Here is a 53723-nt window from a genome sequence, read left to right on the forward strand (position 1 = left end):
GAACCGGAACGCGGCGACCACCGCAGCAACTTCCAGCGGCGCGGCGGCGTCTACCTGAAGCTCAAGCCGGACACGGATGCGGCACAGGTGGCGCGCCTGCTGCAAAGCGCCGTCAACGCCGATCCGCGCGACGCGGTGATACGCAACGGCCCCATGGGCAAGAAGCTCAACGGCCGCAACGTGACCGACGTGGCCATGGCGGCGATGCCCGACGTCTACTTCGATGAAGACCTGGCCTCCGGCCGTAACAGCGGCGACTACGGCCAGCGCGGCAGCGTGTTCGCGCTGGCCGGCATTGCGCTGCTGATCCTGCTGCTGGCGGCCAGCAACTACGTCAACCTGGCCACGGTGCGCACCCTGCGCCGCCAGCGAGAGATCGGCATGCGCAAGCTGCTGGGCGCCAGCCATGCGCGGCTGGTGGCGCAGTTCCTCACCGAGTCCTCGGTGGTGGCGCTGCTGGCCACGGTGCTGGGCCTGGGCCTGGCCTGGCTGTGCCTGCCCATGTTCAGCGGCCTGGTGGCGCGCCAGCTGGACGGCCTGTTCTCGCCGGCCAGCTGCATGCTGGCCCTGCTGGGCGGGCTGCTGACCGGCCTGTGCGCGGGCGTCTACCCGGCCGTGCTGGCCCTGCGGGTGCGCCCTGCAGCGGCGCTGGCCGGACGCGGCGACCATGAAACGGCGGGCGGCCTGTGGCTGCGGCGCGTGCTGACGGTGCTGCAGTTCGCCACCGCCATGGCGCTCAGCGGCGCCACGCTGGCCATCGCCTGGCAGGCCGACTACGCCGCCAAGGCCGACCGCGGCTTCGACCCCGCCGGCATGCTGGTGCTGGACCTGCCGCAGGAAACCGGCAAACCCGCTGCGGACGGCTTTGTGCAGGCGCTGGCGCGCATGCCGAATGTGCGCGGCGTGGCCGCCATGTCCGAAGCGGCGGGCCGCGACGGCATGAAAATGGTAGCGACGCTGCCGGGCCGCACCGGGGAAATGGTCAGCATGGAATACCGCACGGTCAGCCCCGAGTTCTTCCAGGTCTACGGCCTGAAGGCGCTGCACGGCCGCCTGTTCGACCCGGCCCGCGACCAGGCCAATTCCCAGTCGCGCGTGATCAACGCGGCGGCGGCGCTTGCGCTGGGCTTTGCCACGCCCGAAGCGGCCGTCGGCCAGTTCCTCACCAATGGCGACCGCACGGTGCAGATCGTCGGCATTGCGCCCGAAGTGCGCTACCAGAGCCTGAAGCAGACGGCCCAGCCGCTGGCCTACCGCATCGCACCGGCCCAAGTGCTGGCGGTGCGCACCAGTGAGGACGCGGCCACGGCGCACGCCAGCATCGCGCCGCTGTTCAAGCAGTATTTCCCGGACAGCGTGCTGGAACTGCAATCGGCCGCCAGCCTGTTCGGCCTGGCTTATGCGGACGACGTGCGGCTGGCCCGCATGCTGGCCTCGTCCAGCCTGATCGCGGTGGTGCTGGCGGCGTGCGGCATCTACGTGCTGTCGGCCTACAGCGTGCAGCGCAGCCGCAAGGAAATCGTGCTGCGCAAGCTGCACGGCGCGGGGCGCGCCGCCATCGCCCGCCTGGTCGGACGCGAGTTCGCGGTGCTGATCGCGGCCGGCGCCGTACTCGGCCTGCCGCTGGCGGCGCTGGCCATCCGGCGCTACCTGGCCGGCTACGTGGAACACGCCCCCATGGGCGCCTGGCCGCTGCTGGCGGCGCTGCTGCTCGCCGCCCTGGTGGCGCTGCTGGCCACCGCACGCCACACCCTGGCCGCGCTGCGCATCTCCCCCGCCCTCGCCTTGCGCGGATAAAAAAAGGGCGGCCAGGTGGCCGCCCCTTCATTTGGCGCGAAGGATTACTTCACGCTCAGCAGTTCGATGTCGAAGATCAGCGTGGAACCGGCCGGGATCAGGGTCTGGGCGGTGAAGCCGTAGCCCAGTTCAGGCGGGATGATCAGGGTGCGCTTGCCGCCCACTTTCATGCCGACCACGCCGCGCTTCCAGCCTTCGATCACGGAACCGGTGATCATGAAGTCGAACGGCACGTTCTTGTCGACCGAGCTGTCGAACTTGACGCCGTGCTGGTCGGCTGCCGTTGGATCGTAGATCCAGCCAGTGTAGTGCACGGTCAGGGTCTTGGTGGCGCTGACTTCGGCGCCGGTGCCTACCACTTTGTCGATAATCGTGACCTGGGCAGACGGCGACGGCTTGCTGATGCTCAGCACGGAGATTTCCATGACCAGCGGGGTATTGGCTGCCACCTTGGCGGTGTAGGCCGGGTTGGTGTAGCTGTACACGCCGTAGGCCAGGTTGGCCGGCAGCACCAGCTGCACGGTGCCGCCCTTGCGCATGCCCAGCACGCCCTGCTCGGCGCCCGGCAGCCAGCGGCCGGTGCCGATGGCGTACACGGCCGACGGCGAACCGTCCACCTGGGCGCCGCGCGAATTGGGCTTGGTGCTGTCGTACAGGAAGGTCGAATAGCTCACTTGCACCAAGTCGTTGGCCACCACCTCGTCGCCGCTGCCGGCGGCCAGTACGGTTTTCAGATAGGCGGGCTGCGGCGCCACGTCTTCAGTCTTGGTGGTGCTGGCTGGCGCGCCGCAGGCGGTCAGCGCCGCCACACAGGCGAGCGACGCGATCAATTGGAACATCGATTTCATGATTACCTTTGTATTGTTGAACATGTAACTGGCACTGCGCTGGCGCCGCCATCCGGGCACCGTCGGAGCAGAAGTGTAGCAGACTGCCACAACGCCCTTTCGGGCAGAACATTCAGTTACAAATTGGCTGTCTCAAATTTCCACCTGCGTGCCCAGTTCGATCACCCGGTTGGGCGGAATCTGGTAATAATCGGCCGCCGCGCGCGCATTGCGCGACATGGTGACGAACAGGCTCTCGCGCCAGGACGCCATGCCGGCGCCCGGGGTGGAGATCACGGTCTGGCGGGCGATGAAGAAGGAAGTTTCCATCATCTCGAACTCCAGCCCATGCTTGCCGCACAGCGCCAGCACGTTGGGGATGTCCGGTTCGTCCTTGAAGCCGTAGTGCACATTGACCTGGTAGCACTGGTGGCCCAGGTCGACGATCTTGACCTGCTCCTCCGGCGCCACCCACGGCTCCTCCACGATATGCACGGTAATGAACACCACGCGCTCGTGCAGCACCTTGTTGTGCGACAGGTTGTGCAGCAGCGCATGCGGCACGCCGTCGCTCTCGCCGCGCAGGAAGATGGCGGTGCCGTACACGCGCGCCGGCGGCGCCATAAACAGCGAGGACAGGAAGGCTTCCAGCGGAATGGCGTGCTTTTCCAGGTTCTTGAAGACCAGGTCGCGGCCGTCGCGCCAGGTCAGCATCACGGTAAACAGCACGCTGCCCAGCAGCAGCGGGAACCAGCCGCCGTGCAGCAGCTTCAGCGACGAGGCCGAGAACAGCATGATGTCGATCACCAGGAAGAAGCCGGTGGCGCCCCAGCACAGCAGCAGCGGCAGCTTCCAGCGGTAGCGGATCACGAAGAAGGTCAGCACGGTGGTCGACAGCATGGTGGCGGTGACGGCGATGCCGTAGGCGGCGGCCAGGTTTTCCGAGGAGCCGAAGCCGACCACCGCCAGCAGCACCACCGCCAGCTGCAGCCAGTTCACGGCCGGGATGTAGATCTGGCCGATTTCGCTTTCCGAGGTGTGGCGCACGCGCATGCGGGGCAGCAGGCCAAGCGCAATGGCCTGCTTGGTCATCGAGAAGGTGCCGGAAATGGTGGCCTGGGACGCGATCACGGTGGCCATGGTCGACAGGATCACCAGCGGGTAGACACTCCAGGCGCCCAGCTGCTGGTAGAAGGGATTGGAGATGGCGTCCGGGTGCGCCAGCAGCAGGCCGCCCTGCCCCAGATAGTTCAGCGCCAGCGCCGGGAAGCAGATCGCAAACCAGGCCACCCGGATCGGCTCCTTGCCGAAGTGGCCCATGTCGGCATACAGCGCCTCGGCGCCGGTGAAGGCCAGCACCACGGCGCCGAGCGCCACGAAGGCGATGAACTGGTTTTCATACATGAACACCAGTGCGTGCCACGGGTTGAGCGCGGCCAGGATGGCCGGCGCCTGCATGATGTTGACCACGCCCATGGCGGCCAGCGCGCCGAACCAGATCAGCATGATGGGGCCGAACCAGCGGCCGATGCCGGCGGTGCCGTGCGACTGCACCGCGTACAGCGCCACCAGCACGATGATGGTCAGCGGCACCACGTAGGGCTTGAAGGCGGGCGTAGCCACTTCCAGGCCCTCGATGGCCGACAGCACGGAAATGGCGGGGGTGATCACGCTGTCTCCGTAGAACAAGGTGGCGCCGAACACGCCCACCAGCATCAACGGCACATGCCAGCGCGACGCGCGGCTGACCGAACTGAGCGCTAGCGCCATCAGCGCCATGATGCCGCCCTCGCCGCGGTTGTCGGCGCGCAGCACCAGGGTGACGTACTTGAGCGAGACGATGACGGTGAGTCCCCAGAAGATGAGGGAGACGATGCCGGTCAGGTTCGCCGGCGTCAGCGGCAGCCCGTGGGCCGGGTCGAAAATGGTTTTGAGGGTATACAGGGGGCTGGTGCCGATATCGCCATAGACGATGCCGACGGCAGCTAGCGTCAGTGCGACGAGGCTGCTTTTCTTATGTTCCGACGTCAAGATTGCACCTGAGTTTGTTCTGGTGCGTTGCACAATAGGCCAACTATCGGCAATTTGCAAGTGCATTCTGGCATGGCCGCGCTCCGCTGTTTTCGGCCCCCATTCTACCGCCGCCAGCGGCCCGGGCCGTTTTCCCGGATAATGGCAGACCCGCCGCACCTTATTCAAACAACACCATGAACACAGGCATCCTGTACGCCGCCCTCGCGTTTTTCTGCTGGGGCCTGTTCCCCCTTTATTTCCACGCCATCGGCGAGGTGCCGCCGATTGAAATCCTGGCCCACCGCATGCTGTGGTCGCTGCTCTTCCTGGCCCTGGTGCTGACCGCGCGCGGCCAGTGGCGCTGGCTGCCGGACGTGCTGCGCAAGCCGCGCGTGATGGCCAGTTTTGTTGCCAGCGCTATATTGCTGACCGCAAACTGGTTCGTCTACATCTGGGCCGTGAACAATGGCCACGTGATCGACGCCAGCCTGGGCTATTTCATCAATCCCCTGGTCAATGTGCTGCTGGGCCTGCTGGTGCTGAAGGAAAAGATGCGGCGCGGGCAGTGGATCGCCATTGCCATCGCCGCCTGCGGCGTGGCCTGGCTGACCTGGCAGGCCGGACAGCCGCCGTATATCGCGCTGATCCTGGGCATCACCTTCGGCGGCTACGGCCTGCTGCGCAAGACGGCCGCGCTGGCGGCGCTGGAGGGGCTGTCCTTCGAGACCATCATCCTGTTCCCGCTGGCGCTGGCCTATGTGATCTGGCTGAGCGTGCACGGCCAGAACACCTTTATCAACTCGCCGCACGACAGCACGCGCTGGCTGCTGGCCGCCGCCGGCCCCATCACCGCGATTCCGCTGCTGATGTTCGCCGCCGGCGCGCGCCGCATCCCCATGGCCGTGCTGGGCATGCTGCAATACCTGTCGCCCACCATGCAGATGCTGCTGGGGGTGTGGATCTTCCACGAGGCCTTCTCGCCGGAACGCCTGGCCGGCTTCGTGGTGATCTGGAGCGCGCTGGCGCTGTACGTGGCGGAGGGGCTGTGGGCAACGCGCCGCGCGGCCGCCGCCATATAATAAGCACCCCGACAGACTAGCCAGGCAGCCCATGACCAGCACACCACCGTTTGATCCGCCCTACAAAGCCAGCACCGTACTGGAAGACGGCAGCGTGAAATGGATGGAGGTCCGCGCGGACGGCTCCATGGTGGAGACCAGCGCGCCGGCCGCCGCCATGCCGGAGGCGGGCTCGGCCCCGGCGCCCCGGTCCGGCCAGCCCGCTCCATCCAGCCAGTCCGGACGCGCGGTGACGGTGCTGAACGTGCCTTTCGCGGAAAAGGAAGAGGCCAAGCAGCTGGGCGCGCGCTGGGACCCCAAGCGCCGCAAATGGTATGTGCCGGCCGGCGTTGACGCGGCCCCGTTCGCCCGCTGGACCGCCTGAAAAGTCCGCCAAATCACCGCTGAACGCCGCCCAAACCCGCTGAAACTAGCTGGAACGCGGCGTTTGGCGTATCCTTGTTGACCTTCGTAACATATCGAGAATTTCCTAATGGCAAACTACGTCTACACCATGAACCGCGTGGGCAAAATCGTCCCGCCCAAGCGCCAGATCCTCAAAGATATTTCGCTGTCCTTCTTCCCGGGCGCAAAGATCGGCGTGCTGGGCCTGAACGGCTCCGGTAAGTCGACCTTGCTGAAAATTATGGCCGGCATCGACACCGACATCCAGGGCGAAGCGCGCCCGATGCCGGGTCTGAACATCGGCTACCTGCCGCAGGAACCGCAGCTGGATCCGAACAAGACCGTGCGCCAGGAAGTGGAATCCGGCCTGGGCGAAGCGTTCGAGGCGCAAGCCAAGCTGGACGCCGTGTACGCCGCCTACGCCGAAGAAGACGCGGACTTCGACGCGCTGGCCGCCGAACAGGCGCGCCTGGAAGCGATCATCTCCTCCTCCGACGGCGGCAACCTGAACCTGCAGCTGGAAATGGCCGCCGACGCGCTGCGTCTGCCGCCCTGGGACCAGCAGATCAGCGTGCTGTCCGGTGGTGAAAAGCGCCGCGTGGCGCTGTGCAAGCTGCTGCTGTCCAAGCCGGACATGCTGCTGCTCGACGAACCAACCAACCACCTGGACGCGGAATCGGTGGAATGGCTGGAACAGTTCCTGGTGCGCTTCCCGGGCACCGTGGTCGGCATCACCCACGATCGCTACTTCCTGGACAACGCGGCAGAGTGGATACTGGAACTGGACCGCGGCAGCGGCATTCCATGGAAAGGCAACTACAGCTCCTGGCTGGACCAGAAACAGGCCCGCCTGAAGCAGGAAGAAGCCACCGAATCGGCACGCCAGAAGGCGCTGCAGAAGGAATTGGAATGGTCGCGCCAGAATCCGAAAGCGCGCCAGGCCAAATCCAAGGCCCGCATGGCCCGCTTCAACGAGCTGAGCGAGCACGAATACCAGAAGCGCAACGAGACCCAGGAGATCTTCATCCCTGTGGCCGAGCGCTTGGGCAATGAAGTGATCGAGTTCAAGAACGTGTCGAAATCCTTCGGCGACCGCATGCTGATCGACAACCTGAGCTTCACGATTCCCGCCGGCGCCATCGTCGGCATTATCGGCCCCAACGGCGCAGGTAAGTCGACGCTGTTCAAGATGATCACCGGCAAGGAAACGCCGGACAGCGGCGAAGTCATCATCGGCAAGACCGCCAAGGTCTCCATCGTCGACCAGCACCGCGACGCACTGTCCGACAGCAAGACCGTGTTCGAGGACGTGACCGGCGGCGCCGACATGCTGAGCGTGGGCCGCTTCGAAATGCCGTCGCGCGCCTACCTGGGCCGCTTCAACTTCAAGGGCGGCGACCAGCAAAAGATCGTCGGCAACCTGTCCGGCGGCGAGCGCGGCCGTCTGCACCTGGCGAAAACCCTGCTGATGGGCGGCAACGTCCTGCTGCTGGATGAACCGTCGAACGATCTGGACGTGGAAACCCTGCGCGCGCTGGAAGATGCGCTGCTGGAATTCGCCGGCTCCGTGATGGTGATCTCCCACGATCGCTGGTTCCTGGACCGTATCGCGACCCACATCCTGGCCTTCGAAGGCAACTCGCAAGTGACCTTCTTCGACGGCAACTATCAGGAATACGAAGCCGACAAGAAGAAACGCCTGGGTGAAGAAGGCGCCAAGCCCAAGCGTATCCGCTACAAGCCACTGACGACTTAATCAGGTGTAACATCAAAGGGCACGGTTTTTACCGTGCCTTTTTTTATTTGGGGAGAAAAAAATGCACAAGACCCTCATTGCAGCAGCAGCCCTGATCGCCGGCGGCGCCGGCGCCGCGCCCCTGAACGCGGAGGCCATCAGCCAGCTCGGCTGGCTGTCCGGCTGCTGGGCCACCGTGGGCGCGGAAGCGGGCTCGGTCGAGCAATGGACGGCGCCGGCCGGCGGCACGCTGCTCGGCATGAGCCGCACGGTGAAGAACGGCAAGACCTCGGCATGGGAATTCCTGCAGATACGCGAAGTCGACGGCCAGCTGGCCTACGTGGCCAAGCCGCACAGCCAGCCGGAGGCGTCGTTCAAGCTGGTGAGCCTGGAAGGCACGAGCGCGGTGTTCGAGAACCCGCAGCACGACTTCCCCCAGCGCATCATCTACAAGCGCGAAGGCGACAAGCTGCAAGCCCGCATCGAGGGCACCATGGGCGGCAAAGCGAGAGGAAAAGACTTCCCCTTGCAGCGTGTCGGCTGCGAGGGGAAGTAAGGGGGATCGAGGAGGTAAATCGAGGAGATAAAGCGGATTAAGCGAGCGGCGGCTTAGAAGTTGTAGCGCGCGCCCAGGGTGACGGCGCCTTTCTTGCGGCCTTGCTCGATGTCGTTCTTGCCGTAGTGTTCATACTCCAGCGACAGCGACACTTTCTGGTTGATCGCGTACTCGGCGCCGACGGAGGCGTACAGATTGGTGCGGTTGCTGTCGCCCAGCGCATACGGGGCGGCGAGGCCGGTGCCGTGCACTTCATTCTTGTTGTAGGCCACGCCCAGCTTGCCGAAGGCGGACAGCTGGTCGTTGATCGGGTAGCTGCCCTTGCCTGCCACGTAGAAGGAGTGCGACTTGCTGTCGATGGCGCCGTTGTTCGCGCCTACCGAGTATTTGTAGTTGGAGCTGCCGAAATCGGTGTAGCCGCCTTCAACCGCCCAGGTCTTGTCGATCTGGTAGCCGCCGTAGATCTTGCCGGACCATTCGTCGCTTTTGCGGTCGCCGGTGCTGGTGTCGTTGGACAGGTTGTACTTGTGCTGGCTTGCCACAACGCCGGCGCCGACATAAGCGGTGCCTGGTTCAGCAGCCTGGGCTGCGGAGATGCCGCCCAGGGCGGTAGCGGAGGTAATCAGTGCAAACAGAATTTTTTTCATGTTAGTGATCTTTCAGCAAAAAGTAAGGGACTTGCTTGGGATCGCAGTTCGTCTTGAAGCGCGATGTAAGGACGATAGCATTGGCAAAGCCACTACGTCCCACGGAAATCCGTAAGAATTGTGAGAAGTTGTAATCACTATTGAAACGGCGAAGATCGCCACAAAATGACGGAACTTAGCTTAAAAAGCGCTTAAGGAAGGTTTTAAACGAGGATTTGGCGGAACGTGAGGTTGACGCGCGGCCCGCAGGCGGTTTTTTCCTTGTTGATGCCGTGCCGCCAGTGGTGCTGCAAGGCGCCCGCCATGACCAGCAAGCTGCCGTCGCCCAGCGCCAGCTTCACGGTTTTCGGCAGCCGCTTGTGCTTGAGGATGAAGGTGCGCGGGTCGCCGAAGCTGACCGAGGCAATGACGGGATTGCGGCCCAGCTCTTTTTCGTCGTCGCTGTGGAAGCCCATGCTGTCCTGCCCGTCGCGGTAGTAGTTCAGCAGCACGCTGTTGAAGCGCTGGCCGCTGGCCTGCTCGACGGCCTGCTTGATCTCCAGCTGCAGCGGCGTGAAGGGCTGCGGTTCCAGCGTCATGCCGGAATAGCGGTAGCGCGCGTCACCGTACCACGCGCTCAGGCGCGGCTGCAGCATCTGCTTGCCCCATAAGGTGATGGCTTCGGCGCGCCAGGCGGTTTCCGCCAGCAGGCGCTCGAGCACGGCGGCGCCGTCCTGCTGGGATGGCAGGGGCAGGCGGGGCATGAAGTACAGCTCGCCGTCTTCGATGGTTATGGCGTCCAGCACGCCGGAATGCTCGGAAAAAAGGTCCATACCCGCTATCATAACCGGATGAAAAAACGACTCTTCCTCGGCACGCTGGCCGCTGCGGCCACGCTGCCCACCATGCAATTCGCCCGCGCCGCGACTCCCGCGCGCGGCCCCGCCCTGCTGACGGTCACTGGCGCCATTTCCAAGCCGAACCGCGGCCCTTTCGAACCGGTGCGCGACCAGATGATGCACAAGCAAAAGCTGAGCTTCGACAAGGCGCACGCCTTCGACTTTGCCGAGCTGTCCGCCCTGCCCGCCATCGCCATCAAGCCCACGCTGGAATATGACGGCAAAGCGCATGCGCTGCGCGGCCCGCTGCTGCTGGACGTGCTGAAAGCGGCCGGCGCCACGCTGGCAGACAGCGGCAAGATCGTGCTGCGCGCGGTGGATGGCTACGCGGCCACCATCACCGTGGCGCAGGCGCGCGCGCAGCGCTACATCGTGGCAACGCAGATGGACGGCGCGCCGATGGCGCTGGGCGGCCTGGGACCGCTGTGGGCGGTGTACGACGCGGACAAGGTGGCGGAAATGGCGGGCAGGCCCGTGCAGGAACGTTTCGGTTCCTGCCCATGGGCCTTGTACCATATTGAAGTGCAGGCCTGAGCGGCCTGCCGGGTGAAGCTAGCGTTTAAGCGTAGGCTTCGGCCAGCGACATGACGCGCGGCGCGATGGCGATGCCAACGTCGGCGAAGATCTTGGTGATCTGGGCCATGTTGGCTTCGTTTTCTTCCGGCTTCCAGCCCTTGAACAGGTCGGTGCCGTCTTTTTGGAAATGCAGATCCAGCACCTTGCCGCGGTCTTTGTGGGTATAGCCCGAGCTGTGGGTGTTCTGGAAACCGGCAGCTGCCAGCGCGGTCAGCACGTCGGCAGGCGGATTGTCCGGATCGGTGGCCAGGTAGACGCCATAAGTCTTGCCGGGTGGCTTGGCGGCGATATCCACTTCGTAGATGCCGGGCGCCTTCGTTACGGTCGTGCTCTTCAGAAATAACATGTTCTTGCCCCTATCTTGGCCGCCGCACCACGGAGGCCGGCATGCTCTTGTTTTCCAGTAATTAAGCTTATTGCTTCTGCCGATGTTTTACAAGGAAATCGGCAGTGAAGACGAGCAACTCACTCTATTTGTTGTGCTTTCGGCTCGCAAGTTTCTCCGTCGGCGCAACCAGCGCCTGATATAGCTCTCCCGTGGGCGCGTCCCATAGGGCAACGGCCTGCTGCTGGCGGGCCACGGTGGCCATGTCGCCGCGCGCGATGGGACCGCTCAACGCGGGCGCGGCGCCTAGCCTGAACACATTGGCCACGGTCTCCGTCACCAGCGGCTGGGCCAGCTCGCGCGCCGTCGCCTCGGGGATGCCGGCGGCCTGGTAGGCCCGCAGCGCGGCGTCCAGCACCGTGGTCAGGTAGTTGCTCGCGAACACGGCAGCGGCGTGGTAGACCGTCTTGGCGGCGGCGTTGATGGCAACCGGCCGCGCGCCCATGGCCAGCAGCGCCGGTTCCAGCACGGCCAGCGCTTGCGGGTCGCCTTCCACGCCGCAGAAAGTGCCGGAGAAGGCGGCGGCCACGGCGCCGGGGTCGGCGAAGCTGCGGATGGGGTGGACGCTGGCCACGTAAGCGCCCGCGTCGCGCGCGGCCTGCAGGCGGTCGGAGGCCAGCGCGCCGCTGCAGTGGAACACAATGGCGCCTTGCAGCGGCACGGCCGCCGCCAGCGCAGCGCAGGCCGGCAAGATCTGGTCGTCGCCGACGGACAGCATGTAGACGGCAGCCGGGCGCAGGCCGGCGTAGCCGCCAGCGGCCGTGCCTGCGCCGATGAAGTCCACCGCGTTCTGCGCAGACTCGGGCGAGCGCGCCAGCACGTCCAGCACTGCAAAGCCCTGCTGCGCGAACAGGCGGCCCAGCGCGCGGCCCACGTGGCCGCCGCCGATCACGCTCAGGCTGATCATCAGAACCCCGATCCCGGCTGCTTGAGGAACTCGGTTTCCTCCGCCGTCGACGCGCGGCCGAGAATGGCGTTGCGGTGCGGGAAGCGGCCGAAGCGGCGAATCACTTCGTAGTGGCGCTTGGCGTAATCATAGGTGCCGTCGAAGCCGGTGGCCGAGGCGCGCAGCATGTCGAACAGGTCCAGCGAGCGCAGCTGCATGGACAGGTTTTCCGCATGCTCGAAAGGCAGGTAGGCAAACACGCGCTGCACCGGCGGCAAGGTCTGGTTGGCGCCGCTGTCGTCCAGCGCCAGCGCCGCCTCCAGCGCCAGGCTGTCGCCGGCAAAGGCCAGCGGCGTGCCGCGATGGATATTGCGCGTGAACTGGTCCAGCACCACGATGCGCGCCAGCGTGCCTTGCGTGCCCTCGTCGTCCCAGTGCCGCAGGCCGCCATGCAGGGCCTGCGCCACCAGGTCGCCGAACTGTTCGCGGATCTGCGTGTCGAAGGCGTCGTCCTTGCGGAACCATTCGGCACGCTGGGTGTTGTGACCCTTCACGCCTATCGGCAGGAACCAGAAATCCAGTACGTCCTGTGCTGTCGTCAAAACCATCTAGCTCTTCCTCAAACTCAATTGCGCGCGTGGGAAACCTGGAAGCCTTCCAGGCCCTCGAACTGCGCCATTTCCGCCGCCAGTTCGGACATGGACGCGCCTGAACGCTTGCTCAGCGCAATGGCGACAAAGCGCCATTCCTGCATGCCCTTGTCGCTAGCGATCATCATGGATCCGCCCGCGATTTCATAGCCGCGCTTGAGCGCGATATCGCGCAGCGCGGCCTCGTTGGGCACATAGCCCGCCCTGAAGCGCATGGTGAGCGCCACCGCGTGGCGCGAGGGCAGCCACGCCTCCAGCTTGGACAGATAAATCATCGACATCGAACACATGAAGGCCAGGCCCATGGCGCCGAGGTAGAAGCCCACCCCTATCATCACGCCGATGGCCGATGAAGCCCAGATGGACGCGGCCGTGGTCAACCCGCTGATGTTGAAACCCTCGCGCATGATGACGCCCGCGCCCAGGAAGCCGATGCCGGTGACGATGCCCTGGATAACACGGGTGGGATCGGTGCCGATCACGCTGCCCACATGCGCCATATGCCCGCCGTACCAAAACGAGGGATAGCCGGAGATCACCGTCAGCGCGCAGGAGGCCATGCACACCAGGCCGTAGGTGCGCATGCCCGCCGCGCGGCCATGATAGGAGCGTTCGTAGCCGACCAGCAGCCCCAGCAGGAGGGCGCCAAGGATATTCAACAAGACGATGCAGTTGGTGGCCAGTTCACTGGCGGACCAGTAGGCGTCTAGCAAGGCGTTGGAAGGCATGGCCGTCCCCTGGTTATTGTTCGGTTTTTTTGGTCAGCTGCTTTTCAAACGCGACGTCCAGCTTGCTCATGCGCTGCACTTTCTGCGGCCCCTGCGCGTTGACGAAGGCGACAAACTCGTCCAGCTCCATCGGCGCGCACAGCGGCGGCTGGCCGGGGCCGGCGGTGAGGAAGAAATGGCCGCTGCCGGTGCGCGACATGGTGTACAGCTTGTTGCCGCTGCGCTCTTTCAAACGGTCGAGCGCATTGCTGGCACGGGTGGAACGGGACGAACTCATACTGCCTCCGTGCGGGTGTGCAGCCAGGCCAGCGCATCGCCGGACAGGTGCGGGGCCAGGCGCTGGCGCACCGTGGCGTGATAGTCGTTGAGCCAGGCGCGCTCGTCCTCGCGCAGCAGCGCGTGGTCCAGGCAGCGCGTGTCGATGGGGCACAGGGTCAAGGTTTCGAAGCGCAGGAAGGGGCCGAATTCACCGCTTTCCGCCGGCTGGTTCAGCACCAGGTTCTCGATGCGGATGCCCCAGCTGCCCGGCCGGTAAATGCCGGGTTCGATGGAGGTGATCATGCCGCTCTCCATGGCCGTGTGCGGCTCCGGCATGGCGGACGGCGAAATCGACTGCGGGCCTTCATGCACGTTCAGGAAGAAGCCCACGCCGTGGCCGGTGCCGTGGCCGAAATCGATGCCGGCAGCCCAGATCGGCGCGCGCGCAATCGCGTCCAGCATGGGCGACTTGGTGCCTTGCGGGAACCTGGTGGCGGACAGCGCGATCATACCCTTGAGCACCAGCGTGAAGTCGCGCCGGTGCTCGGCCGTGATGGCGCCCACCGGCACCACGCGCGTGATGTCCGTGGTGCCGCCCAGGTACTGGCCGCCGGAATCGATCAGCAGCAGGCCGTCGCCCTCGATCACCGCATGGCTGGCCTCGGTGGCACGGTAGTGCATGATGGCGCCGTTGGACTTGAAGCCGGCGATGGTGCCGAAGCTGGGGCTGACAAAATGCGGACGGCGCGCGCGGGCGGCGGTGATGTGGGTGTTGATGGCCACTTCGGTCAACGGTTCGCGCTGCGGATCGGCCAGGGTGTGCTCCAGCCAGCAGAAGAATTCGCACAGCGCCGCACCGTCCTGCTCCATGGTGGCGCGCACGTGCGCGGCTTCGGCGTCGGACTTGCGGGACTTGGCCAGCGTGGTGGGATTCACCGCTTCCAGCACCGCCACTTTTGCGGGCAGCGCCTGGCGCGTGCCGTGGGTGACGCGGCGCGGATCGAGCAGCACAGTGCCGTCCGCAGGCAGCGCGGCCAGCGCGGCGGCGAACGCGCCGTAAGGGGCCAGATCCACGCCTTCCTCCGCCAGACACGCGGCCAGCCCGGGCGGCACCTTGCCTTCGGCCACGAATAATGTGGCGCGTACCGGACCGATGAGGGCGTGTGCCAGGAAAACCGGGTTGTAATTCACGTCCGCGCCGCGCAGATTGAACAGCCAGGCGATGTCGTCCAGCGTGGAGATCACGTGGTGGCGGGCGCCGAGGCGCGACATGGCCGCGCGCAGGTCGGCCAGCTTGCCGGTGCGGCTCTTGGTGGCGTAGGGCGGCAGCAATTCATAGACTTCCGCCGTTGGCAAGCTGGGCCGGCCGTGCCAGATGTCGTTCAGCAGGTCGCGGTCCGTGCGCAGCGCGACTTTCTTGGGCGCCAGTGCCTGCTCCAGCAGGCGCGCCACGGCCAGGCCGAGCACCGCGCCGTCCACCGCCACGGTCTGGCCGGGTTTCATGTTCTCGGCCAGCCAGTCCACATACTGCACGCTGGCGCCGGACGCAATTTTCATCAGCTGTATGGTGGAGCCAGCCAGCTCGGTCTCGGCCTGGGTCCAGTAGCGGCCGTCGGTCCACACGCCGGCAAAATCGGCCGTGATGATGAAGGTGCCGACCGAGCCGGTAAAGCCCGACAGCCATTCGCGGCCCTGCCAGTGCTGCGGCAAATATTCGGAGAGGTGCGGATCGGCGGACGGCACCATGAAGGCGTCTATCCGCCGGTCGCGCATGGCCGCGCGCAATGCGGCAAGGCGGCCAGCGATGGTGGAAAGGTCTGAGTTGGGCATGAGCAAAGTGAAGCTGTCGACTTGGCTCTATCATACTCCGCAGCAAGCTTTGATGTAGACCTCAATGCAAGGTACGGCGCTCGCCCGGATAAGTCATGCCGGGCTCAAGTTCGGGGGCGCGGCGGCGGTCCTCGCCGGGCCAGCCGCTCAGCTCGCTGCGCCCGGTCGCATCCGGGGCTGGCAGCAGACGGGGCGTCTCTTTATGATGGGAGAGGAGGTAGTAGCCAGCCAGCGCCAGCCCGGCCACGCCCACCACGCGCATCACCCCCCACCGCGCCACGGCCGCCGTAGCGCCGCGCAACAACATCATTTCGCCGATCCGGCGTGCCAGGGTATCCATGCTCTTGCCCTCCCATAACAGGTGAGTGATACCCACAGCTTATACCAAGTGTCCGCAATGCAGTGTTATGCCACTAACACTGCCGGCAGCCCGAACCGTGCAAAGCTTGCGCTTGGCCAATCAGCCTGCCGCCAGCTGGTGTAATCATTGCTCAGCTTGTTCAACCCTGCGCGCGCCGCTATATTGACCATGATTGCTACCTTCCGGCACTAAGGTTGGCGGAAATTTCTAGTGGGGCACAAATGGAAATGTACGATCCGCCATCGCCCGGGGAGTTCATCAATACAGTGTATTTGGAGCCAGCCGGTCTGAGCTACATTGATTGCGCACAATCTTTAGGGCTGCCGCCCTCTACGCTAGAGCAAATTCTCGACGGCAGCCAGAGCATTACGCCTGAACTGGCAGAAAAGCTGTCGCATGGGCTAGGCAGCTCGCCGGAGAGCTGGCTGCGGATGCAGGAGGTTTATGACGCTTGGCAGCGGAGGATTTCTGTCGCGGGAAATGTTGTCAAATGATAATATCGTGGCATGCACACATCTAAGAAATTCCTCCTCGCCGGTATCACCCTGCTGCTGATAGGCGCAATTTTTGATCTGTTTTCGGGACTGAGCAGCGGCAATATCACGGAGCTGCTGACCAGCGCCGGATTTTTCGCCATGGCGGGCTCGTATGTGTTGAACTGGCCCAAGGCGCAGCCTGCCGGGCAGCCGCTCGCGCTGTACAAGCCGAACAAGGCCTCTCTCGCGCTGTCGCTGCTCGGAACAGTGCTGCTGGTGGTGGCCTTCGGCCTTCGGCGCGGCTGGTTTTAAGCCTCGGGCGCTTCGAAGCGCCGCAGCCCTTCCAGGTCGAGGATGCGGATGCCGCCGTAGTCCAGGCGCAGCAGGCCCTGCTTCTCCAGCACCTGCAAAGCCTGGTTGGCGCGCTGGCGCGACGCGCCCGACAGCAGGCCGATTTCCTCCTGGGAAATCTGCACCAGCTTCTCGATCCCCGGATACAACAGCGAGTTGAACAGCCCCGCCAGGCAGCGCGCCACGCGCGTGTCGATGTCGAGCAGGCGGTCGTTTTCCACCATGCCGATGAACTGCCCCAGCCGCTCATTGAGCTGCATCAATAAAAAGCGTGTAAACGGTAGACTCGTTTCCAGCAGCCAGTTAAAAGTATCGGCCGGCATGCGTGCGATGCGGCTGTCGCGCAGCGCCATGGCGTCGTATTTGCGTGGCTCGTTCTTCAGCAGGGAGCCTTCGCCGAACCAGCCTCCGGGCGGTACGCCGGTGAAGGTGACGCTTTTGCCGGACGGCGAAAAATTGTTCATCTTCACCATGCCGGCAATGATGCCCACCCAGTTGTCGACCACCTCGCCTTTTCGGCACACAAAGCCGCCTTTCGGCACGAACGTCTCGTAAGTGTCGGCTTCCACCCGCGCCATTTGCTCGGGCGTGAGCGCCTGCGCCCAGATGGCCGAGCGCAGCGCTTCTTTAAGGGTGGGTGGCTTGTTTGTCATTGTTGCATAGCAACATCAAAATATGGATGAATTGTCACCGAAAAGACAACCTGTGTATAAAACGCGAGCTACTATCATCACACACATCGAAGAAAAGGCACACCCCTCGCTCGCAACGAGTCACGAAGGAGACAAAGGTGCAAAAAGATCTGGACACATTCCCGCGCCGCTTGCTGCAGCATGGGAAAGCGAGAGCGCACAAGCCTGCGTTCCGCGAAAAATACTTGGGCATCTGGCAGACCTGGACCTGGGGCCAGGTCAACGAGGAAGTGCGCGCCCTGGCCTGCGGCCTGGCTGCGCTCGGCTTTGAACGCGGCATGAACCTGGCCGTGATCGGCGACAACCGTCCGCGCCTGTACTGGTCCATGCTGGCGGCCCAATGCCTGGGCGGCGTGCCGGTGCCGCTGTACCAGGACGCGCCGGCCGCCGACATGGCCTATGTGCTGGAAAACGCCGAAATCCGCTACGCCATCGTGGAAGACCAGGAGCAGGTCGACAAACTGCACGAGCTGGCCGAACTTTATCCCCACATCGAGCACATCGCCTACGACGACGAACGCGGCATGCGCCACTACACGCACAAGGAGCTGATCTCCTTCGCCAAGCTGCAGGAGCTGGGCCGCGACTACGACAAGGCCCATCCCGGCTTCTTCGACGCCGCCGTGCAGGCCGGCCAGTCCGGCGACACCGCCATCATCCTGTACACCTCCGGCACCACCGGCCGCCCCAAAGGCGTGTGCCAGACCCACGCGGCCTTTATCGAGGCAGGCGAAGGCGGCGTGACGTTCGAAAACCTCACCGACGACGAAAACGTGCTGTCCTACCTGCCCATGGCCTGGGTGGGCGACTGCCTGTTCTCGGTGGCGCAGGCCATGGTGGCCGGCTTCACCGTGAACTGCCCCGAATCGGGCGACACCGTGATGACGGACATGCGCGAGATCGGCCCCACCTTCTACTTCGCCCCGCCGCGCGTGTTCGAGAACATGCTGACCACGGTGATGATACGGATGGAGGACGCGGGCGCCCTCAAGCAGCGCATGTTCCACTACTTTATGGACGTGGCGCGCCGCAGCGGCGCCGACATCCTGGACGGCAAGCCCGTGCCCACGGGCGAGCGCATCAAGTACGCGCTGGGCCGCTTCTTCGTCTACGGCCCGCTGAAAAATGTGCTGGGCATGTCGCGCGTGCGCGTGGCCTATACGGCGGGCGCCGCCATCGGCCCCGACCTGTTCCGCTTCTACCGCTCCATCGGCGTGAACCTGAAGCAGTTCTACGGCTCCACCGAGACCTGCGCCTACATCTGCCTGCAGCCGGACCGCAACATCAAGTTCGACAGCGTGGGCCTGCCCGCGCCCGGCGTGGAAGTGAAACTGGCATCCAACGGCGAGGTGCTGGTGAAGTCCGCCTCCACCATGCACTGCTACTACAAGCGCCCCGACGCCACCGCCGAAGCGCTGGACGAGCAAGGCTATTTCCACACCGGCGACGCGGGCGTGTTCGACAGCGAAGGCCACCTGAAGATCATCGACCGCGCGGCCGACGTGGGCAAGATGCAGTGCGGGACCATCTTCGCGCCCAACTACATCGAGAACAAGCTCAAGTTCTTCCCCTTCATCAAGGAGGCTGTGGCCTTCGGCCATGAACGCGGCCATGTGTGCGCCTTCATCAACATCGACATGGAAGCGGTGGGCAACTGGGCCGAACGGCGCGGCATCGCCTACTCGGGCTACACCGACCTTGCCGGGCTGCCGCAGACCTATGAGCTGGTGCAGGAGTGCATCGAGAAGGTCAACGCCGACCTGGCCACCGAAGCGCTGATGGGCAACACGCAGATCAAGCGCTTCCTGGTGCTGCACAAGGAGCTGGACCCGGACGACGACGAGCTGACCCGCACCCGCAAAGTGCGCCGCAAATTCGTGGCCGAGAAGTACGCGGTGCTGATCGACGCGCTCTACTCCGGCAAGCCATCGCAATACATCGAGACGCAAGTCAAATTCGAGGACGGCCGCGTGGGCACGGCGGCCGCCGACCTGCGCATCCAGGACAGCAAGACTTACCCGGTCGTGGGTAAAGCCGCGTGATCGAGGAGACCTCCATGCAAATGAACGAACCCGACGCGCTGCTGCGCGCCACGCGCCGTATCGGCCCCGTGATCCTGGACCTGAAGAACATCTCGCTGTCCTTCGGCGGCGTGAAGGCGCTCACCGACATCTCCTTCGACGTGCGCCAGCATGAGATCCGCGCCATCATCGGCCCCAACGGCGCGGGCAAAAGCTCCATGCTGAACGTGATCAACGGCGTGTACCGCCCGCAGCAGGGCGCCATTATCCACAAGGGCCAGCAGCGCAAGGGCATGGATTGCTACGGCGCCGCCAAGTCCGGCATCGCGCGCACCTTCCAGAACATTGCCCTGTTCAAGGGCATGACGGTGCTGGACAACATCATGACCGGCCGTAACCTCAAGATGAAGTCCAACTTCCTGATGCAGGCCCTGTACTGGGGACCGGCGCGGCGCGAGGAAATTGCGCACCGCGTGAAAGCCGAGGAGATCATCGACTTCCTGGAGATCCAGGCCATCCGCAAAACACCGGTGGGCCGCCTGCCCTACGGCCTGCAGAAGCGCGTGGAGCTGGGCCGGGCGCTGGCCGCCGAACCCGAGATCCTGCTGCTGGACGAACCCATGGCCGGCATGAACGTGGAGGAAAAGCAGGACATGTGCCGCTTCATCCTCGACGTGAACGACCAGTTCGGCACCACCATCGTGCTGATCGAGCACGACATGGGCGTGGTGATGGACATCTCGGACCGCGTGGTGGTGCTGGACTACGGCAAAAAAATCGGCGACGGCACGCCGGACGAAGTGCGCAGCAACCAGGACGTGATCAACGCTTATCTCGGCACGCATTAAGGGGCTGCACCATGAATATCAGTTTTTTCTTTGAAGTGCTGATCGGCGGCCTGCTGTCCGGCGTGATGTATGCGCTGGTGGCGATCGGCTTTGTGCTGATCTACAAGGCTTCCGGCGTGTTCAACTTCGCGCAGGGCGCCATGGTGTTCTTCGCCGCGCTCACCTGCGTGGGCCTGATGGACAAATTCGGCTTCTCGCTATGGCTGGCGATACCGGCCACGGTGGTGGCCATGATCATCCTCGGCCTGCTGATCGAGCGCGTGGTGCTGCGGCCTTTGGTGAACCAGCCCGAGATCACGCTGTTCATGGCCACCATAGGCCTGGCGTTCTTCATCGAGGGCCTGGCGCAGCTGATGTGGGGATCGCAGGTGCACCGCCTGGAACTGCCCATCGAGGACGTGCCGCTGCAGTTCCTGCTCGATAAATTCAACATCATCGTGTCGCAGTTCGACGTGACGGCGGCCATGGTGTGCGGCGTGATGGTGCTGGTGCTGTCGCTGGTGTTCTCCAAGACCAAGGTGGGCCGCGCGCTGCGCGCCGTGGCGGACGACCACCAGGCCGCGCTGGCGGTGGGCATCCCGCTGCAACGCATCTGGGGCATCCTGTGGGCAGTGGCGGGCATGGTGGCGCTGGTGGCGGGCCTGCTCTGGGGCGCGCGCAACGGCGTGCAGTTCGCGCTCACCTTCATCGCGCTGAAAGCCTTGCCGGTGCTGATACTGGGCGGCTTCACCTCGGTGCCGGGCGCCATCGTCGGCGGGCTGATTATCGGCGCGTCCGAAAAACTGGCCGAGGTCTATATCGGCCCCATGGTGGGCGGTGGCATCGAGGGCTGGTTCCCTTACGTGCTGGCCCTGCTGTTCCTGCTGGTGCGGCCCGAGGGCCTGTTCGGCGAAAAAATCATCCGCAGGATCTGAAAGGACACGCCATGTTCTACCGTGAAGCAGGACAATTCAAGACCAGCTACCAGGCCGACGGCCAGATCTTCCCCATCCGCCAGGACCGCCTTGCGCTGGGCGCCACGCTGATCGTGGCGGTGGTGGCGCTGCCGCTGCTGGCCTCGCCCTATATGCTGTCCGCCATCCTGATCCCCTTCCTGATTTTCGCGCTGGCCGCGCTGGGGCTCAACATCCTCACCGGCTACGCGGGCCAGCTCTCGCTGGGCACCGCCGCCTTCATGGCGGTGGGCGCCTTTGCCTCCTACAACTTCATCCTGCGCATTCCCGGCATACCGGTGCTGCTGGCCTTCGTACTTGGCGGCCTGTGCGCGGCCATGGTGGGCATCGCCTTCGGCCTGCCCTCGCTGCGCATACGCGGCTTCTACCTGGCCGCGTCCACGCTGGCGACGCAGTTTTTCGTGGTGTGGTGCCTCACCAAGATAGGCTGGCTGACGAATTACAGCTCATCCGGCGTGATCACCGCGCAGAAAATGGAAATCCTGGGCTACGCCTTCGACACGCCGGCGCGCAAATACCTGCTGGTGCTGTTCGTGGTCGCCATCATGGCGCTGCTGGCCAAGAACATGGTGCGCTCCAACGTGGGCCGCTCCTGGATGGCGATCCGCGACATGGACGTGGCGGCCGAAGTGATCGGCTTCCGCCCGCTGCGCACCAAGCTGATGGCCTTTGCCGTCAGCTCCTTCTACTGCGGCGTGGCCGGCGCGCTGTACGCCTTCGCCTACCTCGGCACGGTGGAGCCGGAAGCGTACAACCTGGACCTGTCGTTCCGCATCCTGTTCATGATCATCATCGGCGGCGTGGGCTCGATACTGGGCTCCTTCCTCGGCTCGGCCTTCATCGTGCTGCTGCCTGTGTTCCTGAATATCCTGGCGCACGGACTGGGGCTGCCCACCAGCGTGGCGTCCAATCTCGAGTTGATGGTGTTCGGCGCCCTCATCATCTTTTTCCTGATCGTGGAGCCCCACGGTCTGGCGCGTTTGTGGCAAATCGGTAAAGAGAAACTGCGCCTGTGGCCTTTCCCGCACTGAGCGCTTCCTACAACAATTGGAGGAGACAAAACAATGAAATCGATTAAATCCCTGGTAATAGGCGCCACCCTGCTCGCATCCATGGGCGGCGCGTTCGCCCAGACCGAGCAATTCATCGCCCTGCCTTCCTACCGCGTAGGCCCTTATGCGGCGGGCGGTTCGGGCTTCTACGGCGGCATCATCGACTACTTCAACCTGGTCAACGCCAACGGCGGCATCAACGGCACCAAGATCTCGTGGGAAGAATGCGAGACCGAATACAACCCTTCGCGCGGCATCGAGTGCTATGAGCGCCTGAAAACCAAGAACGGCGGCGCCACCCTGGTCGAGCCGCTGTCGACCGGCATCGCCTACGGCATCCTGGACCGCGTGGCGAAAGACAAGGTGCCGATGACCACCCTGGGCTACGGCCGCTCGGACGCCGCCAACGGCAAGGTCTTCCCCTATGTGTTCCCGCTGATTACCAGCTACTGGAACCAGGCCGCCGCCATGATCAAATACCTGGGCGACAAGAACGGCGGCATGGCCAAGCTGAAAGGCAAGAAGATCGTGCACCTGTACCACGACTCGGCCTTCGGCAAGGAACCCTTGCCGGTGCTGGAGGAACTGGCCAAGCAGCACGGCTTTGAACTGATCAAGATCGCGGTGGCGCCGCCGGGCAGCGAGCAGCAGTCGCAATGGCTGCAGATACGCCAGGCCAATCCGGACCACGTGATCCTGTGGGGCTGGGGCGTGATGAATTCGGTCGCCATCAAGACCGCGCAGCGCAACGGCTTCCCGCGCGAGAAGATGCTGGGCGTGTGGTGGGCGGGCTCGGAAGAAGACACCATCGCATCCGGCGACGCGGCCAAGGGCTACACCTCGATGACCTTCAACACGCCGGGCAACTACCCGCTGCTCGACGAGCTGCGCAAGAAGGTGTACGCGGCCGGCAAAGGCAATCTGGCCGACCAGAGCCGCATCGGTTCCGTGTACCACATGCGCGGCGTCACGGCCGGCATCCTGTACGCGGAAGCGATCCGCCACGCGCAGGAGAAATTCGGCAAGGGCAAGGTCATGACCGGGGACCAGATCCGCTGGGGCCTGGAGAACATGGACATCGACGAAGCGCGCCAGAAAGCGCTGGGCGCGCTGGGCATGTTCCCGCCGGTGAAAACCACCTGCGACGACCACGAAGGCTCGGGCGCCGTGAAAGTGCAGCAATGGGACGGCAAGAAATGGGTAGCCATCACGCCGAACTGGGTGGTGGGCGACAAGGCGCTCACCCGCAAGCTGGTGGAAGAATCGTCCGCCAAGTACGCGGCTGAAAAAGGCATTACGCCAGCCTGCGCCAAGTAACAGCCGTGGGCGGGCCTCCGGTCCGCCCATCGAACAATTTTTGGAAAAGCCGCCATGGACACTGCAACCGCCGCCGCACCTCCGCCCTACCTCTCGGTGAACAACATCGAGGTGATCTACGACCATGTGATCCTGGTCCTGAAAGGGGTGTCGCTGCAAGTCCCACAAGGGAAGATCGTGGCGCTGCTGGGCGCCAACGGCGCGGGCAAGTCGACCACGCTGAAAACCATCTCCACGCTGCTGCGCGGCGAACGCGGCGACGTCACCAAGGGCGAAGTCCAGTTCAAGGGCGAGCGCGTGGACCAGCTTACGCCCAACGAACTGGTGAAACGCGGCCTGTCGCAAGTGATGGAAGGCCGCCACTGCTTCGGCCACCTGACCATAGAGGAAAACCTGCTCACCGGCGCCTACACCCGCAACCTGGGCCGCGCCGAACTGAAGGAGTCGCTGGACAAGGTGTACCACTACTTCCCGCGCCTGAAGGAGCGCCGCGCCAGCCAGGCCGGCTACACCTCGGGCGGCGAGCAGCAGATGTGCGCCATAGGCCGTGCACTGATGGCCAAACCTTCCATGATTTTGCTCGATGAACCGTCGATGGGCATCGCGCCGCAGATCGTGGACGAAATCTTCGGCATCGTGAAGGACTTGAACCACAAGGAAAACGTCTCCTTCCTGCTGGCCGAGCAGAACACCAACGTGGCACTGCGCTACGCGGACTTCGGCTACATCCTGGAGAACGGCCGCGTGGTGATGGAAGGCGAGGCCACCGAACTGGCCAACAACGAGGACGTGAAAGAGTTCTACCTGGGCATGTCCGGCGCCGGCCGCAAGAGCTTCCGCGACATGAAGTTTTACCGCCGCCGCAAACGCTGGCTGGCTTGAGGAATTTATGAAACTGGAAAAAGCCATTGCAGTCTGCCGCGCCCTGCCCGGCGCCACCGAAGACATCAAATGGGGCGCCGACCTGGTGTTCTCGGTCGGCGAAAAAATGTTCGCCGTCACCGGCAACTGCGCGGACGCGGAAGGCATCAGCTTCAAGGTGGACGACGAGCGCTTCCTGGAGCTGACCGACCGCCCCGGCATCATCGCCGCGCCCTACCTGGCGCGCGCCAAGTGGGTGAAGATCGTGGACTTCAAGGCGGTGAGCGACGCCGAAGCGGCCGAGCTGCTGACACGCTCCCACGCCATCATCTTCGGCAAACTGACCAAGAAACTGCAGCGCGAAATCGGAGAGAAATGATGAGCGACACCCTGGACAGCCTGGAAACGCGCGCCCCCGAGCAGCGCGAACGCGAACTGCTGGCGCGCTTGCCCGGCCTGGTCGCGCGCGCGCAGAGCGCGCCGGGCTGGAGCCGCATCCTGGCCGGCGTGGACGCCAACGCCGTCAGCAGCCGCGCCGCGCTGGCCGCGCTGCCGGTCACGCGCAAGTCCGACCTGAAGGCGCTGCAGCAGCAGCTCCAGCCTTTCGGCGGCCTGAACGCCACGCCGGTGGGCCAGCTGTCGCGCGTGTTCATGTCGCCCGGCCCCATCTTCGACCCCGAGGGGCGCGGCGCCGACTGGTGGCGCTTTTCGCGGCCCATGTACGCGGCCGGCGTGCGCGCCGGCGGCCTGCTGCAAAACTGCTTCGCCTACCACTTCACGCCCGCCGCCTTCATGGTGGAAGGCGGCGCGGCGCGCATCGGCTGCCCGGTGATCCCGGCCGGCAGCGGCCAGACCGAGCTGCAGGTGCAGGCCATGCAGGCGCTCAGGCCGGATACCTATATCGGCACGCCGTCCTTCCTCAAGATCATTATCGAAAAAGCGCGCGAGATGGGAGCGGACATCAGCAGCGTGAAACAGGCCATGATGGGCGCTGAAGCGCTGCCCGAATCGCTGCGGCGCTGGTTCGCCGAGAACGGCGTGCCGCACGTGCTGCAAACCTACGCCTCGGCCGACATCGGCAGCATCGCCTACGAAACCCGCAGCGGCGACACCGTCCATCCCGGCATGGTGCTGGACGAGGACGTGCTGCTGGAAATCGTCCGCCCCGGCAGCGGCGAGCCGGTGCCGCCCGGCGAAGTGGGGGAAGTGCTGGTCACGCTGTTCAATCCGGACTATCCGCTGATACGCTTCGCCACCGGCGACCTGTCCGCCATCCTGACGGACGCCCCGCCCTCGCCCTGCGGCCGCACGAATATCCGCATCCGCGGTTGGATGGGCCGCGCCGACCAGACCACCAAGGTGCGCGCCATGTTCGTCCACCCCTCGCAGGTGAACGAAATTACGCGCCGCCATCCGGAGATACTGAAGGCGCGGCTGGTCGTTTCCGGCAAGATGGCGAACGATGTGATGACCTTGCATTGCGAAGTCGACAATCCGGCGCTTGTACAGGCTAATTCCATCATAGAAACTATTCGCGACCTGACCAAGCTGCGCGGCGAAGTCGCTTTCGCAGTTAAAGGCAGTTTGCCCAACGATGGCAAGGTGATCGACGACGTAAGGGACTATTCCTGACTTTGTAGCGTGGGAGCAACGCTGGAGCGGGCAGGCGGGATATGGCGGATAATAAAGACCATTCCTACCAAGGTCAGAAGAAGACGAAGATCATGCAAGACTTTCATCATAACCGCGCCCGCGACCTGCTGAAAAACGCAGAAGAAATTTTCGACCAGGAAGCCGTCCAGACCGCCGTGGCCCGCATGGCAGGCGAGCTGAACGCCCGCTTCGACCACCCGGAGAACCAGGAATTTCCGCTGGTGCTGGGCGTGATGGGCGGCGCGGTGGTGTTCACCGGCAACCTGCTGCCGCAACTGACTTTCCCGCTCGAGTTCGACTACATCCACGTGAGCCGCTACGGCGACGAGGACAAGGGCGGCGCCGTGGTGTGGAAGGTGATACCGCGCTCCAACGTGGTTGGCCGCACCGTGATCGTACTGGACGACATACTGGACGAAGGCGAAACCCTGGCCCACGTGAAGCAGCGCCTGCTGGACATGGGCGCGGCCGAGGTGATTTTGGCGGTGTTCTGCGACAAGGCCATCGGCAAGGCCAAGCCGGTGACGGCGGACATTATCGGCATCACCATCCCGAACCGCTTCGTGGTCGGCTACGGCATGGACGCCTACGGCTACTGGCGCAATCTGCCGGGCCTGTGGGCCATCCGGACCGAAGACCTGAACTCCTAGCGTTTATTGCTCTGGCGAACTAATATACCCCATGGGTATCTTCGCCGACGTATTATTCACCAAGACGCAGCAGCGTGTGCTGGCCGTGCTGTATGGCCAGCCCAGCCGCTCCTTCTACGCCAATGAAATCATCGCCCTGGCCGCCTGCGGCTCGGGCGCGGTGCAGCGCGAGCTGGCCAGCCTGGAAGAATCGGGCCTGGTGCACAGCTGGCGCGCCGGCAACCAGAAGCACTACCAGGTTGACCGCGACGCCGCCATCTTCGAGGAACTGCATAGCATCGTCGTCAAAACCTTTGGCGCCGGCGACCTGATACGGGCCGCTTTGCAGGCCCAGCTGCCCCAGCTGGACGCGGCCTTCATCCACGGCGACGCCGTGGCCGGCACGGTGCACGCCAGCAGCGGCATCGACTTGATGGTAATCGCGCCCAAAGCGCCGCAGCCAGAGCTGCGCCTGGCGCTGGGCGAACTGACGGGCGATCTGGGCCGCGAAGTACGCCCAGCCTTCTACACCTCAGAGGAATTCGGCCAGCTGTGGCGCACCGGCGACACCGCGCTGCGCGCCGTGCTGGAGCAGCCCAAGATTTTCGTCAAAGGCTCCGAGCCCGAACTGATCAAACTGGCGCAGCTTCCCTGACTAAAGGTGAAGAGCGTGTTGACAACAGCTATACGCCCGCCTACGCTGGGTGTATTCATTGTTATCTGCACCAGGAGGGTTCCATGCGTGACGCCGCCATCAATTTGCGGGCTTTGCCCGAGCAGCGGGACTTGATTGATCGCGCCGCAAACCTGTTGGGCAAGAACCGTTCGGATTTTATGCTTGAAGCCGCCTGTGAAAAAGCCCAGGAGGTCGTACTCGATCAGGTTTTTTTCAGCATGGATGCAGACAAATTCAAGCACTTCAACGCCGTCCTCGATGCAACGCCTAGCCACAATCCCGGACTTGAACGACTAATGGCCGTTGCCACTCCTTGGATTACTGCCAAGAAATGAGTTTGCGGCTCACCCCGCCCGTGCCGCTCGCGGCCACCCACCTTCTGGATGGATTCGAGTGCGGCGAAGCAGCACTCGACGGGTGGCTCAAGCGACGCGCAATGGCCAACCAAGTGAGCAATGCCAGCCGCACATTTGTCGTAGCGGATCAGGATGGACATGTCTATGGCTACTATGCCATGGCTGCGGGCGCAGTCGCTCACCAAATGGCAACCGGCTCGGTCCGCCGGAACATGCCGGACCCCGTCCCAGTATTGGTCCTGGCGCGGCTAGCGGTTGATCGCCGTGCCCAAGGCATGAAGATTGGTGCCGCCTTATTGCAGGACGCTGTCAACAGGGCGGTGACGGTTTCCCGGCATGCCGGCGTCCGAGCCCTGCTGGTACATGCGCTTAACGACACCGCCAAGAAGTTCTACGAACACTATGGCTTCCAGGAGTCGCCGCAACATCCGATGACGCTGATGTTACGCTTGAATGCCGTCAAGGAATGACAGGGGCTGCGCTACCCAAATAACGGGCAATCGCTTCTTTGCGCAGCGCCTGCAGCTGCCCGTCCGCCTGCATTTTCTCCAGCACGGCGGTGATGCGCGGCACGAGGTTTGCATGTTTTTTATGCAGATAGTGGAACAGGCGAAACTTGACCAGGGGCGGCTCCAGCGGCGCGATGCCGCGCAGGCCTGCCAGTTGTAGCTGCCACAGGCCTGAGAGCCTGGCTTCGACCACCACGTCCACGCGGCCGGCGGCCAGCTTGGCGAACGATTGTTCCACGGTCGATACGCGCTCGACGTTCATGCCCACCGTTCCCAGCTCCGCGAATTTCAGCCCTATCCTGGTGCCTATCCGGTACGGACGCAGGCTATCCCAGCCGGTGACGGGAAAGTTCAGTCCTTTGGTGAACACCACGCCTTCCATCTGGCCGATGGCGACGGGCACGCGTATCAGGTTGGGATAGAGCTTCTCCATCCCTTCGATGCGGTTGATTTCGCCGTCCAGCACGCCGTCATTGGACAGCGCCAGTGCGCGCGCGGCCGGCAACTCCTTGCCCTTGATGGCGATACCCAGTTTCGCGTATGCCACGCGCAACACCTCTGCGCCGATACGCGTATCCAGGTCGGTGACCGCCGCGAACGTCACTTGTTCCTGCGCGCACGCAGGCGTTGCGCACATTGCCAGCGCCAGGACGTAGGCCAGGAAACGGACGCTCCACGCAGTCATGTGCACTCTCGGAATGGGGGTGCTAAGCAGTATGCCGCGACTGCGGCGAAAACACTACTACAAGCTCAGGCGCGCCCGCGCAGCCGCGTATTCGGCCTTCAGGCGCTCCACCATCTCGGCCACGGTGGGCACGTCGTCCATCAGGCCCACGCCTTGGCCGGCGCCCCAGATGTCGCGCCAGGCTTTGGCGGTGCCGGAACCGAAGCTCATCTTGCTCTTGTCCGATTCCGGCAGCGCGTCCGGGTCCAGGCCGGCGTTGAGGATGGATTTCTTCAGGTAGTTGCCATGCACGCCGGTGAACAGATTGGTGTAGACGATGTCCGCCGCCGCCGATTCCACGATGGCGTTGCGGTATTCGTCCGTCACATTGGATTCCTCGGTGGCCAGCCAGCGCGATCCGATGTAGGCGAAGTCCGCGCCCATGGCCTGCGCCGCCAGGATGGCGTCGCCGGTGGCGATGGAGCCGGACAGGGCGATCGGCCCTTTGAAGAACTTGCGCACTTCTCCCACCAGCGCAAACGGCGACAGCGTGCCCGCATGGCCGCCGGCGCCGCTGGCCACCAGGATCAGGCCGTCCACGCCCGCTTCCAGCGCCTTTTCGGCGTGGCGGATGTTCACCACGTCGTGCAGCACGATGCCGCCGTAGCTGTGAATGGCGTCCATCATCTCTTTCGGCGGCGCCCGCAGCGAGGAAATGATGATGGGCACCTGGTGCTTCACGCACACTTCCACGTCGTGCGCCAGGCGGTCATTCGACTGGTGCACGATCTGGTTCACGGCGATGGGACCGACGCGCTTGCCGGGATTGGCGGCCTGGAAGGCGGCCAGTTCGGCTTGCAGCTCGGTCAGCCAGGTGTCCAGCAGCTCGGCCGGGCGCGCGTTCAGCGCCGGGAAGGAGCCGACAATGCCGGCCTTGCACTGCGCCGCCACCAGCTTGGGGCCGCTGGCGATGAACATCGGCGAGGCGATGACGGGAAGGGACAGGTTTTGCAGCACGGTGGGCAGGGCCATGGCGGACTCCGAGTTAAATGATCAAACCATTATAAGTCGAAAATAGTACGATCGTGCTCTAAACTGTGTCCCGCTGTCGCTTACCCTTCGCTTAGCCGTCGTTGAGTAAGTACCCACTCTCAATGCGGGCGCTGCAGGCGCGCACCAGCTGCTTGATGGTCCACTCGGCGGTCTCCTCCGGCGTCTTGCCCAGGTAGCGCTGGGATGCGGCTGCCACGATGGGCAGCGCGGCGAACATGGCAGGCACCTCGTCCAGCTTCATGCGCTGGCGCTCCAGCAGCAGGAACTTGAGCAGCACCTTGACGGCGTACTCGGCGTTGCGCACCGGGTTGCCGGACAGGAAATCAAGCCGCGTGCGGGCGCGCTTCAGCGCCGCCGCCACGTCGGTGAACACGGCGCCGTGGCCGGGGATGACCACGCGCGCGTCCAGCGTGGCGATCAGGTCCAGCGTGGCGCGCTCCTCGATAAAGCCGGACTCGCCGTCCAGCTCGGGGAAGATCACGCCGAAGCCGTTCTGCCACAGCGCATCGGCCGAAATCAGTATGCCTTCCTTGGCGCAGAACAGCATCAGCGAATGCACGTCGTGGCCGGGCGCGCCCAGCACCTGCCATTCCAGGTCGGCCATGGTCAGCTTGTCGCCCGGGGAGAGCGGGCCGTCGGCGCTGAAGCGCTGGCATTGCTGGCCGGTGGCCTTGAAGCTAAGCTTGTCCTCGTTCCAGTGGCGCACGTGCTCCAGCTCGGACACCGGCACCAGCGTTTCGCTGCCGTAGTGCGCCTGCAGGATGGCGTTGCCGCCGCAATGGTCGGAATGCATATGGGTGTTGACGATGCGGTCCAGGCGGCGGCCCTTGAGCGCGTGGCGCACCAGGTCCAGCGTTTGCGGCGCGTGGATCATATAGCCGCTATCGACCAGCGTGACCTCGTGGCGGCCCAGCATCAGCACATTGTTGGACGAGAGCCAGCCACGTTCAAAGACGTGGATGTTGTCTGGTAAGGCTTTCATTGTTACGTCTATTCAAAATCGATCAGCTGCTCGCGGCGGCGGATTTCGGCCCACACGGTGCGCTTGAAATCGTCGTCGGCGCGCGACCATTGCACGATTTCATCAATCGTGCGCATGCAGCCCTCGCAATAACCGGTCTCGCGGTTCATTTTGCAAAGGCTGACGCAGGGGGATGGCACCGGGGAGGCCAGTTCGGGCATGCCGGTGGGATTTTCAATGCTCATTGCGCTGTTTTACAGGAAGAATGCGCGCATTTTACCGCGCCAGGCGTTCGACCAGTTCAATCCGGTTGCCGAAAGGGTCAAAGATGGTGGCGCGCAAGGCGCCCGGCACCGGCTCGTCGAAGCCGCCGTCCAGGCCGCGCTGCTTCAGCTCGGCAAGGTAGCCGGCCAGGTCGTCGACCAGCAGCGCCGGGTGGGCTTTCTTGGCTGGCAGGAAATTACTTTCCCCTCCGATATGGATTTGCTGGTTGCCCGAAGCAAACCAGCAGCCGCCGCGCACCGCCAGGTTGGCCGGTTTCTGCAGTTCCTGCATGCCCAGCACCTTGCCGTAAAACGCGCGCGCCGTATCTTCCGCGCCAACGGGGATGGCCACTTGCACGTGGTCGAGTCCGATTATTTTTGCCATGGTTTTACCTATGAGAACAGGCCTCCACCATACTCCAAGCGCAAAGAAAGCGCTTGTCCTTGCCGAATTCGTCCCTATACTACCATCCATACGGATGGTATATGGATGGAGACAATGACTACACAACAAGAACTGAGACTGAAAACGAGCGAGTCGGAAAAGATCACGATCAACCTGGGGCCTATCGACCTCGGGCAGATCGATTTGCTGGTGCAGGAGGGCTTTTACGCCAACCGCACCGATCTGATCCGCACCGCAATCCGCAACCAGCTGGCGCAGCATGCCGACGTGGTGAAACAGACCGTGGCGCGCAAAAGCCTGGTGCTGGGGATGCAGCATTACACCCGGCAAGACCTGGAGCAGTTGCAGGCGGCCGGCGAACGCTTGCGTATCCATGTGCTGGGACTGGCGAGCATCGCCAATGACGTGTCGGTGGAACTGGCGCTGGCGACCATAGAATCCATCTTCGTGCTGGGTGCTTTGCACGCCAGCGCCGTATTGAAAACCGCGCTTGCAGGGCGCATACATTAGCGTGCAGTCGGCGCTTGAGGGGCAGGACATGAAATTGAATCACAAGCTATTCAGCCAGATGCGAGCGGCGACGCAAAATTTGTTGGCCAAGGGACCGGCTGCGGCCACCGCGGCGATCCAGCAGGCGCTGGCCGGCCTGCATCTGGGAGGCCGCCCGCAGCCGCACGCCGCTCCCGGCATGCCGCCGGAAGCGCCGCCGATGCGGGACATCAATCCGCCACCCGGCGCCGCGCCGCGCACCGCCACGGCGCCGCAGCCGGAAGCGGAAGCTTTCAGGGAAGCGCCGCGCGCGGCACGTGCACAACATGCACAAAAAGCACCAGACGCACCGGATGCCTCCGCCGCTCCGGATACGCCGCAGGCGCCGCCCAGCGCGCAAGCCTTCGTGGAGGACCTGCTGGGTCAGCTGGGCATCCAGGCCGGCAAGCTGCCGGCGGGGCTGGATCTCGGCAAATTCGAGATGCCGCATTTCGACATGCCGGACCTTGGCGGCGTGCCCGGCATGCCGGGCAAAAGCAAGCAGGCGCCGGTGCCGGAAGGCGCGCAGTTCGTCAGCGGCAGCTACACCAACCACGCCGGCACGCGCAGCTACAAGCTGTACATTCCGAGCAGCTACCACGGCCAGGCCATGCCGCTGCTGGTGATGCTGCACGGCTGCACGCAGGATCCGGACGATTTCGCGGCGGGCACGCAAATGAACGCGGTGGCCGAAGAGAAGCAATGCTTCGTGGTCTATCCGGCGCAATCGCAGCAGGCCAACAACCACAAGTGCTGGAACTGGTTCAATGCGCTCGACCAGCAGCGTGGCCAGGGCGAGCCGTCCATCATCGCGGGCATTGCGCAGCAGGTGATCGCGGAGCATCCGGTCGATGAACGCCAGGTGTATGTGGCAGGGCTGTCGGCGGGCGGCGCCATGGCTGTGATTGTCGGCACGCTGTATCCGGATCTGTTCGCGGCGGTGGGCGTGCATTCGGGCTTGCCGTATGCGTCGGCACAGGATCTGCCGTCGGCGCTGAGCGCCATGAAGCGCGGCGCTTCCGGCAATGTGGCGAAGGCCCCGCACACAGAGGGAGCCAGCCCGCCGATTATCGTGTTCCACGGCGACCAGGACCACACGGTGCATCCGCGCAACGGGGAGCAGGTGATCGAGCAGAAGCTGCGCGCGCACGGCGCCACGCAGGCCAGGGCGGAAGCCGATGCGGGCAGCGTGCCGAATGGGCACCGCTACACCGTCACCACGCACCGCCACGAGGACGGCACGCCGCTGGGCGAGCATTGGGTGGTGCATGGCGCGGGACACGCGTGGTCGGGCGGCAGCGCGGCGGGCAGTTATACCGACGGCAAGGGGCCGGATGCGAGCAGGGAGATGATGCGCTTCTTCCGCACCGTGGCGGGTTAGGTTTTTTTCAGGGCGCCGATGCAGGGCGCTCGCGCTCGGCGATGTGCTGCTTGAGGCAGGCCGGGCACCAGCAGGTGAGGTCGGTGGCGGGGCCGGGCACGGGGACGGCGGGGGGCATGGCGGTGCACCAGCACGGGCCGCCGTCGCCTTCGCCTGGGATCATGGCGCAGCTGAACTCCGCGCCGCAGCGCTTGCACACGCTCATGGCTCGTCGCCCGGGAAGACGCGCATGGCTTTGCGCAAGGTGTCCATCTGGTTATTGAAGCGCGTGCAGGCGCCGCACACCATCAGGTGCAAACGCATGCGGGTGCGCTCGGCCAGCGACAACTCGCGGTCCATGCCTTCTGAAACAAGGCGGTGCACTTCTTTGCAGGTTGGTTTCAAGCCGCTCATAATCTTCTTCCTCTGCCTTTATCCGCGTGCGCCGAACCAGTTCAGGTCCAGGCATTCGCGCAGGCGCAAACGCGCGCGGTACAGCAGCACCCAGGCATTAGCCGAAGTAATCGCCAATTCCTTACAAATTTCTTCCGTCTCCAGCTCCAGCCATTCGCGCATCATGAACACGCGCGCGTTCTTGGCGGGCAGTTTTTCCAGGCACAGCTCCAGCACCTTGAAGAAATCCTTCTGCTCCAGCGTGCGGTCCGGGTCGCCCCACTGGCGCGGCATGTCCACGGTGTGGCCGTCGGCCGCGAACAGCGCGTCGATGGCGTCGTCCTCGGACTGGTCGCCGACGGTGTCGATCTGGCGCTCGCGGGTGGCGGCGCGCAGATTGTCGATGATTTTGTACTTCAGAATCCCGGTCACATAGGTGCGCAGCGAGGACTGGCCCTGGAAACGCTCGGGCTGTTCCAGCACGGCGATCAGGGTGTCCTGCACCGCGTCCTGCGCCAGGGCGTCATTCCGCAATTGCAATGATGCGAATCGGACAAGCTGCGGCCGCATGGCCTCAAGCTGGCTGTGGAGGGATGGCGAGGTAGGCATATCCGGCGAGCCTAGCGGAACATCCCGGAAATTACAACCGCAAAAAGCCCTATAATGCGTGCTGGAAGCCAGCCTTTGACTTAACATCGCTCACCTTTTTACCGGATTCGCCATGACCCAACTCACCAATTTGACCCTGGCCGTACCTTCTGATGACCTGACCGCGGTGTCCCCCGCGATCAAGGCGCAGATTCTGGCCGAGGCGCTGCCCTACATCCGCAATTTCCATGGCAAGACCATCGTCATCAAATACGGCGGCAACGCCATGACCGACGAGCGCCTGAAACATGGCTTCGCGCGCGATGTGATTTTGCTGAAACTGGTGGGCATGAATCCGGTGGTGGTGCACGGCGGCGGTCCGCAGATCGACAACGCGCTGAAGAAAATTGGCAAGCAGGGCACCTTCGTGCAGGGCATGCGCATCACCGACGAAGAGACCATGGAAGTGGTGGAGTGGGTGCTGGGCGGCGAAGTGCAGCAGGATATCGTGATGCTGATTAATCACTACGGCGGCCAGGCAGTGGGCCTGACCGGCAAGGACGGCGGCTTGATCCGCGCGCGCAAAATGGCGATGCCGGACCGCGAGAACCCGGGCCAGTTCCTGGACATCGGCTTCGTCGGCGAGATCGACGCGATCAACCCGGCCGTGGTGAAAGCGCTGCAGGACGACGCCTTCATTCCGATTATTTCGCCTATCGGTTTCGGCCAGGACGGCCAGGCCTACAACATCAACGCGGACGTGGTGGCGGGCAAGATCGCGGAAATCCTGAAAGCCGAAAAGCTGATCATGATGACCAATATCGCCGGCGTGCAGGACAAGACCGGCAACCTGGTCACCGACCTGTCTGCGCGCGAGATCGACGAGATGTTCGCCGACGGCACCATTTCGGGCGGCATGCTGCCTAAAATTTCGTCAGCGCTGGACGCGGCGAAATCCGGCGTCAACACCGTTCACATCATCGACGGCCGAATTGAGCATTCTTTGTTGCTGGAAGTCTTGACGGAACAGGCTTTTGGCACTATGATCCGGTCTCACTAAATGTTTGGCGGTGCTAAAGACCACTTGCACCGCCGATGTGTATGCCCTTGTAGCTCAGTGGTAGAGCACTCCCTTGGTAAGGGAGAGGCCACGTGTTCAATCCACGTCAAGGGCACCATCCTTCCTGCAGTACCCTCCAGCAGCACCCTTCCCTAGTAAATACGCTCCACCGCAACGCCGCGCTGCTTCAGCAATTCCGGTACGCTATTCGTCCCCACCAGATGCAGCACGCCGATCGCCACCAGGCTGTTTTTTTCGCGCGCCAGCAGTTTCACGATATTGTCCGCCAGTGCGGGATTGCGCCCGTCCAGCAGCACCTGCTGCACGAAGCGGCCCGAGAAGGTGCCGTCATCGGCCGCCTTGCGCGCCAGCGCTTCCAGCGCAGCCGCATCCGCCTTGCGCCACGCGTCGGTGATTTCGCGCGCCTGCGCGGCCTGCTCCTGGTCCTCGATGGCGGCGATGCCTTCCTGCAGGAACAGCGCCTGCTCGGCCGCGCTCATGCCGCTGAACAGCGCCATCTGGCCTCCCACCGATTCCAGCTCCAGCACCGGCAGCTTGCGCTCGCGCGCCTGCTGCGACAGCCAGGAATCCACCGCCAGGCTGGCCTGGTAGCCCTGGGCGGCGAATTCGCTGACGGTGAGCAGGCTGGCCAGCATCCACGGCTTCATGGCCGCCACGGCGCCGTCGTCGATGGCGTAGCGGCGCAGCAAGCGCGCCAGGCGCTGCCGGTATTCCACCGGCAACTCGGCCGAGGCGGGGCCGCCTCCGCGCGCATACATGCCGTGCTCGCGCACCGCCTGCACGATTTTCGCCGGGTCGCCCAGCGGGTCCACTTCCAGCGCCAGCACGGTGGCGCGCTGCAAGGCCTGCATGACGCGCGGCTCCAGCGGATAAAAATCGGCGGCGCCGACATGGATGGTGCCAAACAGATAAGCTGTATGCCCACCCTGCTCCAGCTTGAACAGCGCGCCGCGGTCGACGGCGGTCCCGGCCTGGGCTGCGCCGGGCAGCAGCAAGAACAGACTGCAAAACATCACTATAATTTGGCGTCGCATGTTTTCCTTTTGACTGAAGCTGCCGTGAATAATAAACCCTCCGCCCGCGCGCCTGTCTGGCTGTTTGATCTGGACAATACGCTGCACAACGCCTCGCATGCCATCTTTCCGGCCATTACCGCGAATATGAACGCCTATATTGCGCGCGTGCTGGGCCAGGAAGGCGTGCCCGCCGGAGCGGACGCGGTGAACGCGGCGCGCAAGCTGTACTGGCAGCGCTACGGCGCCACGCTGCTGGGCCTGGTGAAGCACCACGGCGTACGCTCCGAGCATTTCCTGCACGAGACCCACAGCATGCCCAACCTGGCGCAGATGATACGGGCCGAAAAAGGCCTGGGCCGCTTGCTGCGCGCCCTGCCCGGCCGCAAGGTCCTGCTCACCAATGCGCCGCACCGCTACTCCACCATGGTGCTGCGGCATATGGGCTTGCACCGCCACTTCTCGCACCACATCGCCATCGAGTCGATGCGCATCCACCGCCAGCTGCGGCCCAAGCCTTCCAAGCTCATGCTGCGCAAGCTGATGCGCAAGCAGGGCGTGACGCCGGGGCGCTGCATCCTGGTGGAGGACACGCTGGCCAATCTGCGCACCGCGCACGGCATGGGCATGCGCACCGCCTGGGTGACGCAGTACCTGAAAGTGGCCGATCCCATCGGCGCGGCCCATGTGCCGAAAAGACTAATTCGCCCCGCTTGGGTCGATGTCAAAGTAAAATCTGTCCGGCATCTGCCAGCGCGCCTGTCCCGGCTGCGCTGAGTTTCTTTTTCATCCACACGTCGAGATCCCATGGCAAGCACACCGCCAGGCCAACGCAGGCAACAAATTCTGGAAGCTCTGGCCGAGATGCTGGAACAGCCCAAAGGCGACAAGATCACCACCGCCGCGCTGGCCCGCAAGCTGGAGTTTTCCGAAGCGGCCCTGTACCGCCATTTCGCCAGCAAGGCGCAGATGTTCGAGGGCCTGATCGAGTTCATCGAGACCACCGTGTTCGGCCTGATCAACCAGATCGCCGAGCGCGAGGAAGACGGCCTGGCCCAGACGCGCGGCATCGTCGGCATGCTGCTGCAGTTCGCCAGCAGCAATCCGGGCATGACGCGGGTGCTGATCGGCGACGCGCTGGTGAACGAGGACGAGCGCCTGCAACAGCGCATGAACCAGTTCTACGACCGCGTGGAGCTGGCGCTCAAGCAGGCCTTGCGCCAGGCCGCCAGCACCGGCCACGGCCACGAGGCGGACGTGGCGCCGCGCGCCGCCATGCTGGTAAGCTATGTGGCGGGCCGCTGGCACCGCTACGCCAAGAGCGGCTTCAAGCTGAACCCCGCGCAGGACGCGGCGATCCAGATCGCCCTGCTGTTGAACTGAACCAGGCCATGAACACAGAACCGAGTGTGCAGTGCTTCGCATTGCTGGACGACGCCAGCCCGGACGGCATGGCCACGGCGCGCTCGCGCCTGTACACCGGCCACGCGGCCACGCTGCGCTGCACCGACCTGGCGGGCTGGCGCCGCATCCTCGAACAGATGGAAACGGCGCTGGCCAGCGGCCAGCACGCGGTCACGCTGTGCGCCTATGAACTGGGCGCGCATATCGCGGGCATGCCCGCGCCCGTGGTGCCAGCGGGCGCGCCGCTGGCGCAGATACTGATCTTCAACCGCTGCGACCTGCTGTCGCAGGCGGAAGTGGCCACGTGGCTGGCCGCGTGCTCCGCCGCCGACCCGGCGCCGGCCGGCATTGCGGACGTGCGCGCCAATGTCGACCAGGCGCAGTTCACCAGCGCCATCGGCCGCATCCGCGACTACATCGCGGCGGGCGACACCTACCAGGTGAACTACACCTACCGTTTGCGCTTCGAAGCATTCGGTTCCATCTTCGCCCTGTACGAGCGCCTGCGCGCACGCCAGCCGGTACCTTACGGCGCGCTGGTGGCGCTGGACGACGGCACGGCGGTGCTGTCGCTGTCGCCGGAACTGTTCGCGCGCCACGAGAACGGCGAGCTGACCGCGCGGCCCATGAAGGGCACGGCGCCTGCAGCGGCGGGCGGCGACGAAGCGGAGAACGCGAAGCGCGCCGCCGCGCTGGCGGCCGACACCAAGAACCGCGCAGAAAACCTGATGATCGTGGACTTGCTGCGCAACGACATCGGCCGCATCGCGCAGACCGGCACGGTGGAAGTGCCTGCGCTGTTCGAGGTGCGGCGCTACAGCAGCGTGCTGCAAATGACGTCCACCGTGCGCGCCAAGCTGCGCGGGGACGTGGACATGGCCGGCATCTTCGACGCGCTCTATCCCTGCGGCTCCATCACCGGCGCGCCCAAGCGGCGCACCATGGAAATCATCAGCGAGCTTGAACCTGCGCCGCGCGGCCTGTACACCGGCGCCATCGGCTGGTTCCAGCCTTCGGACCACGGCGTGGGCGATTTCTGCATGTCGGTGCCCATCCGCACGCTGGCGCTGCAAGCGCCGCGGAACGGCACGCGGCGCGGCGAAATGGGCGTGGGCGCGGGCATCGTCTACGACAGCGAAGCCAATGACGAATTCGCCGAATGCCAGCTCAAGGCGCGCTTCCTCACCGGCCTGTCCAACGACTTCGACCTGTTCGAAACCATGTACGCCACGCGCGAGCAAGGCCCGCGCAACCTGGAGCGGCATTTGCAGCGCCTGTCCGCGTCGGCGCGCTATTTCGGCTTTGCCTACGACGACAAGGCGGCGCGCGCCTACATCGCCATGGCCTGCAACACCATGGCGCCCGCCACGCCAACGCGCTTGCGCCTGGCGCTGAACCAGGCCGGCGCCTTTGCTGTGCAGCAGGGCGCGCTGGCGCCGCTGGCCGAACCGGTGCGGGTGCTGCTGGCGGAAGACACGGTCAGCAGCGGCGATCTGTTCCTGCGCCACAAGACCAGCCTGCGCGCAGGCTACGACGCGGCGTGGAAAGCGGCCGAAGCGCAAGGCGCGTTCGACACGCTGTTCTTCAACGAGCGCGGCGAACTGGCCGAAGGTGGACGCAGCAGCGTGTTCGTGAAACTGGAAGGCCGCTGGTACACGCCGCCGCTGGCCGGTGGCCTGCTGCCCGGCGTGATGCGCGCCGCCATGCTGGACGATCCGGCCTGGAACGCCAGCGAGCGCGTGATCACGCGCGCCATGCTGGAGCACGCGGAGGACATCGTGGTCTGCAACGCGCTGCGCGGCGCCATGCGCGCGCAGCTTGCGGCGCAGCCTACTGGTCGATAATCATCTCGAAGCCGCCAAAGAACATGCGCTTGCCGTCGAAGGGCATATTCTCGGGCTTCATCCATTCGGCCAGGCGCGGATCCTTCATCACTTTCTCGTTGATCTCATCGCGCTTGGCGCGCGACTCGTAGATTATCCACGAGAACACCACCGTTTCGCCCTCCTCCAGCAGGACGGCTTGCGGGAAGGATGTGTGCTTGCCGGGCTTCACATCGTCGGCCACGCACTCGCGGTATTCCAGCGCACCGAACTCGCGCCAGATGGCGGCGCCGGCAGTGGCCATTCTTTTGTACGCATCAAGGTTCTTGATGGGAACCGGCAAAACAAATCCGTCGACATAAGGCATGGCTGTCTCCTTCGCATTTGTGAGTCTCCCAGATTAGGCCATCCATGCGCCCAGAACAAGCGGCGCACGATAACATCTGGATTACTTGGGGAAAGGATTGTGCAACGCAATTCCCAAACGCCCGAAATCCTTGACATTGCGCGTAGCCAAAATAGCTGAATGGACTTGGCATATCGCTGCTATCTGGCCGTCTGCCATGCTGACAGGATGGCCGGAGCGTTCGCCCGCAGCGACCAGTGCAGCGTATCGCACGGCTGCCGCGCCATCAAACGCAAGGACACGGCCATCAAGATCTTCCACCAGCATACTGGAGAGCGCTCGGGCCAATGATGCCTTGCGCTTTCCAGCCGGAAGCCGTTCCACACCATACAGGCACTCGGCGACTGTAATAGCGATAAGAAAAATTTCACGCGCTGGCAAACTGTCTATCCATGCCAGCACAGATGGATCCGGCGCAGACCGCATCAACTCCGACAAAATATTAGTATCAAGAATTATCATTCCGAAAGATTGGCTGCGCGTGGCTTATCCTGGCGAACGGGAAGAGCAAGTTCAGGTAAATCAAGCTGTGCAAAACGCCTGCTGATTTTGCTGCCTAAACCCTCGGAGATCTGCTCTGCACCTAGCGCTTGCTTGAGAATTTGCAAGGCCTCATTCTCGACAGACCGCTTATTCCTGGCCGCATTGCTTCGCAACCTTGCTCGTAATTCATCATCAAGATTTCGTATCGTCAGCGTATTCATTTCGCCTCCTTGGACACCCCATGCTTCAATACTAGCACTGCGCGGCGAACTGGCGGCGGTAGGCGCCGGGGCTGGTGGCGGCGAGGCGGCGGAAGTGGTGGCGCAGTGACTCTTCCGAACCGAAGCCGGCGCGCTCGGCCACTTGCGCGAGCGGAATGTCCGGCGATTCCAGCAGGTCCTTGGCGATGGCGATGCGCTCGCGCGTGAGCCATTCCACCGGTCCCATGCCGGTTGCGTCCTGGAACTGCCGCTGCAAGGTGCGCGCGCTCATGGCGGCGCGCTCGGCCATGGATTTGACGGTGTGCGGCAGCGCCGGATTGGCGCGCAGCCAGTCCAGCAGGCGCGCCAGCCGGCCCTGTTCGTCGTGCGCCATGGGGCGCGGCAGGAACTGGGCCTGGCCGCCTTCGCGGTGCGGCGCCACCACCAGGCGCTGCGCCACCAGGTTGCCGACGCGCGCGCCGTAGTCGCGCCGCACCAGGTGCAGCAGCATGTCGATGCCGGCCGCCGAGCCGGCCGAGGTGATGACCTGGTCCTGGTCCACATACAGGTCGTCCGCCTGCACCATCACGCGCGGGTGGCGGCGCGCCAGGCGTTCGGTGTAGCGCCAGTGGGTGGTGGCGCGCAAGCCGTCCAGCACGCCGGCGGCGGCCAGCACGAAGACGCCGGAGCAGATCGAGCACAGGCGCGCGCCGCGCGCGTGGGCGGCGCGGAGGGCCTCCAGCAGGGCCGGCGGCGGGGCTTCGTCGGCGTCGCGCCAGCCGGGGATGACGATGGTGTCGGCCAGCGCCAGCAGCTCGGGCCGGTATGGCGCTTGCACGGTGATGCCGCCCGCCGCGCGGATGGGACCGGGCTCGACGGCGCAGACCTGGAAGTCGTACCAGTCCACGCCCAGCTCGGGGCGTTCCAGCGCGAACAGTTCCACCACGCAGCCGAACTCGAAGGTGCAGAGCCGGTCGTAGGCCAGGGCGACGACTAGGTGCTTTTTCATGGCGTAATCTTACCGCATATTGGCATATGCGCCACTGCCGCCTGAGGGCGGGGACTTTGATAATGGCCATACCGCAACCAACAACAGGAGTTGACCATGTCGCACGTCACCGCAACCGCCGCCGCCCCCAGCCCGCTCGCGCTGGCGCATTTCGAGGCCGAATTCACGTTTGAGACCGACTGCTGGGACGTGCATGACGCCCTCAGCAGCGGCCAGCAGGATTTTGTGCTGCTGGACGTGCGCGGCACGGAGAAATACGCGGCCGGCCATGTGCCGGGCGCGGTGGATCTGGCGCACCGGAAAATTATCGGCTCGAAGATGGCGGCATATCCGCAGGGGACGCTGTTCGTGGTCTATTGCGCCGGGCCGCACTGCAACGGCGCCGCCCGCGCCGCCGTCCGCCTGGCGAAGCTGGGCCTGCCAGTCAAGCTGATGGCGGGCGGCATTACCGGCTGGCTGGACGAGGGATTCGAGCTGGAGCGCGCTGCCCTCGCGGCTGCCTGACTCAGCTGCTTCCCGCGCCGCCGCTTACAGCCAGGCAAGCAGGTGCTGGGCCACTTGCGGCGAGTCCAGCAGCACCATGTGGTTGACGCCGTAGACGGTGGCCTGGTGCGCGACGGGGATGGCGAGGCTGCGCAGCGGGTCCGGGTGCTGGCCGAGCGCGCTGGCCAGAGGCACCAGGCCGTCGCCCGCCATCCGGCCGCTGAGCTGGCTTGCGTCCTTGCCTATGGTGCCGGCCACCGCGTAGCAGGCGACGCCTTCCGGCAGCGGCACCGGCGCGGGCAGCGCGGCGCCGTGGGCGAAACGATCGCGGCCCACCCAGTCGCTGTCCAGCAGGCTGCCGTGCCGCAAATCGGTGATGCCGGCGCTGCGCAACTTGGCCAGGCGGGTGAAGGGCGCCGTGTAGGGCGTGAAATCGGTCAGCAGGTGGACCCAGTTGCCGCCGCGCTCCAGCGGCGCGCCTTGATGCGGCGAACCGAGGAACACCAGTTTGCTCAGATGCGCCAGCCAGCGGTGCCCGGCCTGCGCGCCGTAATGGCAGGCGCTGCGTGCGAGCAGGCCGCCCATGCTGTGGCCGACGATGACCAGCTCTTCCACCGGCACCGGCCAGCCGGCGAGCAGCGCTTCCAGCTTGTGGGCGAAGTCGTCGCCGTTTTCTGAGATGTGGCGGCCCGTGTTGTAGTGCAGGTAGACCGGCGTGTAGCCGCGTTCGCGTTCCAGCATGGCGCCGTGGTCGTGGCCGTTGCGCTGCCATTGCAGGTCGTTCATGCAGAGGCCGTGCGCCAGCACGAGGACGCGGCCACCCGGGGCCGCTGATGGCGGCGTAAACGCCAGCGGCTGGCCGTTGCGCCGGAACTGCATCGGTATGGCCAGGGGATTGTTGTCCTGCGCGAGCCGGTCGCCCAGCACGCCGTTCAGCGCGGCGAGGACGGCCTCGCGGCCCGCCCAGCCGCTGCGCTCGCCCAGCAAGGGCTGCAGGCGCGCCAGGCTGTGCTCCAGCCCGCCGCCCGCCAGTCCCGCCACGCCGCGCACGCTGCGGTAGACCAGCGAGGTGGCCAGCGCCAGCGGCCGTCCCACAGGCGCAGGAACGTGGCCCAATATGGCCATGTGGACAGCCTGCGCCAGATCGGCCACGCCGCCCACCGCACCGGTGGCCAGGCGCGCGGCGCCGATCAGGTCAGCCACGCGGGACTGCCCCGGCTGGATGGCAAGCTTGGTGGCCATGGCGCGGGGCGCTTAGCCGCCCAGCGCTTTTTCCACCGCGCCAACCAGCTGCTTGTCTTCCGGCGTGACCTTGCTCGGGAAGCTCTCCACCACCTTGCCGTTGCGGTCGATCAGGTATTTATGGAAGTTCCAGGCCGGGGTCTTGCCGGTGGCCTTGATCAGGCTGGCGTAGAAAGGATTGGCCGCCGTGCCGGACACCACGGTCTTGGCGAACATCGGGAATTTCACGCCGTAGGTGTTGTAGCACAGGTCGGCGATTTCCTTGGCCGAGCCCGGCTCCTGCTTGCCGAAGTCGTTCGACGGGAAGCCCAGCACCACCAGGCCCTTGCCGCTGTACTTGCCGTACAGCGCCTCCAGCCCTTCGTACTGCTTGGTGTAGCCGCAGTAGCTGGCGGTGTTCACCACCAGGATCACCTTGCCCGCGTACTGGCACAAGTCCTGCGGCGCTTCGTCCTGCAGGCGGTTGAACGACTGCTTCAGGATGGCCGGGCAGCTGGCGGCGGCCGGTGCGGCGGCCGGGGCACCCGATTGCGCATAGGCAGGGGCGTTGCCCAGCAGACCCAGCGAGGACACGATAGCGAGAGCGGCAATTTTCTTGGACATGGCGGTAGGGGCAATCAGGTTAAAAAAACCATTCTATGCCAAACACTTAACTGCCGCACTATTGATGCAGATTAAACCCCGCCCACCGCCGCGCCAGCAAAATGGCAGCTTACCTCACCCAAGCTGAGTATCCCCATGCGCCGCCATCCCCGTTCCCACCGCCTGCTGCACACCGTCATCCTGTTGGCGCTGATCGCCATCGCCCTGCTGCTGTTGCCGATGCCCTCGGCTCTTTCCCCGTAGCTACTTATCCCTAGGAGGTCGCCATGTTTCCCCTGTTCTGGAATTGGTCGCCGCAGTTTTTCCTGCCCTGGAGCGGCAGCGTGAGGCAGGACATCGAGCTGGACCGGTTTTTCAACGCCATCCCGCGTGCGGCGGGCGACGGCGTGATCGAGCAGGCGGCGTTCAAGCGCGCCTCCTACGGCAGCCAGCTGGGCTGGATCACGGAAGTGCTGCTGGAAGCGATGAAGGACGTGCCGGCGGACGAGAACAGTCCGCTGGGCAAGCTGCGCCTGGCCAACGCCGACATCCAGCGCATGAAGCTGGAGCGGCACTACCTGGCGGCGGGCGACATCAGCGGGGAAAGGATCGCGGACTACCTGCGCACGCTGCGCCAGCAGGACGGCGCGCGCTATGAACAGCTGAGCCAGCAGCTGCTGCACCTGCTGCAGCCGCCGGCCAAGAGCGATTAAATTCCGCCCAGGCAGATGTACTTGATGACCAGATAGTCTTCCATGCCGTAAATCGACCCTTCGCGGCCCAGGCCGGACTGCTTGACGCCGCCGAAGGGCGCGATTTCGTTGGAAATCAGGCCCGTGTTCACGCCCACCATGCCCGACTCCAGCCCTTCGGACACGCGCCAGATGCGGCCGATGTCGCGCGAATAGAAGTAGCTGGCCAGGCCGAACTCGGTATTGTTGGCCAGGGCCACGGCTTCCTCGTCCGTATGGAAGCGGAACAGCGGCGCCAGCGGGCCGAAGGTTTCCTCGTCCGACACGCGCATGGCCGGCGTCACGTCGGCGATCACGGTGGGCTCGAAGAAGCTGTGGCCCAGCGCGTGGCGCTTGCCGCCAAGCAGCAAACGGCCGCCCTTGGCCAGCGCGTCGGCCACGTGCTCCTCCACCTTCAGCACCGCCTTGGCGTCGATCAGCGGCCCCTGCGTCACGCCCGGCTCGGTGCCGTCGCCCACTTTCAGCTTGGACACCGCCGCCACGAACTTCTGGGCAAACGCTTCATACACGCCGTCCTGCACATAGATGCGGTTGGCGCACACGCAGGTCTGGCCCGCGTTGCGGTACTTGGAGGCGATGGCGCCCTCCACCGCCGCGTCCAGGTCGGCGTCGTCGAACACGATGAAGGGCGCGTTGCCGCCCAGTTCCAGCGACAGCTTCTTGATAGTGGGCGCGCATTGCTCCATCAGCAGGCGGCCCACGCCGGTGGAGCCGGTGAAGGTGAGCTTGCGCACGATGGGATTGCTGGTCATTTCGCCGCCGATGGCCTTGGGCGAACCGGTGACCACGCTGAACACGCCCGGCGGCACGCCCGCGCGCTCGGCCAGCACGGCCAGCGCCAGCGCCGAGAACGGCGTGGCCTCGGCCGGTTTCAGCACCATGGGGCAGCCCGCCGCCAGCGCCGGGCCGGCTTTACGGGTGATCATGGCAGTCGGGAAATTCCACGGCGTGATGGCGGCGCATACGCCGATCGGCTCCTTGGTCACGATCAGGCGGCGGTCCGGCCAGGGCGAAGCCAGCGTGTCGCCCGCGACGCGCTTGCCCTCTTCCGCGAACCACTCGATGAAGGACGCGCCGAACACCACTTCGCCCTTGGCTTCGGCCAGCGGCTTGCCCTGTTCGGTGGTCATCAGCAGCGCCAGGTCGTCCGTGTTCTCCACGATCAGGTCGGCCCACTTGCGCAGCACGGCGGCGCGCTCCTTGGCGGTTTTCTTGCGCCAGGCAGGCCAGGCGGCGTTGGCGGCCTCGATGGCGCGGCGCGTTTCAGCGGCGCCGCAGTCCGGCATGGTGCCGACCAGTTCACCCGTGGCGGGGTTGTGTACAGCGTGCGTTTTGCCGTTGTCGGCATCGGTCCAGACGCCGTTGATATAGGCTTGCTGGCGCAGCAGGGTGGGATCTTTCAATTGCATAGGAGGCTCCGTGCATAGTGATTACCGTCGCTTACTATGCCACAGAGGCGGCACGCTTGCAGGGCGCCTGAATTTACCTGATCTTGATTGCCAGCAGGGCCGGATCGGGCTTGGGCCATTTCAGTTTCAGGCCTTCCAGGGTCTCCAGCAGGATGGAGGCGATGGCCAGGTCGCGGTGCGGCTTGGAGTCGGCCGGCACCACGTACCAGGGCGCGTGATCCGAGTCGGTTTCCCGCAGGGCGTCCTCGTAGGCGCGCTCGAAGGCGCGCCATTTCTTGCGCAGCTCGAAGTCCGCCGGGTCCAGCTTCCACTGCTTGGCAGGATCGTCCAGGCGCGCCTGCAAACGGGTGCGCTGTTCATCCCTGGAGATGTGCAGGAAGACCTTGATGATAGTGGTGCCGGTCTCCGCCAGCATGCGCTCGAAATCGCGGATATGGGCGTAGCGGCGCTTGCACTCCTTGGCGTCAACCATGCCCTGCACGCGGGTAATCAGCACGTCCTCGTAATGGCTGCGGTTGAACACCGTCAGCTCCCCTTTGGCGGGCACTTCGCGGTGCACGCGCCACAGGTAGTCATGGGCCAGTTCGATTTCGGTGGGCGCCTTGAACGACACCGCCCGCAGGCCAACCGGGTTGATGGCGCCGAACAGGCTGCGCACCGCGCCGTCCTTGCCCGACGCGTCCATGCCCTGCAGCACCAGCAGCACCTTGTGCTTGCGCTGGGCGTTCAGCATGGGCTGCAGCGCGGCGACGCGTTCGAGCAGCGCCGCGGTAGCGTCCTTGTGGTCCCCCTTGTCGCAGTCCCCCAGCGGCTGGCGGGACGCGTCCGCGTCGCGCAGCGTGAAATCGTCGGGAAGGCGGAACAGCTCCAGGGCTTTGGTGGGGGATTTCATGCGGGCTTTCAGGAGCGCGCCGGGTAGCGCATGGCGGCCACTTCGCGCAAGGTGGAGAGCATGGCTTCCGCGCCGGGCGACAGCTGGTGCTGGCGGCGCGTGACAATGCCGTACAAATCCATGCGCAGGCCAAGGTCATAGGGCAGCACCACCAGCAGGCCCGCGTCCAGGTAGGGCCGCACCAGCTCCTCCGGCAGCGCCGCCACCATGCGGCTGCCGCTCAGCAGATTGGTCACCACCGGCAGCGCCAGCGTTTCCACGGTTTCCGACGGCGGCTCCAGGCCTTGCGACAGGAACAGCGCGGTCAGGCGGTCGCGCAGGATGCTGCCGGCAGGAGGCAGTACCCAGCCTTCGCGCGACAAATCGGCCAGCTGCAGGTCGGTGCGTCCGGCCAGGGGGTGGCCGGCGCCGGCGATCACGCTGTGCGGCTCGTCGGTCAGCGGTTCGAAATTCAGTTCGGCGGTCAGCGCGGTGTCGAGAATGCGGCCGATCACCAGATCCAGCTCGCCCGCGCGCAGGCGCTCGGCCAGCACCTTGCTGGTGTCCACGGTGATGGCCACCTGCAGGCGCGCGTTGCGGCGCTTGAGGAGTTTCACGGCGTCCGTCACCAGCCCGGCGGACGGCGTGAGCACCGTGCCCAGCGACACACGGCCGCTCAGGCCGGACAGCAGCTCCATCACTTCCTGGTGGGCCGCGTCCATTTCCGCCAGCGCCGCGCTGGCGCGCCGTATCATCACCTCGCCGTACCAGGTCGGCACCACGCCGCGCGGCAGGCGCTCGAACAGCTGCACGTTCAGGGCGTGTTCCAGCTCGCCCAGCAGCTTGGAAGCGGCGGGCTGGGTCAGGTTGGCGGCTTGCGCGGCGTGCAGAATGGAGCCGTGCCGGCCCAGTTCTACCAGCAGAACCAGGTGGCGCGTCTTCAGGTGTGAACGGACAAAACGGTCGGAACGTGGGTCGGGCATGCAGGCCTATGCGGCTAAAAGTCGTTACTCATGATAGAGCTGCGACCTGCCACCGTCAATCAGGATGTCCGTTGCGTTGATAAATCGGGCTTCGTCGCTGGCCAGGAACAGCGCCGTATAGGCCACTTCGCTGGGCTCGCCGATGCGGCGCGGCGGCAGCAAAGCGGCCTGCCGGGCGCGTTCGGCCTCCGGATCGGGGCTGGACGCGAGCCAGGCTTCCACGTTTTCGGTCATGATCAGGCCGGGCGAAATCGAGTTCACGCGGATGCCGCGCGCCGCGTATTCGATGCCCAGAGAGCGGGTCAGGCCGATCAGCGCGTGCTTGGCCACCGGGTAGGGGAAGGTGCCGGGGATGATCTTGTGACCGTGCACGGAGGCGATATTGACCACGCTGCCCGCGCCCTGCGCCAGCATGTGCGGCAGCGCCGCGCGCGTGACGTTCCAGGCGCCGTCCAGGTCGACCGCGAAGCAGCGGTGCCATTGCTCGTCCGTCATCTCCAGCGGATCGGTGAACATGTTCACGCCCGCGTTGTTGACCACGATATCGATGCGGCCGAAGCGGGCCACGGCCTGCTCGGCCAGCGCCTGCACGGCGGCCTTGTCGGCGATATCGCCCTGCACGAACAGCGTGCGGGCGGGATCGAGTTCCGCGCGCATGGCGGCGGCCGCCTCGTCGTCGCGGTGGCTGTTGAGCACCACGAAGGCGCCCTCCTGCGCGAACAGGCGCGCCACCGCCGCGCCTATGCCCAGCGTGGAGCCGGTGACGATGGCGACCTTGTCTTTGATTCTGCCTGGCATATGCATTCCTTCCTTGCAGCGCCTGGCGGGTTACGGCTGCGCCTAACCCGCCCTACGCATCCGTACACCGTAGGGCGGGTTAGCGCCTGGCGCGTAACCCGCCGGAACCGCCGCGATCAGTCGCGGTGGCCGCCGGCGCCGCGCGTCTTGAGCTGGTCCAGCAGCACGGCGGCCAGCAGGATCAGGCCGCGCACCAGGTACTGGTAGAACGCATCAACGTTCATCAGGTTCATCACGTTTTCCACGGTGCCCATGATCAGCACGCCCACCAGCACGCCGATGATGCGCGCCTTGCCGCCTTGCAGCGACACGCCGCCGAGCACGCAGGCCGAAATCACGTCCAGCTCAAAGCCCTGCGCCGCATTCGGCTGGCCGCTGGTGATGCGCGAAGCCAGGATCAGGCCCGCCATGGCGGTGACCAGACCTTGCAGCAGGAAGATCCACACGCGCAGCCTTTCCACCTTCACGCCGGCCAGGCGCGCGGCCTCCGGGTTGCCGCCCACGGCCAGCGTGTTGCGGCCGAAGACCGTGTGGTTAAGCAGCACGCCGAACACCAGGAAGCACACCGCCACCACGATCACCGGCAGCGGCAGGCCGAACACGCGCGCGTCGCCGAAGCTGATGAAGGCGTCGTTGGCGATGCCCACAGCCTGGCCCTGCGAGGCGATGAAGGCCAGGCCGCGCACCATCAGCATGGTGGCCAGCGTGGCGATCAGCGCATTGATGCGCAGGTAGGCGATCAGCACGCCGTTGCCGGCGCCGATCAGCGCGCCGGCAGCCAGGCCGCCGATCACGGCCACCGTCACGCTGCCGGTGCGTTCCAGCAGCATGGCGCCCAGCACGCCGGAGAAGGCGATGGTGGAGCCGACCGACAGGTCGAAGTCGCGCGAGGCCAGGCACAGCATCATGGTGCAGGCGACCATGCCGATCTGCGCCACCGACAGCATCAGGCCGACCACGTTACCGGCCGAGAAGAAGTTTTCCACCGTCAGGGCCAGCACCGTGAACAGGGCGATGTACAGCAGCGGCATGCTGTAGTCGGCCAGCCAGGCGTGCTTGCGCTGGGCCGTGGCAGCAGGGGCGGACGCCGGCGCTTCCGGCGCGGCGGATGGATTGGAACTCAGGCTGTTCATTGCAAACTCCGGGATGGGGTGTGTTCGGTCGTGGTAGGGGGCGCCGCAGCGGCGGCGGCGTCCGGCAGCGCCAGGCGCAGCACGGCGGTTTCGCTGGCGTCCGCGCGGGACAGTTCGCCGCTGATGCGGCCTTCGCGCATGACCAGCACGCGGTCGGCCACGCCCAGCACTTCCGGCAGGTCGCTGGAGATGACGATGACGCAGCAGCCGCGTTCGGCCACTTCATGGATGATGCGATAGATCTCGTTGCGCGCGCCGACGTCGATGCCGCGCGTGGGCTCGTCGAGTATCAGCACTTTCAAGTCCGGTTCGGCCAGCCAGCGCGCCAGGATGACCTTCTGCTGGTTGCCGCCGGAGAGCAGCCGGATTTCCTGCTCGCGGTTCGGGGTCTTGATGCGCAGGCGGCGGATGAAGTCATCGGCGCGCGCGGCTTCCTCCTTGTGGCGCAGGAACAGCCCGCCCAGCAGGCTGTTGCGGCGGCAGCTGATGTTGATGTTCTCGGCCACCGAGGCGCGCGCCAGGATGCCCTGCTCCTTGCGGTCCTCCGGGCACAGCACGATGCCGGCCGCGATGGCGGCGGACGGGCCGCTGGCGGAGACGGCTTTCCCGTCCAGCAGCACCTGGCCGGCGCTGCGGCGGTCGGCGCCGTACAGGAGGCGCATCAATTCGCTGCGGCCGGCGCCCACCAGGCCGAAGAAGCCCAGCACTTCGCCGCCGCGCACGCTGAAGCTGGCGGGGCCGTCCAGCGCCGCGCCGTCCAGGCCGCGCACCGACAGGCGCTCGCCGTGCGCGGGGCGGGTGCGGTAGTCGTAAATGTCGTTCACTTCGCGGCCGACCATGTCGGCGATCAGGCGCTCGCGCGGCACGTCCGCCATCACCGGATGGGTGACGATCTTGCGGCCGTCGCGGAAGATGGTGCAGGTGTCGCACAGCGCGTACAGCTCTTCCAGGCGGTGCGAGATGTAGATGATGGTGCGGCCGTCGGCGCGCAGCTCGCGCACCAGGCGGAACAGCACTTCGCTTTCGCGGTGCGACAGGCTGCTGGTGGGTTCGTCGAAGGCGATCACTTGCGCGTCCTGCATCAGCGCCTTGCAGATCTCCACCATCTGGCGCTGCGCGATGGACAGGTCGGCCAGGCGCGCGGCCGGATCGAGGTCCACGCCCAGTTCGGCCAGGCGGCGCGTGACCAGCTGCTGCGCGGCCTTGTGGTCCACCAGGCCGAAGCGCGTGGGCAGGCGGCCCAGCAGCACGTTCTCGGCCACGGTCAGCTCAGGCACGTATTGCAGCTCCTGGTGGATCACCGCCACGCCGGCGGCAATCGCATCGGCCGCAGACGTGAAGTGGCGCTCCTTGCCGGCCACCACCAGGCGGCCGCCGTCCGGCTTGTACTGGCCGCCGAGGATTTTCAGCAGCGTGGACTTGCCGGCGCCGTTTTCGCCCAGCAGGCCGTGCACGGTGCCGGCGTGCGCTTCGAAGCTCACGCCGTTCAGCGCTTTCACGCCGGGGAAGACTTTGCTGACGTCTTCAAATTGCAGGTACGCGGACACTTTTAGCCTCCGGCTTTCACCAGTTCGGCCTGATTCTTGCGCGTCATCAGCGTGCCCTTGGTCAGCGTGACGGCAGCAGGCGCCTGGTTAGCGGTGATCCACTGGTGCATCATCAGCGAGGATTCATAGCCGTGGCGCTTGGGGCTGATCTGCACGGTGCCGTAGAAGCCGGTGGCGGCAGGCTTGGCGAATTCGTTCAGCGCGGTCTTGCTGCCGCCGATGCCGATGCCGATCACCGAGTCGGCGCGCAGGCCGCGTCCTTCGGCGGCGCGCACCGCGCCCAGCACTGCCTCGTCGTTCAGGCCGAAGGCCACCCAGCGCTTGAAGCGGGCCTGCTTGGTGAGCGCGATATTCGCGGCGTTGAAGGCGCTTTCGGTGTCGGTACGGCTTTGCGGCGCATCGACGATGTTCGCCAGCGGGAAGCCGGATTCCTTCAGCGCGTCCACCGCGCCCTGGGTGCGTTCCTTGGCGGTAGGCAGCTGGTCGTAAGCGATGCGCAGCGCGCCCACTTCTTCCGGCTTCCAGCCGCGCGCTTTCATTTCCTCGGCCAGGCCCAGGCCGACCTGGCGGCCGATCTCGTAGCCCGAAATGCCCATGTGCGGAATGCTGGCGATAGGCTTGCCCGCGCCGTCCACCAGGCGGTCGTCGACCGACATCACTTTCAGGTTCTGGCGCTTGGCCTGGCGCTCGACGGCCGCGCCCAGTTTCACGTCCGGCGCGCAGATGACGAAGCCCTGCGCTTTTTGCGCGGCCAGGTTGTCGATCGCGGCCATCATTTTTTCGCCGTTCGGCACACCGATTTTCACCAGCGTGAAGCCCTTCTCCTTGGCGGCCTGCTCGGCAAAGCGCCACTCGTCCTGGAACCACGGCTCCTCGGCCTGCTTGACCAGGAAGCCGATCTTGACCGGGTCTGCCGCCTGCGCGGTATGGGTGGTGAACGCGGCGGCGGCCAGGGTGGCCGTCAGCGCTGCTGCAAGTAGCTTGATCTTCATGCTTGTCTCCAGTGAGTTATTCTTGGGGGCTATTCTTCGGGGCTATTCTTTTATATCGTTAAACAGGGTGCAGGCCAGGCCGCTGGCGCCCGCGCCGTCCATCAAATGCAAACCGGCGGCGCTGCCCACCATCAGCTGCTCCAGGCCGGGACCGCCGAAAGCGGGCCGGGTCGGCTGGGCTGCGGGAAGCAGCTCGCTGCGCAGCGCGGCGCCGTCCGGCGCGTAGCGCACCACGCGGCAGTGGCCGTCCGCGTCCAGCGCCTGCGCGCTCCATACGCAGCCGGCGCTATCGACGGCTGCGCCGCGCGGGCGGGCGTCCTGCGCGTCGGCGAACAGGCGCACATTGGCCACGCGCGCCGCCTCCGCATCATAATCGCACTGCTGGATGCGGCGGGTGGCGGCGTCGCTGAAATACATGATGCGGCCGTCCGGACTGAAACAAATGCTGTTCGCTGCGGCCACCGTGGGCAGCGCCAGCCTGCGCAAGCCATGGCGCGCCGAATACTGGTAAAAACTGCCGATGGCCGGCGCAAAGCCGGCCGTGCCGGCGGCGCTGCCAGGCGATGCCGCGCCAGGCGTCCCGGCGGCGGTACCCGTGCCGAAAACAAAATTGCCTGCGCGGTCGGTGCTGCCGTCGCTGATGGCGGTGCGCGGCTCGGCCGGGTCCACGGCCATGGCGGGCTGCGGCGGACGCCGTCCCAGGCCTTGCAGCGGCGGCGCGGCCAGGTCGGCGAAGCACAGCCACTTGGCCTGCGCCAGCAGCACCCGGCCGGAGCGGCAGAATGCGAAAGCGCTTACCGAATCCGGCAGGCGGCTGCGCAGCGGCGCACTGCCGGGCGACCACAGATAAAGCGCAACGCTATCGGGATCGGTCCACCACCAGCGGTCCGCGTGCCAGCGCAGACCGTCCACGCCGGCGTCCGGCGCAAGCGCCTGCGCCGCCGTGGGGGCCGTGTCCTGGCGCGCAGCGCGGTCCATCAGCCACGCCACGCGCGCACAAAGGCGCGGGCACGTTCACCGACTTCGGCCGCGCTCAGGCCGGGCTGGTACAGCGCGCCGCCCAGGCCGAAGCCCGCCACGCCTGCCGCGCGGTAGACCGCCATGCCTTCCGGCGTGATGCCGCCCACCGGCAGCAAGCGCAGCGCAGGCGGCAGCACGGCACGCATGGCGCGCACCAGCGTCGGCGTGACCAGTTCGGCCGGGAACAGCTTGACCGCGTCCGCACCCGCGTGCAGGGCGGCGAAGGCTTCGGTGGGGGTGGCGGCGCCGGGTACGCAGAACATGCCGGCCGCCTTGGCGGCGCGGATGACTT

General features: G+C 65.2%; 64 protein-coding genes and 1 tRNA gene (2 of these 65 cut by a window edge). 29 read left to right on the plus strand and 36 right to left on the minus strand.

The genetic code is table 11. The features are described from left to right. Window positions 1–1797 carry the 3' portion of an ABC transporter permease gene (locus tag GTP77_RS00260; protein WP_161070164.1) on the plus strand. 603 nt of this gene lie to the left of the window's left edge, so 1797 of the gene's 2400 nt are visible here — the last part of the coding sequence; its start codon lies beyond the left edge, outside the window; the stop codon is at window positions 1795–1797. Window positions 1798–1841: 44 nt separating this feature from the next. On the opposite strand, the gene GTP77_RS00265 is transcribed toward GTP77_RS00260, so the two are convergent. After that, window positions 1842–2645 (minus strand): FKBP-type peptidyl-prolyl cis-trans isomerase, encoded by an 804-nt coding sequence (locus GTP77_RS00265; protein WP_161070165.1) that lies wholly within the window; start codon window positions 2643–2645, stop codon window positions 1842–1844. Between the two features lie 132 nt (window positions 2646–2777). Next, window positions 2778–4655: a potassium transporter Kup gene (locus GTP77_RS00270; RefSeq protein ID WP_161070166.1), complete on the minus strand. Its 1878-nt coding sequence runs from the start codon at window positions 4653–4655 to the stop codon at window positions 2778–2780. A gap of 176 nt (window positions 4656–4831) precedes the next feature. On the opposite strand from GTP77_RS00270, the gene rarD reads away from it, so the two are divergent. From rarD to GTP77_RS00285, 4 genes are all read left to right on the plus strand, one after another. Continuing rightward, window positions 4832–5716, plus strand: a complete 885-nt coding sequence (gene rarD / locus GTP77_RS00275; RefSeq protein WP_161070167.1) for an EamA family transporter RarD — start codon at window positions 4832–4834, stop codon at window positions 5714–5716. A 31-nt stretch (window positions 5717–5747) separates the two neighbouring features. Beyond that, window positions 5748–6080 carry a DUF5710 domain-containing protein gene (locus tag GTP77_RS31190; protein WP_187358584.1) on the plus strand — a complete coding sequence of 111 codons (333 nt, stop codon included), beginning with the start codon at window positions 5748–5750 and terminating at the stop codon, window positions 6078–6080. 108 nt (window positions 6081–6188) lie between these two features. Further along, window positions 6189–7856, plus strand: coding sequence for an energy-dependent translational throttle protein EttA (ettA, locus tag GTP77_RS00280; protein WP_161070168.1), 1668 nt, complete (start codon window positions 6189–6191; stop codon window positions 7854–7856). A gap of 61 nt (window positions 7857–7917) precedes the next feature. Then, window positions 7918–8391, plus strand: a complete 474-nt coding sequence (locus GTP77_RS00285) for a DUF6265 family protein (protein ID WP_161070169.1) — start codon at window positions 7918–7920, stop codon at window positions 8389–8391. Window positions 8392–8444: 53 nt separating this feature from the next. On the opposite strand, the gene GTP77_RS00290 is transcribed toward GTP77_RS00285, so the two are convergent. Next, window positions 8445–9038, minus strand: coding sequence for an outer membrane beta-barrel protein (locus GTP77_RS00290; protein ID WP_161070170.1), 594 nt, complete (start codon window positions 9036–9038; stop codon window positions 8445–8447). Window positions 9039–9241: 203 nt separating this feature from the next. After that, complete coding sequence (locus tag GTP77_RS00295; protein WP_161070171.1) at window positions 9242–9850, minus strand: alpha-ketoglutarate-dependent dioxygenase AlkB family protein; 609 nt, start codon at window positions 9848–9850, stop codon at window positions 9242–9244. An 18-nt stretch (window positions 9851–9868) separates the two neighbouring features. Here GTP77_RS00295 and GTP77_RS00300 point away from each other — a divergent pair, with 18 nt between their 5' ends. Further along, window positions 9869–10450, plus strand: coding sequence for a putative pterin-binding protein (locus GTP77_RS00300; protein WP_161070172.1), 582 nt, complete (start codon window positions 9869–9871; stop codon window positions 10448–10450). 25 nt (window positions 10451–10475) lie between these two features. Here the strand turns inward: GTP77_RS00300 and GTP77_RS00305 are convergent, their stop codons facing one another. The 7 genes from GTP77_RS00305 to GTP77_RS00335 all read right to left on the minus strand — a co-directional run bounded on the left by GTP77_RS00305 (window position 10476) and on the right by GTP77_RS00335 (window position 15569). After that, on the minus strand, window positions 10476–10838 hold the full coding sequence (locus tag GTP77_RS00305; RefSeq protein WP_161070173.1) for a hypothetical protein: 363 nt from the start codon (window positions 10836–10838) through the stop codon (window positions 10476–10478). A gap of 124 nt (window positions 10839–10962) precedes the next feature. Further along, window positions 10963–11784: a Rossmann-like and DUF2520 domain-containing protein gene (locus tag GTP77_RS00310; RefSeq protein WP_161070174.1), complete on the minus strand. Its 822-nt coding sequence runs from the start codon at window positions 11782–11784 to the stop codon at window positions 10963–10965. After that, on the minus strand, window positions 11784–12371 hold the full coding sequence (locus GTP77_RS00315; protein WP_161070175.1) for a DUF924 family protein: 588 nt from the start codon (window positions 12369–12371) through the stop codon (window positions 11784–11786). The genes GTP77_RS00310 and GTP77_RS00315 overlap by 1 nt, the downstream gene beginning before the upstream one ends. A gap of 17 nt (window positions 12372–12388) precedes the next feature. Continuing rightward, window positions 12389–13141 carry an MgtC/SapB family protein gene (locus tag GTP77_RS00320; RefSeq protein WP_161070176.1) on the minus strand — a complete coding sequence of 251 codons (753 nt, stop codon included), beginning with the start codon at window positions 13139–13141 and terminating at the stop codon, window positions 12389–12391. A 13-nt stretch (window positions 13142–13154) separates the two neighbouring features. Then, window positions 13155–13418 carry a hypothetical protein gene (locus GTP77_RS00325; protein WP_161070177.1) on the minus strand — a complete coding sequence of 88 codons (264 nt, stop codon included), beginning with the start codon at window positions 13416–13418 and terminating at the stop codon, window positions 13155–13157. Continuing rightward, window positions 13415–15229 carry an aminopeptidase P family protein gene (locus tag GTP77_RS00330; protein WP_161070178.1) on the minus strand — a complete coding sequence of 605 codons (1815 nt, stop codon included), beginning with the start codon at window positions 15227–15229 and terminating at the stop codon, window positions 13415–13417. Before GTP77_RS00330 ends, GTP77_RS00325 begins: the two co-directional genes overlap by 4 nt. A gap of 61 nt (window positions 15230–15290) precedes the next feature. Beyond that, complete coding sequence (locus GTP77_RS00335) at window positions 15291–15569, minus strand: hypothetical protein (RefSeq protein WP_161070179.1); 279 nt, start codon at window positions 15567–15569, stop codon at window positions 15291–15293. 242 nt (window positions 15570–15811) lie between these two features. Between GTP77_RS00335 and GTP77_RS00340 the strand changes: the two genes are divergently transcribed. Together GTP77_RS00340 and GTP77_RS00345 are read left to right on the plus strand one after the other, a co-directional pair. Further along, window positions 15812–16084: a HigA family addiction module antitoxin gene (locus tag GTP77_RS00340; protein ID WP_161070180.1), complete on the plus strand. Its 273-nt coding sequence runs from the start codon at window positions 15812–15814 to the stop codon at window positions 16082–16084. Window positions 16085–16096: 12 nt separating this feature from the next. Further along, window positions 16097–16378 carry a hypothetical protein gene (locus GTP77_RS00345; protein ID WP_161070181.1) on the plus strand — a complete coding sequence of 94 codons (282 nt, stop codon included), beginning with the start codon at window positions 16097–16099 and terminating at the stop codon, window positions 16376–16378. On the opposite strand, the gene GTP77_RS00350 is transcribed toward GTP77_RS00345, so the two are convergent. After that, window positions 16375–17070, minus strand: coding sequence for a Crp/Fnr family transcriptional regulator (locus tag GTP77_RS00350; RefSeq protein WP_161070182.1), 696 nt, complete (start codon window positions 17068–17070; stop codon window positions 16375–16377). The genes GTP77_RS00345 and GTP77_RS00350 overlap by 4 nt on opposite strands. A 137-nt stretch (window positions 17071–17207) precedes the next feature. Here GTP77_RS00350 and GTP77_RS00355 point away from each other — a divergent pair, with 137 nt between their 5' ends. The 12 genes from GTP77_RS00355 (at window position 17208) to GTP77_RS00410 (ending at window position 27945) form a co-directional block, all read left to right on the plus strand. Continuing rightward, entirely contained in the window at window positions 17208–19151 is a 1944-nt protein-coding gene (locus GTP77_RS00355) for an AMP-binding protein (protein WP_371869302.1), read from the plus strand. Window positions 19152–19165: 14 nt separating this feature from the next. Continuing rightward, the gene (locus GTP77_RS00360) at window positions 19166–19978 is read left to right on the plus strand and encodes an ABC transporter ATP-binding protein (protein ID WP_161070184.1); all 813 of its coding nucleotides are present in this window, start codon (window positions 19166–19168) and stop codon (window positions 19976–19978) included. 17 nt (window positions 19979–19995) lie between these two features. After that, on the plus strand, window positions 19996–20892 hold the full coding sequence (locus GTP77_RS00365; protein WP_228896831.1) for a branched-chain amino acid ABC transporter permease: 897 nt from the start codon (window positions 19996–19998) through the stop codon (window positions 20890–20892). 11 nt (window positions 20893–20903) lie between these two features. Continuing rightward, window positions 20904–21962, plus strand: a complete 1059-nt coding sequence (locus GTP77_RS00370) for a branched-chain amino acid ABC transporter permease (protein ID WP_161070186.1) — start codon at window positions 20904–20906, stop codon at window positions 21960–21962. Between the two features lie 33 nt (window positions 21963–21995). Continuing rightward, the gene (locus GTP77_RS00375) at window positions 21996–23300 is read left to right on the plus strand and encodes an ABC transporter substrate-binding protein (RefSeq protein WP_161070187.1); all 1305 of its coding nucleotides are present in this window, start codon (window positions 21996–21998) and stop codon (window positions 23298–23300) included. A 54-nt stretch (window positions 23301–23354) separates the two neighbouring features. Then, the gene (locus GTP77_RS00380) at window positions 23355–24182 is read left to right on the plus strand and encodes an ABC transporter ATP-binding protein (RefSeq protein ID WP_161070188.1); all 828 of its coding nucleotides are present in this window, start codon (window positions 23355–23357) and stop codon (window positions 24180–24182) included. Between the two features lie 7 nt (window positions 24183–24189). Continuing rightward, on the plus strand, window positions 24190–24540 hold the full coding sequence (locus GTP77_RS00385; protein ID WP_161070189.1) for an MmcQ/YjbR family DNA-binding protein: 351 nt from the start codon (window positions 24190–24192) through the stop codon (window positions 24538–24540). Further along, the gene (locus GTP77_RS00390) at window positions 24540–25793 is read left to right on the plus strand and encodes a phenylacetate--CoA ligase family protein (protein WP_161070466.1); all 1254 of its coding nucleotides are present in this window, start codon (window positions 24540–24542) and stop codon (window positions 25791–25793) included. Before GTP77_RS00385 ends, GTP77_RS00390 begins: the two co-directional genes overlap by 1 nt. 92 nt (window positions 25794–25885) lie before the next feature. Then, window positions 25886–26464: a hypoxanthine-guanine phosphoribosyltransferase gene (locus tag GTP77_RS00395; RefSeq protein WP_161070190.1), complete on the plus strand. Its 579-nt coding sequence runs from the start codon at window positions 25886–25888 to the stop codon at window positions 26462–26464. A 31-nt stretch (window positions 26465–26495) separates the two neighbouring features. After that, a complete protein-coding gene (locus tag GTP77_RS00400) occupies window positions 26496–27098 on the plus strand; it encodes a helix-turn-helix domain-containing protein (protein ID WP_161070191.1) in 603 nt (200 codons plus the stop codon). Between the two features lie 83 nt (window positions 27099–27181). Then, entirely contained in the window at window positions 27182–27454 is a 273-nt protein-coding gene (locus tag GTP77_RS00405) for a type II toxin-antitoxin system TacA family antitoxin (RefSeq protein WP_161070192.1), read from the plus strand. Beyond that, window positions 27451–27945, plus strand: a complete 495-nt coding sequence (locus GTP77_RS00410; protein ID WP_161070193.1) for a GNAT family N-acetyltransferase — start codon at window positions 27451–27453, stop codon at window positions 27943–27945. Before GTP77_RS00405 ends, GTP77_RS00410 begins: the two co-directional genes overlap by 4 nt. Here the strand turns inward: GTP77_RS00410 and GTP77_RS00415 are convergent. The 5 genes from GTP77_RS00415 to GTP77_RS00435 all read right to left on the minus strand — a co-directional run bounded on the left by GTP77_RS00415 (window position 27935) and on the right by GTP77_RS00435 (window position 31310). Continuing rightward, the gene (locus GTP77_RS00415; RefSeq protein ID WP_161070194.1) at window positions 27935–28669 is read right to left on the minus strand and encodes a substrate-binding periplasmic protein; all 735 of its coding nucleotides are present in this window, start codon (window positions 28667–28669) and stop codon (window positions 27935–27937) included. The genes GTP77_RS00410 and GTP77_RS00415 overlap by 11 nt on opposite strands. Before the next feature lie 57 nt (window positions 28670–28726). Continuing rightward, a complete protein-coding gene (locus GTP77_RS00420; RefSeq protein WP_161070195.1) occupies window positions 28727–29680 on the minus strand; it encodes an NAD(P)H-dependent flavin oxidoreductase in 954 nt (317 codons plus the stop codon). 91 nt (window positions 29681–29771) lie between these two features. Further along, window positions 29772–30683 carry an MBL fold metallo-hydrolase gene (locus tag GTP77_RS00425; protein WP_161070196.1) on the minus strand — a complete coding sequence of 304 codons (912 nt, stop codon included), beginning with the start codon at window positions 30681–30683 and terminating at the stop codon, window positions 29772–29774. Window positions 30684–30691: 8 nt separating this feature from the next. After that, window positions 30692–30907, minus strand: a complete 216-nt coding sequence (locus tag GTP77_RS00430; RefSeq protein ID WP_161070197.1) for a DUF1289 domain-containing protein — start codon at window positions 30905–30907, stop codon at window positions 30692–30694. Between the two features lie 31 nt (window positions 30908–30938). Beyond that, window positions 30939–31310, minus strand: coding sequence for a VOC family protein (locus tag GTP77_RS00435; RefSeq protein ID WP_161070198.1), 372 nt, complete (start codon window positions 31308–31310; stop codon window positions 30939–30941). Window positions 31311–31424: 114 nt separating this feature from the next. Between GTP77_RS00435 and GTP77_RS00440 the strand changes: the two genes are divergently transcribed. Both GTP77_RS00440 and GTP77_RS00445 read left to right on the plus strand, forming a co-directional pair. Continuing rightward, entirely contained in the window at window positions 31425–31841 is a 417-nt protein-coding gene (locus tag GTP77_RS00440; RefSeq protein WP_161070199.1) for a ribbon-helix-helix domain-containing protein, read from the plus strand. Window positions 31842–31869: 28 nt separating this feature from the next. Then, complete coding sequence (locus GTP77_RS00445) at window positions 31870–33240, plus strand: extracellular catalytic domain type 1 short-chain-length polyhydroxyalkanoate depolymerase (protein ID WP_229202021.1); 1371 nt, start codon at window positions 31870–31872, stop codon at window positions 33238–33240. Between the two features lie 7 nt (window positions 33241–33247). Here the strand turns inward: GTP77_RS00445 and GTP77_RS00450 are convergent, their stop codons facing one another. From GTP77_RS00450 to GTP77_RS00460, 3 genes are read right to left on the minus strand one after another with little or no spacing between them, the layout of a single operon-like run. Further along, window positions 33248–33445: a cysteine-rich CWC family protein gene (locus tag GTP77_RS00450; RefSeq protein ID WP_161070200.1), complete on the minus strand. Its 198-nt coding sequence runs from the start codon at window positions 33443–33445 to the stop codon at window positions 33248–33250. After that, window positions 33442–33633: a zf-HC2 domain-containing protein gene (locus tag GTP77_RS00455; protein ID WP_161070201.1), complete on the minus strand. Its 192-nt coding sequence runs from the start codon at window positions 33631–33633 to the stop codon at window positions 33442–33444. Before GTP77_RS00455 ends, GTP77_RS00450 begins: the two co-directional genes overlap by 4 nt. Before the next feature lie 18 nt (window positions 33634–33651). Beyond that, the gene (locus GTP77_RS00460) at window positions 33652–34221 is read right to left on the minus strand and encodes a sigma-70 family RNA polymerase sigma factor (RefSeq protein WP_161070202.1); all 570 of its coding nucleotides are present in this window, start codon (window positions 34219–34221) and stop codon (window positions 33652–33654) included. 112 nt (window positions 34222–34333) lie between these two features. Between GTP77_RS00460 and argB the strand changes: the two genes are divergently transcribed. Beyond that, a complete protein-coding gene (argB, locus tag GTP77_RS00465; RefSeq protein ID WP_161070203.1) occupies window positions 34334–35260 on the plus strand; it encodes an acetylglutamate kinase in 927 nt (308 codons plus the stop codon). A gap of 43 nt (window positions 35261–35303) precedes the next feature. Then, window positions 35304–35378 (plus strand) — tRNA-Thr (locus GTP77_RS00470). A gap of 34 nt (window positions 35379–35412) precedes the next feature. Here GTP77_RS00470 and GTP77_RS00475 read toward each other — a convergent pair. Beyond that, window positions 35413–36315, minus strand: a complete 903-nt coding sequence (locus tag GTP77_RS00475; protein WP_161070204.1) for a TraB/GumN family protein — start codon at window positions 36313–36315, stop codon at window positions 35413–35415. Window positions 36316–36339: 24 nt separating this feature from the next. Between GTP77_RS00475 and GTP77_RS00480 the strand changes: the two genes are divergently transcribed. Genes GTP77_RS00480 through pabB form a run of 3 tightly spaced genes read left to right on the plus strand, consistent with a single transcriptional unit; the run spans window position 36340 to window position 39542 of the window. Beyond that, complete coding sequence (locus GTP77_RS00480; protein WP_371869303.1) at window positions 36340–37071, plus strand: HAD-IA family hydrolase; 732 nt, start codon at window positions 36340–36342, stop codon at window positions 37069–37071. Window positions 37072–37101: 30 nt separating this feature from the next. Then, complete coding sequence (slmA, locus tag GTP77_RS00485) at window positions 37102–37677, plus strand: nucleoid occlusion factor SlmA (RefSeq protein WP_161070205.1); 576 nt, start codon at window positions 37102–37104, stop codon at window positions 37675–37677. Between the two features lie 8 nt (window positions 37678–37685). Then, window positions 37686–39542, plus strand: coding sequence for an aminodeoxychorismate synthase component I (gene pabB / locus GTP77_RS00490; RefSeq protein ID WP_161070206.1), 1857 nt, complete (start codon window positions 37686–37688; stop codon window positions 39540–39542). Here pabB and GTP77_RS00495 read toward each other — a convergent pair. From GTP77_RS00495 to ftrA, 4 genes are all read right to left on the minus strand, one after another. Further along, on the minus strand, window positions 39529–39888 hold the full coding sequence (locus GTP77_RS00495) for a DUF1428 domain-containing protein (protein ID WP_161070207.1): 360 nt from the start codon (window positions 39886–39888) through the stop codon (window positions 39529–39531). The two genes, pabB and GTP77_RS00495, sit on opposite strands and share 14 nt — an antisense overlap. 81 nt (window positions 39889–39969) lie before the next feature. Next, complete coding sequence (locus GTP77_RS00500) at window positions 39970–40389, minus strand: type II toxin-antitoxin system VapC family toxin (RefSeq protein WP_161070208.1); 420 nt, start codon at window positions 40387–40389, stop codon at window positions 39970–39972. After that, window positions 40386–40631: a FitA-like ribbon-helix-helix domain-containing protein gene (locus GTP77_RS00505; RefSeq protein WP_161070209.1), complete on the minus strand. Its 246-nt coding sequence runs from the start codon at window positions 40629–40631 to the stop codon at window positions 40386–40388. Before GTP77_RS00505 ends, GTP77_RS00500 begins: the two co-directional genes overlap by 4 nt. A 31-nt stretch (window positions 40632–40662) precedes the next feature. Continuing rightward, window positions 40663–41619 carry a transcriptional regulator FtrA gene (gene ftrA, locus GTP77_RS00510; protein ID WP_161070210.1) on the minus strand — a complete coding sequence of 319 codons (957 nt, stop codon included), beginning with the start codon at window positions 41617–41619 and terminating at the stop codon, window positions 40663–40665. Window positions 41620–41715: 96 nt separating this feature from the next. Between ftrA and GTP77_RS00515 the strand changes: the two genes are divergently transcribed. After that, entirely contained in the window at window positions 41716–42123 is a 408-nt protein-coding gene (locus tag GTP77_RS00515; protein ID WP_161070211.1) for a rhodanese-like domain-containing protein, read from the plus strand. A 24-nt stretch (window positions 42124–42147) separates the two neighbouring features. On the opposite strand, the gene GTP77_RS00520 is transcribed toward GTP77_RS00515, so the two are convergent. Together GTP77_RS00520 and GTP77_RS00525 are read right to left on the minus strand one after the other, a co-directional pair. Continuing rightward, window positions 42148–43344 carry an esterase/lipase family protein gene (locus tag GTP77_RS00520; RefSeq protein ID WP_161070212.1) on the minus strand — a complete coding sequence of 399 codons (1197 nt, stop codon included), beginning with the start codon at window positions 43342–43344 and terminating at the stop codon, window positions 42148–42150. A gap of 12 nt (window positions 43345–43356) precedes the next feature. Beyond that, a complete protein-coding gene (locus tag GTP77_RS00525; protein ID WP_161070213.1) occupies window positions 43357–43947 on the minus strand; it encodes a glutathione peroxidase in 591 nt (196 codons plus the stop codon). Window positions 43948–44213: 266 nt separating this feature from the next. On the opposite strand from GTP77_RS00525, the gene GTP77_RS00530 reads away from it, so the two are divergent. Continuing rightward, window positions 44214–44639: a hypothetical protein gene (locus GTP77_RS00530; RefSeq protein ID WP_161070214.1), complete on the plus strand. Its 426-nt coding sequence runs from the start codon at window positions 44214–44216 to the stop codon at window positions 44637–44639. On the opposite strand, the gene gabD is transcribed toward GTP77_RS00530, so the two are convergent. The 9 genes from gabD to GTP77_RS00575 all read right to left on the minus strand — a co-directional run. Beyond that, complete coding sequence (gabD, locus tag GTP77_RS00535; RefSeq protein WP_161070215.1) at window positions 44636–46087, minus strand: NADP-dependent succinate-semialdehyde dehydrogenase; 1452 nt, start codon at window positions 46085–46087, stop codon at window positions 44636–44638. The genes GTP77_RS00530 and gabD overlap by 4 nt on opposite strands. 73 nt (window positions 46088–46160) lie before the next feature. Beyond that, complete coding sequence (locus tag GTP77_RS00540) at window positions 46161–46979, minus strand: PPK2 family polyphosphate kinase (protein WP_161070216.1); 819 nt, start codon at window positions 46977–46979, stop codon at window positions 46161–46163. Between the two features lie 8 nt (window positions 46980–46987). Then, window positions 46988–47941 carry a LysR substrate-binding domain-containing protein gene (locus tag GTP77_RS00545; protein ID WP_161070217.1) on the minus strand — a complete coding sequence of 318 codons (954 nt, stop codon included), beginning with the start codon at window positions 47939–47941 and terminating at the stop codon, window positions 46988–46990. A gap of 24 nt (window positions 47942–47965) precedes the next feature. Continuing rightward, window positions 47966–48739, minus strand: coding sequence for an SDR family oxidoreductase (locus tag GTP77_RS00550; protein WP_161070218.1), 774 nt, complete (start codon window positions 48737–48739; stop codon window positions 47966–47968). Window positions 48740–48855: 116 nt separating this feature from the next. Then, window positions 48856–49872, minus strand: a complete 1017-nt coding sequence (gene araH, locus GTP77_RS00555) for an L-arabinose ABC transporter permease AraH (protein ID WP_161070219.1) — start codon at window positions 49870–49872, stop codon at window positions 48856–48858. Beyond that, complete coding sequence (gene araG / locus GTP77_RS00560; RefSeq protein ID WP_161070220.1) at window positions 49869–51419, minus strand: L-arabinose ABC transporter ATP-binding protein AraG; 1551 nt, start codon at window positions 51417–51419, stop codon at window positions 49869–49871. Before araG ends, araH begins: the two co-directional genes overlap by 4 nt. 2 nt (window positions 51420–51421) lie before the next feature. After that, complete coding sequence (locus tag GTP77_RS00565; protein ID WP_161070221.1) at window positions 51422–52411, minus strand: arabinose ABC transporter substrate-binding protein; 990 nt, start codon at window positions 52409–52411, stop codon at window positions 51422–51424. 42 nt (window positions 52412–52453) lie between these two features. Then, window positions 52454–53389 (minus strand): SMP-30/gluconolactonase/LRE family protein, encoded by a 936-nt coding sequence (locus GTP77_RS00570; RefSeq protein ID WP_161070222.1) that lies wholly within the window; start codon window positions 53387–53389, stop codon window positions 52454–52456. Beyond that, on the minus strand, window positions 53389–53723 hold the 3' portion of the coding sequence (locus GTP77_RS00575) for a 2-dehydro-3-deoxy-6-phosphogalactonate aldolase (RefSeq protein WP_161070223.1). It continues 292 nt past the right edge of the window; only the last 335 of its 627 coding nucleotides appear in the window; its start codon lies off the right edge, out of view; its stop codon occupies window positions 53389–53391. Before GTP77_RS00575 ends, GTP77_RS00570 begins: the two co-directional genes overlap by 1 nt.

This window comes from Pseudoduganella aquatica, assembly GCF_009857595.1.
GTDB lineage: Bacteria > Pseudomonadota > Gammaproteobacteria > Burkholderiales > Burkholderiaceae_D > Rugamonas > Rugamonas aquatica_A.

Coding starts and splice junctions, on each gene's coding strand:
- GTP77_RS00265 (WP_161070165.1), bottom strand. CDS start 2,645: ATGAAATCGATGTTCCAATTGATCGCGTCGCTCGCCTGTGTGGCGGCG.
- rarD (WP_161070167.1), top strand. CDS start 4,832: ATGAACACAGGCATCCTGTACGCCGCCCTCGCGTTTTTCTGCTGGGGC.
- GTP77_RS31190 (WP_187358584.1), top strand. CDS start 5,748: ATGACCAGCACACCACCGTTTGATCCGCCCTACAAAGCCAGCACCGTA.
- ettA (WP_161070168.1), top strand. CDS start 6,189: ATGGCAAACTACGTCTACACCATGAACCGCGTGGGCAAAATCGTCCCG.
- GTP77_RS00285 (WP_161070169.1), top strand. CDS start 7,918: ATGCACAAGACCCTCATTGCAGCAGCAGCCCTGATCGCCGGCGGCGCC.
- GTP77_RS00290 (WP_161070170.1), bottom strand. CDS start 9,038: ATGAAAAAAATTCTGTTTGCACTGATTACCTCCGCTACCGCCCTGGGC.
- GTP77_RS00295 (WP_161070171.1), bottom strand. CDS start 9,850: ATGGACCTTTTTTCCGAGCATTCCGGCGTGCTGGACGCCATAACCATC.
- GTP77_RS00300 (WP_161070172.1), top strand. CDS start 9,869: ATGAAAAAACGACTCTTCCTCGGCACGCTGGCCGCTGCGGCCACGCTG.
- GTP77_RS00305 (WP_161070173.1), bottom strand. CDS start 10,838: ATGTTATTTCTGAAGAGCACGACCGTAACGAAGGCGCCCGGCATCTAC.
- GTP77_RS00310 (WP_161070174.1), bottom strand. CDS start 11,784: ATGATCAGCCTGAGCGTGATCGGCGGCGGCCACGTGGGCCGCGCGCTG.
- GTP77_RS00315 (WP_161070175.1), bottom strand. CDS start 12,371: ATGGTTTTGACGACAGCACAGGACGTACTGGATTTCTGGTTCCTGCCG.
- GTP77_RS00320 (WP_161070176.1), bottom strand. CDS start 13,141: ATGCCTTCCAACGCCTTGCTAGACGCCTACTGGTCCGCCAGTGAACTG.
- GTP77_RS00325 (WP_161070177.1), bottom strand. CDS start 13,418: ATGAGTTCGTCCCGTTCCACCCGTGCCAGCAATGCGCTCGACCGTTTG.
- GTP77_RS00330 (WP_161070178.1), bottom strand. CDS start 15,229: ATGCCCAACTCAGACCTTTCCACCATCGCTGGCCGCCTTGCCGCATTG.
- GTP77_RS00335 (WP_161070179.1), bottom strand. CDS start 15,569: ATGGATACCCTGGCACGCCGGATCGGCGAAATGATGTTGTTGCGCGGC.
- GTP77_RS00340 (WP_161070180.1), top strand. CDS start 15,812: ATGGAAATGTACGATCCGCCATCGCCCGGGGAGTTCATCAATACAGTG.
- GTP77_RS00345 (WP_161070181.1), top strand. CDS start 16,097: ATGCACACATCTAAGAAATTCCTCCTCGCCGGTATCACCCTGCTGCTG.
- GTP77_RS00350 (WP_161070182.1), bottom strand. CDS start 17,070: ATGACAAACAAGCCACCCACCCTTAAAGAAGCGCTGCGCTCGGCCATC.
- GTP77_RS00360 (WP_161070184.1), top strand. CDS start 19,166: ATGCAAATGAACGAACCCGACGCGCTGCTGCGCGCCACGCGCCGTATC.
- GTP77_RS00370 (WP_161070186.1), top strand. CDS start 20,904: ATGTTCTACCGTGAAGCAGGACAATTCAAGACCAGCTACCAGGCCGAC.
- GTP77_RS00375 (WP_161070187.1), top strand. CDS start 21,996: ATGAAATCGATTAAATCCCTGGTAATAGGCGCCACCCTGCTCGCATCC.
- GTP77_RS00380 (WP_161070188.1), top strand. CDS start 23,355: ATGGACACTGCAACCGCCGCCGCACCTCCGCCCTACCTCTCGGTGAAC.
- GTP77_RS00385 (WP_161070189.1), top strand. CDS start 24,190: ATGAAACTGGAAAAAGCCATTGCAGTCTGCCGCGCCCTGCCCGGCGCC.
- GTP77_RS00390 (WP_161070466.1), top strand. CDS start 24,540: ATGAGCGACACCCTGGACAGCCTGGAAACGCGCGCCCCCGAGCAGCGC.
- GTP77_RS00395 (WP_161070190.1), top strand. CDS start 25,886: ATGCAAGACTTTCATCATAACCGCGCCCGCGACCTGCTGAAAAACGCA.
- GTP77_RS00400 (WP_161070191.1), top strand. CDS start 26,496: ATGGGTATCTTCGCCGACGTATTATTCACCAAGACGCAGCAGCGTGTG.
- GTP77_RS00405 (WP_161070192.1), top strand. CDS start 27,182: ATGCGTGACGCCGCCATCAATTTGCGGGCTTTGCCCGAGCAGCGGGAC.
- GTP77_RS00410 (WP_161070193.1), top strand. CDS start 27,451: ATGAGTTTGCGGCTCACCCCGCCCGTGCCGCTCGCGGCCACCCACCTT.
- GTP77_RS00415 (WP_161070194.1), bottom strand. CDS start 28,669: ATGACTGCGTGGAGCGTCCGTTTCCTGGCCTACGTCCTGGCGCTGGCA.
- GTP77_RS00420 (WP_161070195.1), bottom strand. CDS start 29,680: ATGGCCCTGCCCACCGTGCTGCAAAACCTGTCCCTTCCCGTCATCGCC.
- GTP77_RS00425 (WP_161070196.1), bottom strand. CDS start 30,683: ATGAAAGCCTTACCAGACAACATCCACGTCTTTGAACGTGGCTGGCTC.
- GTP77_RS00430 (WP_161070197.1), bottom strand. CDS start 30,907: ATGAGCATTGAAAATCCCACCGGCATGCCCGAACTGGCCTCCCCGGTG.
- GTP77_RS00435 (WP_161070198.1), bottom strand. CDS start 31,310: ATGGCAAAAATAATCGGACTCGACCACGTGCAAGTGGCCATCCCCGTT.
- GTP77_RS00440 (WP_161070199.1), top strand. CDS start 31,425: ATGACTACACAACAAGAACTGAGACTGAAAACGAGCGAGTCGGAAAAG.
- GTP77_RS00445 (WP_229202021.1), top strand. CDS start 31,870: ATGAAATTGAATCACAAGCTATTCAGCCAGATGCGAGCGGCGACGCAA.
- GTP77_RS00450 (WP_161070200.1), bottom strand. CDS start 33,445: ATGAGCGTGTGCAAGCGCTGCGGCGCGGAGTTCAGCTGCGCCATGATC.
- GTP77_RS00455 (WP_161070201.1), bottom strand. CDS start 33,633: ATGAGCGGCTTGAAACCAACCTGCAAAGAAGTGCACCGCCTTGTTTCA.
- GTP77_RS00460 (WP_161070202.1), bottom strand. CDS start 34,221: ATGCCTACCTCGCCATCCCTCCACAGCCAGCTTGAGGCCATGCGGCCG.
- argB (WP_161070203.1), top strand. CDS start 34,334: ATGACCCAACTCACCAATTTGACCCTGGCCGTACCTTCTGATGACCTG.
- GTP77_RS00475 (WP_161070204.1), bottom strand. CDS start 36,315: ATGCGACGCCAAATTATAGTGATGTTTTGCAGTCTGTTCTTGCTGCTG.
- slmA (WP_161070205.1), top strand. CDS start 37,102: ATGGCAAGCACACCGCCAGGCCAACGCAGGCAACAAATTCTGGAAGCT.
- pabB (WP_161070206.1), top strand. CDS start 37,686: ATGAACACAGAACCGAGTGTGCAGTGCTTCGCATTGCTGGACGACGCC.
- GTP77_RS00495 (WP_161070207.1), bottom strand. CDS start 39,888: ATGCCTTATGTCGACGGATTTGTTTTGCCGGTTCCCATCAAGAACCTT.
- GTP77_RS00500 (WP_161070208.1), bottom strand. CDS start 40,389: ATGATAATTCTTGATACTAATATTTTGTCGGAGTTGATGCGGTCTGCG.
- GTP77_RS00505 (WP_161070209.1), bottom strand. CDS start 40,631: ATGAATACGCTGACGATACGAAATCTTGATGATGAATTACGAGCAAGG.
- ftrA (WP_161070210.1), bottom strand. CDS start 41,619: ATGAAAAAGCACCTAGTCGTCGCCCTGGCCTACGACCGGCTCTGCACC.
- GTP77_RS00515 (WP_161070211.1), top strand. CDS start 41,716: ATGTCGCACGTCACCGCAACCGCCGCCGCCCCCAGCCCGCTCGCGCTG.
- GTP77_RS00520 (WP_161070212.1), bottom strand. CDS start 43,344: ATGGCCACCAAGCTTGCCATCCAGCCGGGGCAGTCCCGCGTGGCTGAC.
- GTP77_RS00525 (WP_161070213.1), bottom strand. CDS start 43,947: ATGTCCAAGAAAATTGCCGCTCTCGCTATCGTGTCCTCGCTGGGTCTG.
- GTP77_RS00530 (WP_161070214.1), top strand. CDS start 44,214: ATGTTTCCCCTGTTCTGGAATTGGTCGCCGCAGTTTTTCCTGCCCTGG.
- gabD (WP_161070215.1), bottom strand. CDS start 46,087: ATGCAATTGAAAGATCCCACCCTGCTGCGCCAGCAAGCCTATATCAAC.
- GTP77_RS00540 (WP_161070216.1), bottom strand. CDS start 46,979: ATGAAATCCCCCACCAAAGCCCTGGAGCTGTTCCGCCTTCCCGACGAT.
- GTP77_RS00545 (WP_161070217.1), bottom strand. CDS start 47,941: ATGCCCGACCCACGTTCCGACCGTTTTGTCCGTTCACACCTGAAGACG.
- GTP77_RS00550 (WP_161070218.1), bottom strand. CDS start 48,739: ATGCCAGGCAGAATCAAAGACAAGGTCGCCATCGTCACCGGCTCCACG.
- araH (WP_161070219.1), bottom strand. CDS start 49,872: ATGAACAGCCTGAGTTCCAATCCATCCGCCGCGCCGGAAGCGCCGGCG.
- GTP77_RS00565 (WP_161070221.1), bottom strand. CDS start 52,411: ATGAAGATCAAGCTACTTGCAGCAGCGCTGACGGCCACCCTGGCCGCC.
- GTP77_RS00570 (WP_161070222.1), bottom strand. CDS start 53,389: ATGGACCGCGCTGCGCGCCAGGACACGGCCCCCACGGCGGCGCAGGCG.